The sequence below is a fragment of the Malikia granosa genome (assembly GCF_002980595.1).
Taxonomy (GTDB): Bacteria; Pseudomonadota; Gammaproteobacteria; order Burkholderiales; family Burkholderiaceae_C; genus Malikia; species Malikia granosa.
The window spans coordinates 1-53,663 of record NZ_PVLQ01000040.1; the positions used below are offsets into that span (position 1 = coordinate 1).

Sequence of the window (53,663 nt, forward strand, 5' to 3'; positions counted from 1 at the left end):
ATTGATTAATACAACAAAGCCTCAATGAGTTCTACCGTCTTGGCAAGACCATGGCCGAGACCTATGTCCAAGATGGCATGGAAGCCGGGAATGTGTTGATGAAGGGCAGCGCCACTACGCCAGGCTTCGACAAGGCCAGCGAGGTCCTGGAAGCACAACTCGCCAGCTTTCGCAAAGAGCAGATTGACAATGCCAAACAGGCGTCATCGAGCGCCTTCAGTTCCGCCAACTCCATCCAGCACACCATGCTCGCCGGGGGCCTGCTGGCTTGCCTGCTGGCTGCGGCCATAAGCGCCTTGATTGTCCGGGAATTGATGGTCAAGCTCGGGGGCGAGCCCGAGCTTGCGGCTCAATTGGCACAGCGTGTGGGAGCGGGCGACCTGAGTTTCCAGATTCCGCTGCGAAACGGCGATACGTCAAGCCTGCTGGCACAGCTTCGGGCGATGCAGTCCAGCCTGGTCAAGGTGGTGAGCACGGTGCGAGAGGAGGCCCAGGGCGTTGCCACCGCGAGCTCCGAAATCTCGCAAGGCAACCACGACCTGTCGGCAAGAACCGAAAGTCAGGCCAGTGCGCTGGAGGAAACGGCCGCCTCGATGGAAGAGTTGAGCTCGAACGTGGCACAGAACGCCAAGATTGCGCGCCAGGCCAATCTGCTGTCCCACAGTGCGGTCGAAATCGCCAAGACTGGCGGTGCCGTGGTGGCCGAGGTCGTCGAGACCATGCAGCACATCAATGATTCATCGAGCAAGATCTTTGAAATCATCAGCGTGATCGATGGCATCGCCTTCCAGACCAATATCCTGGCGCTCAATGCCGCGGTTGAAGCCGCACGCGCAGGCGAGCAGGGACGGGGATTCGCCGTGGTGGCAAGCGAGGTCAGGTCATTGGCAGGGCGTTCGGCCGAAGCCGCCCGGGAAGTCAAGACCCTGATCAACACCAGCGTGGAGCGGGTGGAACAAGGGAACCTGCTGGTTGCCAAAGCAGGCTCGACGATGGCCGAAGTCATCAGCAGCATTCGCAATGCGACGGACATCATGGACGAGATCACGTCCAACAGCAACGAGCAAAGCGACTCGGTCTCCCAGGTGAGCGAAGCCGTCAATCAGATGGACCAGGTCACCCAGCAGAACGCGGCCCTGGTGGAGCAGATGGCAGCGGCGGCCAGCAGCCTGCGGAGCCAGTCCGACGCGCTGGTGCACACGGTATCGGTCTTCAAGCTCTGACGCCCAGCGTCGAATTGACCGGCCCCGTATGCAGGGGGTCGTGAGTTCGAGCGGCGGCACGCCCAGGTTCAGAACTCGGCCTCGAGCTCGTCGATCGCCTCGGGCTCGGCCAGCGCGGCCGCTATCCACTGCTGCAGCGCCGGCAGCGCCAGCAGGGTCTGGCAATAGGCCGCGCAGTCCGGGTCGAGCGCAACGTCATAGGTGATGAAGCGCGTCACCACCGGGGCGAACATCGCGTCGGCCATGCCCGGCCGGGCACCGAACAGGTAGGGACCGCCATAGCGGGACAGGCATTCGCGCCAGATCGTGCTGATGCGGTCGATGTCGACCTGGGCACGCGACCAGACCTTGAAGCCCGGACTGCGCGCCTTGATGTTCATCGGCAGCGAGGAACGCAGGGCAGCAAAGCCCGAATGCATCTCGCCGCAGATCGAGCGGCAATGCGCGCGCGCCACCGGGTCGGCGGGCAGCAGCCCGGCGTCCGGCCTGATCTCGTGCAGGTATTCGGCGATCGCCAGCGTGTCCCAGATCTCGATGCCATTGTGGTGCAGCGCCGGCACGCGGATCGAGGAAGACAGCAGCAGCATCTCGGCCCGCATGGCCGGGTCGTCGGGCGAGATCACCTCCTCGCTGAAGTCGAGTTCGGCCAGCTTGGCCATGAGCCAGCCGCGCAGGGCCCAGGCGCCGTAGTTCTTGCTGCTGATGGTCAGAACGGCTTTCGTCATGTGATGGCTCTCCTCTGGTGGTAAGCGCCTGATGCAAGGGTCATGCCTGCGCGCGGGCCGTGCAGCAGGCGCTGCTGCACTGGGACGGTGCATCGCACCCCCACGGGGCTGGCCCGCAACTTGCACTGTGGCTTGACAACGCTTTGAGGGACACCATGCTTTACCAGGCCTACCAGATCCAGACCGACGCCATGTCCCCGCTGCACCGCCTGGCCGAGCAACTGGGCCGCAGCGCCTGGCTGCAGCAAACCGAGCGCTCGCTGCTGCGCCAGCTGGCAGCGGCCTGCGAGACGCTCTCTAGCCTGCGCCTGACCCACAGCCGCCCGGCCTTCGGCATCGACAGCGTGACGATCGAGGGCCAGCGCGTCGGCATCGAGGAGCAGGTGCGGCTCGAGCTGCCGTTCGGCAGCCTGCTGCACTTTCGCAAGACCGGCGCCGCCGGGCTGCCCGCACAGCCCCCGGTGCTGCTGGTCGCGCCGCTGTCGGGCCATTTCGCCACGCTGCTGCGCGAAACGCTGCGCACCCTGCTGCAGGACCACGAGGTCTACATCACCGACTGGCGCAACGCGCGCGACATCGGACTGCAGCATGGCGCCTTCGGCCTGGAAGACTACATCGACTACCTGATGCGCTTCATCGAGACCATCGGGCCCGGCTGCCATGTGGTGGCGGTCTGCCAGCCCTGCGTCGCCGCCCTGGCCGCGACCGCCCTGATGGCGGAGGACAACCACCTGGCCCAGCCGCGCAGCCTGACCCTGATGGCCGGACCGGTGGACTGCCGGATCAACCCGACCGAAGTCAACCGGCTGGCCACCAGCAAGCCGATCGAATGGTTCGAGCAGCACCTGATCAGCCGCGTGCCCTGGCCGCATCCGGGCTTCATGCGCCGGGTCTACCCGGGCTTCGTGCAGCTGTCGGCCTTCATGAGCATGAACCTGGAGCGCCACAAGCAGTCCTTCAAGCAGCTCTACCAGCACCTGCTCGAAGGGCGCACCGAAGAGGCGCGCGCCATCCAGAGCTTCTACGAGGAATACCTGGCCGTCAACGACCTGCCGGCCGAGTTCTACCTCGAGACCATCGCGCAGGTATTCCAGAGCTATGACCTGCCGCTCGGGCAGTTGCGCTGGCGGGGCCGCCGCGTCAATCCGGCCGCCATCCGCCGCACGGCGCTGATGACGGTCGAGGGCGAGCGCGACGACATCTGCGCGGTCGGGCAGACCATGGCGGCGCAGGAGCTGTGCCCGAACATCCGGCCCTACCGCAAGCAGCATTACGTCCAGACCGGCGTCGGTCACTACGGCGTCTTCAGCGGCAGCAAGTGGAACCAGCAGATCTACCCCCGGGTGCGGGACATGATTCACGCCCACTCGGCTTGAGACAGAAAAGCCGCCCGGCCGCGACCTGTTGCACACCGTTACAGCAAAAAAACAAATATACGGTATAAACCGTTTTTTCAAGAAAGGGGAGCACCATGAGCATCCTGTCCCAACTGTCACTGCAGCTGCATCGCTGGTATGAAGCCATCTCCTGCCGCCTGTATGTCGAGGTCGCCACCGGATCGCACCAGGATGGCAGGCACCACCTCGGTGACACAACGGCGTCCTCGGTCGGCTACCGCAGTTGGCCTGAAGCGGCACAACACCGCTGAGCAGCGGGGATTCAGGGCACACTGATGCCATGAACCCCGTACGCAGATCCTATCCGCTGCTGCTGGCACTGCTGCTCGCCGGCCAGCAGGCTGGCGCGACCGGGCCGGCCGCGGAGCCGGCCGAGTCCCGCTTTTCTGGTGCCGCGCTCTGCGTCGCCGTGCTCGAGCGCGAAGTCAAGTCCGGCCTGCATCCCGACCCCACGCCCCAGGAGCGGGAGCAGTGGCAGCGCCGCCTCGAGAGCGCCTTCGCCCATATCGGCAATGCCTATCTGAGCGGCCTGTCGGGCAGCGAGGGCAAGGCCTTGCTGCGCTCGACCGAGACGAGCGTCTCGCACTGGCCGGAAAAACGGCTCAAGCCCCAGGCCCAGTCCTGCCATGAGCAGGGCCAGGCCCTGCTCGGCCAGGCGCTCGGGCTGCAGAAGATGATCGTGCGCAGCTCGGCCGAACGCCTGCTCAACAAGGAGCTCGCCAAGCTGTCCCGCACGCCAGCCCCCTAGCCTGGCGGCCGACGGCACCGGATCTCAGGCTATAATTGGTGGCTTCGGCGTGTAGCGCAGCCTGGTAGCGCACTTGCATGGGGTGCAAGGGGTCGCGAGTTCGAATCCCGCCACGCCGACCAAAAAAATCAACGGGTTACAGATCGCAAGTCTGTAACCCGTTTTTCTTTGTTCAGATCGTCACCATGGCCCTGAAGTGGTCGGCAAATATTCGCAGCGGCTCGGCGCTGCGCTCCAGCTTGGCGCGCAGCACGGCGCCCTCCCAGCCGATCCAGAAGAACGCCGCCAGGCCGGCACAGCCGCTGCTCTTAGGAATTTCACCGGCCGCCTTGGCGGCCTCCAGGCAGAGCTCGGTGCGAGCCTGCCAGTCGGTCAGCACGTCCGTCAGCTGCGTGCGATAGGCTTGTGGCAGCACATTCATCTCCTGGCCCAAGTTGCCCACGAGGCAACCACGGCGGAAGTCGAAACGCGCCATGCCCTGTTCTGCATCCCGGCAAAAAGCATCGATGCGTTGCAGCGGAGTCAGGCTGTCGTCGAGCAAGAACCGATCGAGCTTGCGGATGAAGTAGCGGGCGTACAGCGCAATCAGTTCCGCGCCAAAGGCTTCCTTGCTGGCAAAGAAATGATAGAAAGATCCTTTCGGCACCCCGACCGATTTCAGCACTTCGTCGATACCTGTTGCCGAGAAGCCCTTCTCGGTCAGCGCGACCACTCCGGCGCGCAGCAGGACATCGCGGGTTTCGTGCTCGTCGGCGTCGCGCTTCTGTGGACGACCTCGCCTGCGGGAAGGGTTGGCGGTAAGTGACATGAATAGATTATTGGACCGTTCGTCTACCCTGATCAACAAGCGAGGCTCGCGACTCGAGAAGATGCTCTCTGGCATTTTACTAGACGACCAGTCTACAATTTGACTAGGCGATTGGTCTACAAATTGAAAGAGCCTCGATGTTCAAAGGAATCTTGATCGAAAAGGATCACAGCGGCTACCGTGCCACGGTACAGGAGCTCGCTGACGAGCAGTTGCCCGAAGGCGATGTCACGGTGCGCGTCAGCCACTCGACGCTGAATTACAAGGATGCCCTGGCGATCACCGGGCGCGGCCCCGTGGTCCGCAAGTTCCCGCTGGTGCCCGGCATCGACCTGGTGGGCACGGTCGAGGAATCCAGCCACCCAGGCTACAAAGTGGGCGACAAGGTGGTGCTCAACGGCTGGGGCGTTGGCGAAAGCCACTGGGGCGGCCTGGCGCAAAAGGCACGGCTCAAAGGCGAATGGCTGGTGCCCTTGCCAGAGGCCTTCTCGCCGCAGCAGGCCATGGCCATAGGCACCGCCGGATACACAGCGATGCTGTGCGTGATGGCGCTTGAGCACCACGGTGTGACACCCGACAAAGGCGAAATCCTGGTCACGGGAGCGGCAGGCGGCGTGGGCAGCGTGGCGATAGCCGTCCTGTCCAAACTGGGATACACGGTGGTGGGCGTCACGGGTCGTCCCGAAGAGCGCGAGTTCCTCATGGGACTGGGGGCAAGCGACGTACTCGAGCGGTCAGCGTTTTCAGCAGCGGGCAAACCCTTGGGACGTGAGCGTTGGGCGGGTGCGGTCGATGTGGTGGGCAGCCACACGCTGGCCAATGTCTGTGCCACTACGCGCTACGGTGGCGTGGTCACCGCTTGCGGTCTGGCCGGCGGCATGGACTTCCCGGGCAGCGTGGCCCCCTTCATCCTGCGCGGTGTCACACTGGCCGGCATTGATAGCGTGATGGCACCACGTGAGCTGCGCTTGCAGGCCTGGCAGCGCCTGACGACAGATCTCGACCTGGACAAGCTCAGTCACATAGCCCAAGCAATCGGCTTGAACGATGTGGTTGACATGGCCAGCCAGCTGCTCGACGGCCAGGTGCGCGGACGCGTGATCGTGGACGTCAACGCCTGATCTGGACCCGTCAATGTCCTGGCCTGCCCCGCGAATGCACCGCATTTCACCGCGGGACCAGCGCTGGCGCCTTCCTGAAGGCTTGGGTCAGGAAGACGGCGCGTTCATGCGGAAGGCACTTCAATGATGCCCTGCAAGCTCGAACCCGCCACGCCGACCACGAAAACGACGGCCTGCAGTTCTCGAGGTTGCAGGCCGTTTGCTTTTTCCACGCCTGTCGCCGCCCCACCCTGCATCTGCCGGCCGGGGATGGGCCAAAGACAGGCATTCGGCTAAGCTTGGCAGAGACCATAGCGGGAGGCGAAAATGAAAACCATCTGTAGCGTCGCAGCGGCAATCGCGATCACCAGCACGGCGCTGGCGCAACCACTCCAGTCTGCGAGCGCGGGCCCGTCGCAGCGCGGGGCTGTCGCCCTGACCCTGTACCAGGAGGACCTGGCCCTGGTGCGGGAGCAGCGCCAGGTGCAATTGCCCGGCGGCCTGGTGCGGCTGGACCTGGGAGAGGTCCCGGCCCAGCTGCGGCCCGAGACCACCCAGCTGCACTGGAGCGGCGGCGGCCCGGTGAACTTGCTCGAGCAGAACCTCGATGCCAAGCGACTGACGCCGCAGCAGCTGCTCGAGTCCTACCTCGGGCGCGAGGTCACGCTGCTGCGCGAGCACCCGGTCACGGGCGTGCTTCAGCGCGAGACCGCCACCGTGCTGGCGACCGGCAATGGAAATGGCGGCGGCCTGGTGCTGCGCTTCGCGGACCGGATCGAGGCCGTGACCGCCGGACCGGGCTGGCCCGGCTGGCGAGTGGCCTTCGACCAGCTGCCCGCCGACCTGCACCCGCGCCCGACCCTGTCGCTGCTGCTCGAGTCCAGCGCCGGCCCGCGCTCGCTCGAGCTGTCCTACCTGAGCGGCGGCCTGTCCTGGAAGGCCGACTATGTCGCCCGGCTGTCGGCCGATGGCCGGCAGATGGACCTGTCGGGCTGGGTCACGCTGAGCAACCGCAGCGGCACCGACTACCGCGATGCCCGGCTGCAGCTGGTCGCCGGCGCCTTGAACCGGGTGCAGGACAGCGTCCCGCTGCTGGCGCGCAAGGCCTCGGTTGCGGCGCTGCGCGCCAGTCCGGCGCCGGTCGAGGAGTCGCTGCTCGACTACCACCTCTACCGCTTCGAGCGGCCGATCTCGATCGCCGACCAGCAGACCAAGCAGCTGTCGCTGCTGGCGGCCACGGCGGTGCCGGTGCGGCGCGAATACCTGCTCGATACCGGCATGCTGGAGTTCGGGCGCCAGGAGCCTGGGGTACAGCAGTTCAAGGCCTCGGTCTGGCTCGAATTCGACAACCGGGGCGGTGCGCTGGGCCAGCCCCTGCCGGCCGGTGTCGTGCGCTTCTACGCGCCCGACCGCCAGGGCGAAGCGCAATTCGTCGGCGAGGACCGGATCGAGCACCGCGCGCGCGACGAGACCGTCAGGCTCAGGCTCGGGTCGGCCTTCGACCTGTCGGCCGAGCGCCGGCAGACGAGCTTTCGCCAGCTCGGCGAACGCAGCAGCGAAAGCGGCTGGCGCATGACGCTGCGCAACGCGCGCGACGAGGTGGTCACGATCCGGGTCCAGCAGGCGCTGGCAGGCGACTGGGAGATCGTGCAGGAAAGCCTGCGCAGCAGCAAGCCGTCGGCGCAGCAGGCCTCGTGGCAGGTCGAGCTGCCGGCCCGGGGTTCGGCACAGCTCGACTACACCGTGCGCACGCGCTGGTGAAACCGGCCGCGAAGCGGCCGCCTGCAGACCGATAATTCTCGTTTGATCCCGATCCGACCATGGAACAAGACCCTGCCCTGCCGCACTGGCGGCCGACCCGTTTTGCCGGCGAGCCCCAGCTGCGCTTCGAGACCGACAGCGTCGAGCTGCGGGCCTGGCTGGACTGCCAGCCTGGATCGATCAATCGCAACGACACCGGCAGCCGCGGCATGGCCCTGCAGCTATGGGCCGACGAGTCGCTGCTGCTGGCCGAGTGGCCGCTGGGAGCGCTGCTGCCGGACTCCAGGCGGCTGGCCAGCGTCGGGGGCCGGGTCGCGCTGGCACAGCCAGCCGGCCAGGCCGGACGCCGGCTCGCGCTCAGGCTGGTCTCGGGCCAGCAGGGTGCCTGGGACCGGCTGCACGACTGCAAGCGCCTGCTGCGGCCGTACCGCTTCCTGCAGCCCGGCCTGACAGGGGCGCTGCAGGTCAGCATTGACGCGGGCCGGCTCGAGCTCGCGATCGACGGCATAGTCAATCCACGCCCGGCGGGCGAGCTCAGCGGCACGCTGGCGCTCGAGCTCTGGGCGCTGCAGCTGCCCTATGACGGCGGCAGCTTCCAGGGCCAGCCGCTGGGCAGCGTGACGCTGGGTTGCCTGGGCGGCCAGCAGCAGTGGAGCGATCTGCGCCCGAGCTGGCACTGGCCCGCAGCCGCGCCGGCAGCGAAGCCGAAGGGCCAGCTCACGCTGATGCTGCGCGAATGGACCCCGGCCGCCTACGTGACGCGCGACTGGCGCGCGCTGGACTGGCCGCGCCAGCCTGGCAGCCAGTCGCTCTCGCTCAACCATGCGACGACCGCCAGGCTGCGCTCGCTGCCCGGCGTCAGCGACAAGCTGGCCAGACAGCTGGTGGCCTCGCGCCCCTACCACTCGCTCGAGCAGCTGCGGCGGGTGCGCGGCATGGACGAGCGGCTCTACGCCAGGCTGCGCGACCGGCTGGTGCTCTGAAGTCCGTCCATGTTCTGACGGCGGCTGATTAGCGATCCGCCCCGAGCCTGCTCAGCCGCCGCTGCGCTTGACCTTGAAACCCTCGGCCTGCAGGAAGGCGACGATCTTGTCGGCATGATCGCCCTGGACCTCGATCTGGCCGTCCTTGACCGTGCCGCCGCTGCCGCAGGCGGCCTTGAGGCGCTTGGCCAGCGCCGTCAGCGCCTCGGCATCGAGTGCCAGCCCGCGCACGACCGTGACCGCCTTGCCGCCGCGGCCCTTGGTTTCGCGCTGCACGCGCGCGATGCCATCGCCAGCGGGGACGGCCTTGAGTTGGGCACATTGGCATTGGGCCACCGGCTGGCGACAGCCGGGGCACATGCGGCCGCTGTCGGTCGAATAGACCAGGCCGCCGAGTTCACGCAAAGATTTCATGTCCGGTTCGGTTCGGATGTTGATGCAGGGGCCCTATTGTGCGGCCTGCCTGAAGGCTACCCAACACCTCCGCTGGCACCCTCCCAGCCCCATCCATGCCGAAGCCGTCTGCCGCCGACTGGGTCTTCCGGGGTTTGCGCGACAGCGCCAATGCGCGCAACCTCGCCGGCCTGAACTTCGACCAGGCCGCGAGTGCATCCGGCATCCGGCATCCGGCATCCGCTATGCGCATGCAGGGCCGTGCACTGGTGCAGCGGCCGCAGGACCTGATCGCCCAGCTGACCCAGGCCTGGCTCCGGCTGGCGCGCTAGGACAGCGCTGTCACCGGCTGATCGGTCCTGCGAGTGGGCATGGGCAGCGCCTGTGGCTCGACCATGCGCTGGGCAGGACGGATCAGATCGGCCACGGTGGCGTCATCGAGCACGGCCAGGTAGGCCGACATGGCCTCGGCGAGGACATTCTTGAGCTGGCAGCTGCCCACGATGCGACAGCTGTTGCTGCCCGCATCGAAACATTCGACCAGGTTGAAATCGGTTTCGGTCAGGCGCACCACCTCGCCGACCCGGATCTGGTCGGCGGGCTTGAGCAGGCGCAGGCCACCGCCACGGCCGCGCGTGGTCTCGAGCCAGCCCGCCCCCGCGAGCGTCATGGCGATCTTGGTCAGGTGGCTGCGCGAAATGCCATGCACCTCGGAGATTTCGCCCACGGTGGGCGGTCGTGCCCGCTCCTGATGGATGGCGCAATACATCAGCATGCGCAAGCTGTAATCGGTCCACTGTGTCAAACGCATGGCGGCTGCTAGCTATGAAGAAGCGGGAAGGCCAAGCCGAACCGGCAAGCTATACCCAAGGAACTGCTACGGAAAATGGATTCTAGCTTGATAAGGTTCATTGCGTATGATTATTATCATTCCACCTCTAAAAGCCCGATTGCCGTGACCCTGATCGACCAAGCCCCCTGGCTCTATCCGACCCTGCTGTGGGCCCACCGGCTGCTGGTGGGCCTGAGCCTGTGCCTGTTCGCGCTGCGCGGCCTGGGCGCGCTGTGGCAACAGGACTGGATCATGCGGCGCGGCGTGCGCAGCGCCAGCGTGGCGATCGACAGCCTGCTGCTGACGGCTGGGGTCAGCCTGTGGGTGCTGCTGCGGCACAACCCCTTATACGAAAGCTGGCTCTCGACCAAGCTCGCGCTGCTGCTGCCCTACATGGTGCTGGGATCGTTCGCGCTCAAGCGCGCGCGCAGCCGGGGCGCTCGCCTTGTCTTCCTGCTGGCGGCGCTGCTGTGCGCGGCGGCCATGGTCACGATCGCGCGCACGCGCGATCCGCTGGGCTGGTGGCCCTGGTGAAAGGCGGTCAGGGCTGCGACGACAAGCGGCGCGGATCGAGTTCGCGGATGCGGCGGTCCTCGTAGTAGCCGCCGTATTCGGTGTAGCGCAGGAAGGGCTTGCCGCAGGCGCGGCAGGCCCAGACCTCGCAGCGGTTGGCCGGATGGTGCGCGAGCGAGATCGGCGCCAGCGGCGACCAGGCATCGACGCCAGGGCTTCGGACTTCCTCCAGCGTGGGCTCCTCGTCGCCCGGCAGCCAGAGCGCGCCGAGCGGCTGCAGCGCCTCGTCGGTCTCGGTGCCGGGAAAGGACTCCCAGCCCGGACTGGCGTAGGGACTGCAGGCGCTGCAGGTCGGCTGGCTGCCGTGCTCCTGCGCGATCCGCGTGACCTGTTCGGGACTCAGCGGCGACATGGCGGGCCTCAACGCGGATAGCCCGACTGGGAATAGCCAGGCTGGGGATAGCCGGCCGGCGGGCGCGGCACGATCGGCGTGATCTGCAGCTGCACATACTGGCCCGGGTCGCTCGGCATCTGCACGCTGTACTCCTTGCCGCCGAACTCGTAGACCACGTGGTAGCCGCTGACCCGGCTTTCGTAGACGGTCTGCGGGTAGCAGCGCCTGACCATCTGGGTCTCGGGCGGTGCCTCGCCCTCGATGCTGTTGCCCAGGATGGCGCCACCGAACAGCCCGAGCATGGTGGCGGCCGCCTTGCCGCTGCCCTCGCCGATCGCGTTGCCGAGCGCGCCGCCGGCAATCGTGCCCATCAGCGCGCCGGCACCGGACTTCTGGCCGCCGCGCGTGACGGCCTCGTCCTGGCAGACCTGGCGGCTGACCGGCACCTGCTGCATGACCGGGGTGCTGCTGATGACGCGCGCCATTTCCTGCTGCGCCTGGGCCGAAGCGGCGATCAGACCGACGGCGGCCAGCAGCGCCTTGACAAGCAGGGGAACTGATCGGAATCGTTGTTTCATGGGGGTGGTTGCGAGGTGCAGTGAAACGGCCGGCCCTTGGAGCCGCAAGGCCAGGCGGGCCAGGCTTGGAGCCTGTGACCGCGGTGAAAGTTCATTGCGAGCCGGACTCACTTCTTGCTGCCGATCTTGCCTTCCTGGCCGGCCAGCAGGCGGCTGATGTTGCCGCGGTGGCGCCACAGCAGCAGCAGGCTCATGACCGTGACGACCAGCGCGACCGCGGGACTGCCATACCAGGACCAGCTCTCGCCGCTGGCCAGCACATAGAAGCCGGGCGCGAACAGCGCCGCAACGACGGCCGCCAGCGAGGAATACTTCAGCACCAGCGCCACGAACAGCCAGCTGCCCAGGGTCGCCAGGCCGAGCAGCGGCTCGAAGCCCAGCAGCACGCCAGCGGCGGTCGCCACGCCCTTGCCGCCCTTGAAGCCGAAGAAGAGCGGGAACAGGTGGCCCAGGAAGGCCGCCATGCCGGCTGCCGCCAGCGCACCATCGCCCAGGCCCCAGGCCGAGCCCCAGTGCGCGACCAGCCAGACCGGCAGCCAGCCCTTGGCGCCGTCGAGCAACAGCGTCGCGATCGCCGCCTTCTTGCTGCCCGAGCGCAGCACATTGGTCGCGCCGGGGTTCTTGCTGCCGTAGCTGCGCGGGTCGCTCAGGCCCATGACGCGGCTGACGATCACCGCGAAGGAGAGCGAACCGATCAGATAGGCGGCCGCCACGACGGCCAGGGTAGTCAGGTCAAACATGCTTGGTCCAAAAAAGGCATTGCGGCGGGGTTCAGGCCGCGGGGTCGCGCTGTTGCCAGCGGATCTGGTCGATCGCCTGCAGCAGCTCAGGCGACAAGGTGGTGCCCCAGGCATCGAGGCATTCGTCGAGCTGGGCCAGGCTGGTCACGCCGATGATGGTGGAGGCGACCTGCCACTTGGTGTAGCAGAAGGCCAGCGCCAGCTGGGTCGGGGTCAGGCCATGCTCGCGCGCCAGCGCGTTGTAGCAGCGCGCGGCGGCCAGCGAGTCGGCCCGGCCCCAGCGCTGCTTGCGCATCGACTCGTAGCGGGCCATGCGGCCGACATCGGCCTGCTGCGGATCGAAGCCGATCTGATCGTACTTGCCCGTCAAGAGGCCGAAGCCCAGCGGCGAGTAGGCCAGCAGCGACACGCCCAGGCGGTGCATGGTCTCGTCGAGCCCGTTCTCGAGCGTGCGGTTGATCAGGCAGTAGGGGTTCTGCACCGTGGCCACGCGCGGCAGGCCGTGTTGCTCGGCCAGCCGGACGAACTCGTGCACGCCGTAGGGGGTCTCGTTCGAGAGGCCGATCGCGCGCACCTTGCCCGCGCGCACCAGCTCGGCCAAGGCCTCTAGCTGCTCGTGGATGCTGGCGCAGGGCTTTTCCTCGGCCGGGTCGTAGTAGATCTTGCCGAAGGCCGGCACCGAGCGCGCCGGCCAGTGGATCTGGTACAGGTCGATGCAGTCGGCCTGCAAGCGGCGCAGGCTGCCGTCGCAGGCGGCCAGGATCTCGGCCCGAGTCAGGCCGGACTGCTCGCCGCGGATCCAGGGCATGCCGCGCGAGGGCCCGGCGACCTTGGTCGCGAGCACGATCTTGTCGCGCGCGCCCGGATTGGCCGCCAGCCAGTTGCCGATGATGGTCTCGGTCGCGCCGCAGGTCTCGGCGCGCGCCGGCACCGCGTACATCTCGGCGGTGTCGATGAAGTTGATGCCGCGCTCGAGCGCGCGGTCCAGGATGGCGTGTGCATCGGCCTCGCCGACCTGCTCGCCGAAGGTCATGGTGCCCAGGCAGATCGGGGTGACGCGCAGTTCGCTCGCGCCCAGTGGTATCAGGTTCATGGTGTTGCTCTCTGGTCCGTTTGAGCCGGATTTTGTCACGGCGCCGGGCCTGGGCCGTCACGGCTTGCCGCAATAATCCAGGGATGTACCAGGCCATCCGAACCTCAAGCAGCCGCTTCCTGACCATTCGCGAGCAGCGCTACCATGTCCGACGCTGGGGCGAGTACCGCCCGGGCAGCGTCCCGCTGGTGCTGCTGCATGGCTGGATGGACGTCTCGGCCTCGTTCCAGTTCGTGGTCGATGCACTGTCGCAGCAGCGCTTCATCATCGCGCCCGACTGGCGCGGCTTCGGCCTGACGCGACCACTGGGTGCCGGCCAGGACCCGACCGACTACGGGCCGGTCGACCACTATGTCTCGCCGGCCGAGTACCTGGCCGACCTCGATTTCCTGCTCGACGCGCTCGATGCCGAGCTCGGCCGCGACAGCGGCGCAGCGATCGACCTGGTCGGCCACAGCATGGGCGGCAACACGGCCATGATCTATGCCGGGGTGCGGCCCGGGCGGGTGCGCCGGCTGGTCAACCTCGAGGGCTTCGGCCTGCCCGCGACGCGCCCGGCGCAGGCCGCGCGGCGCTACGCGAACTGGATCGACCAGCTCAAGGCGCTCGAGCGCGGCGAGCTCGCGCTGCAGCAGTACGACAGCCTGGAAGGCGTGGCGCAGCGCCTGATCAAGACCAACCCGCGGCTCGATGCAGCCAAGGCGCACTGGCTCGCGCAGCACTGGTCGGCTCGCAACGAAGCCGGCCGCTGGCAGATCCTGGGCGACGCGGCGCACAAGGTCGTCAGCGCCCTGCTCTACCGCGCCGACGAGGCGCAGGCGATCTGGCGCTGCATCCAGGCGCCGACGCTGATGGTCGAGGCCTCGGACGACAGCCTGGCGCGCTGGTTCAAGCAGGGCGAGTACACACTCGATGAATTCCACCAGCGGCTGACCGCCGTGCCCGACTGCCGCCGCGCGCGGGTCGAGGACGCCGGCCACATGCTGCACCATGACCAGCCGGCCGCCGTGGCACAGCTGATCGAAGAATTCCTGGACTGAGATGCAGCGCTCGAGCCTGAAAGCGGACCTGCTGATGGTCCTGACCGCCGCCATCTGGGGCAGCACCTTCGTCGCCCAGCAGCTCGGCATGGACGGCGTGGGCCCGTTCAGCTACACCGGGGCCCGCATGCTGCTGGGTGTCGCGCTGATCGCGCCGCTCTGGAGCTGGCGCGGCGGGCCCTTCGCCAGCCTGCCGGTACAGCCCAGCCAGGGCCTGTGGGGCGCGGGCCTGCTGCTCGGGCTGGTGCTGTTCTGCGCCATCAACCTGCAGCAGGTCGGCCTGCTCGGCACCTCGGTCAGCAATGCGGGCTTCATCACCGGGCTCTATGTCGTGCTGGTGCCGGTGCTGCTGCGCCTGGGCGGCACCCACATCACGCGCCAGGCCTGGATCGCGGTCGCGCTGGCCACCGCCGGCCTCTACTTCCTGAGCGTCAAGCCCGATGCGGGCATCGCCGCGGGCGACTGGCTGCAGCTCGGCGGCGCCCTGCTCTGGGCGGTGCATGTGCTGCTGGTCGGCCGGCTGACCCGGCGCCACGACCCGCTGCGGCTGTCGGTGCTGCAATACCTGGTCGCGGGCCTGCTCTCGCTGGCGGTGGCACTGGGGCAGGAGCGCATCACGCTGGACGGGCTGCAGCAGGCCGCTGGCGCCATTGCCTGGGGCGGGGTGCTCTCGATCGGCGTGGCCTACACGCTGCAGGCGATCGTGCAGCGCGATGCGCTGGCCTCGCACGCGGCCGTGATCTACAGCAGCGAGGGCCTGTTCTCGGCGCTCGGCGGCTGGCTGGTGCTGAACGAGCAGATCGGCCTGCGCGGCTGGAGCGGTGCCGCCCTGCTGCTGGCGGCCATGCTGCTGGCGCAATGGCGCTTCAAGCCCGCCAGCGCGGGCTGAATCGTACCTGGGCCGATCGCCCGCAAATCGCGCAAGCATGAGAAAATCGCTCGTTTTGACCGATTACAGAGAGATTCAAGATCATGGAAGCCGAACGCCTCAACGCCATCTCCGCCCGCCTCGCCGACCTGAGCTCGCGCGTGGTCGAGCTACGGGGGTATCTTTGACTACGATCACAAGGCCCTGAAGCTGACCGAAGTCAACAGCGCGCTGGAAGACCCGACCGTCTGGGACAACCCCAAGCGGGCCCAGGACCTGGGCAAGGAAAAGAAGTCGCTCGAAGACGTCGTGCTGGTGCTCGACCGCCTGAGCAGCGAGCTGGCCGACAACGCCGAGCTGTTCGAGATGTCGAAGGAGGAAGGTGACGACGCCGGCCTCGAGGCCATCGAGGGCGATGCCGAGGCCCTCGCCGCCGATGTCGAGAAGCTCGAGTTCCGCCGCATGTTCAACCAGGAAGCCGATCCGCTGAACTGCTTCCTCGACATCCAAGCCGGCGCTGGCGGCACCGAGGCCTGCGACTGGGCCAGCATGCTGCTGCGCCAGTACACCCGCTACGGCGAGCGCAAGGGCTTCAAGGTCACGGTCGAGGACATCACCGACGGCGACACCGCCGGCATCAAGAGCGCCACCATCAAGATCGAGGGCGAGTACGCCTACGGCCTGCTGCGCACCGAGACCGGCGTGCACCGCCTGGTGCGCAAGTCGCCCTTCGACAGCTCGGGCGGGCGCCACACCTCGTTCGCTTCGGTGTTCGTCTACCCCGAGATCGACGACTCGGTCGAGATCAACATCAACCCGGCCGAAGTGCGCATCGACACCTACCGCGCCTCGGGCGCTGGCGGCCAGCACATCAACAAGACCGACTCGGCGGTGCGCCTGACCCACATCCCGACCGGCATCGTGGTCCAGTCGCAGGACAGCCGCAGCCAGCACAGCAACCGCGACCTGGCCTGGGGCCGGCTGCGCTCCAAGCTGTACGACTACGAGATGCGCAAGCGCATGGAAGAGCAGCAAAAGCTCGAGGACACCAAGACCGACGTGGGCTGGGGCCACCAGATCCGCAGCTATGTGCTCGACAACAGCCGCATCAAGGACCTGCGCACCAACGTCGAGATCTCGGCCACCCAGAAGGTGCTCGACGGCGACCTGGACGCATTCATCGAAGCTTCTCTGAAACAAGGCGTTTGACCCATGACCTCACTGCGTGAAGGCAACACCCCGGTGGTGAAGCGCGAAGACTATGCCGCCCCGGCATTCCTGGTCGACAGCGTCGACCTGTGCTTCGACCTCGACCCGGCCAAGACCCGCGTCCTCAACAAGATGCGGCTGCGCCGCAACCCGGCCGTGGCGGCCCAGCCGCTGCGCCTGGACGGCGAGGACCTCAACCTGGCCCGCGTGCTGGTCAACGGCGAAGGCAGCAGCTTCAAGCTCGAGGGCAAGCAGCTCGTGCTCGAGAAGCTGCCCGAGGGCGAGGAGCCCTTCGAGCTCGAGATCTTCACCACCTGCGCCCCGGCCAAGAACAGCAAGCTGATGGGCCTGTATGTCAGCCAGGGCACCTTCTTCACGCAGTGCGAGGCCGAGGGCTTCCGCCGCATCACCTACTTCCTGGACCGTCCCGACGTGATGGCCAGCTACCAGGTGACGCTGCGCGCCGACAAGGCTGCCTACCCGGTGCTGCTGTCCAACGGCAACCTGGTCGAACAGGGCGATCTGGACGACGGCCGCCACTACGCGCGCTGGGTCGACCCGCACAAGAAGCCCTGCTACCTGTTCGCGCTGGTGGCCGGCCAGCTGGTGGCGCGCGAGCAGCGCATCAGGAGCCGCAGCGGCGGCGAACACCTGCTGCAGGTCTATGTGCGCCCGGGCGACCTGGACAAGACCGAGCACGCGATGAACTCGCTGATGGCCTCGATCGCCTGGGACGAGGCGCGCTTCGGCCTGCCACTGGATCTGGAGCGCTTCATGATCGTCGCCACCAGCGACTTCAACATGGGCGCGATGGAGAACAAGGGCCTCAACATCTTCAACACCAAGTACGTGCTGGCCAACCCCGCCACCGCGACCGATGCCGACTATGCCGGCATCGAATCGGTGGTCGGCCACGAATACTTCCACAACTGGACCGGCAACCGCGTGACCTGCCGCGACTGGTTCCAGCTCAGCCTGAAGGAAGGGCTGACGGTGTTCCGCGACCAGGAATTCAGCATGGACATGGCCGGCAGCGTGTCAGCGCGCGCGGTCAAGCGCATCGAAGACGTACGCGTGCTGCGCAGCGCCCAGTTCCCCGAGGACGCCGGCCCGATGGCGCATCCGGTACGCCCCGACCAGTACGCCGAGATCAACAACTTCTACACCGTCACGATCTACGAGAAGGGCTCGGAAGTCGTTCGCATGCAGCAGACCCTGGTCGGGCGCGAAGGCTTCGCGCGCGGCATGAAGCTGTACTTCGAGCGCCATGACGGCCAGGCCGTGACCTGCGACGACTTCGCGCAGGCGATCGCCGACGCCAACCCCGACAGCGAACTGGCGCGACTGCTGCCCCAGTTCAAGCGCTGGTACTCGCAGGCCGGCACGCCGCGCCTGCATGCCAGCGGCTACTTTGACGCCGAGGCGCGCCGCTACACCCTGACCCTGGGCCAGAGCTGCCCGGCCACCCCGGGCCAGCCGAGCAAGAAAGCCTTCGTGATCCCGGTCGCGCTGGGACTGCTCGATGCGCAGGGCCGCGAGATCGAGGGCAGCGCGCGCACCGTGGTGCTGAGCGAAACCAGCCAGACCGTGGTGTTCGAAGGCATCGACGCCGCGCCGGTGCCGTCCATCCTGCGCGGTTTCAGCGCGCCGGTGATCCTGGAGCATGACTCCAGCGACGCCGAACTGCTGACCCTGCTGGCGCACGACAGCGACCCCTTCAACCGCTGGGAAGCCGGCCAGCGGCTGGCGCTGCGCCGCGCGCTGGCCGCCGTGCAGTCGGCCGACGCCGTGCACCAGCCGCTCGACGCCGCCTACCTTGACGCGATGCGCGCCATCCTGCGCGCGCCCGAGCTCGACGCCGCCTTCAAGGAACTGGTGCTGACCCTGCCGGGCGAAGGCTATATCGCCGAGCAGCTCGATGAAGTCGATCCGCAGCGCATCCACGCGGTGCGCGAGGCCATGCGCGAGCAACTCGCCCACGCCCTGCAGGAAGACTGGATCCAGGCTTTCGAAGCCCACCAGGACAACGGCGCCTTCCGCCCCGATCCGGTCTCGAGCGGGCGCCGCGCCCTGGCCGGCCTGGCGCTGAACATGCTGTGCCTGGCCGCGCGCGAGAACGGCAACCCGGTCTGGCCCGGCAAGGCACTGCAGCGCTTCAAGGACGCCGGCAACATGACCGACCGCGTCAACGCGCTCTCCGCCCTGGTCGGCAGCGGCTCGGCACTGGCCCAGCCGGCGCTCGAGCGCTTCCATGCCCTGTTCAAGGGCGAGGAGCTGGTGCTCGACAAGTGGTTCGCGCTGCAGGCCGGCGCGCCCGACCGCGGCGGCAACATCCTGCCGCTGGTCAAGCAGCTGATGCAGCACCCCGACTTCCACCTGCGCAACCCGAACCGGGCCCGCAGCCTGATCTTCAGCTACTGCAACGCCAACCCGGGCGCCTTCCACCGCGTCGACGCCGCCGGCTACCGCTTCTGGAGCGAGCGCGTGCTCGAGATCGACGCCTTCAACCCGCAGGTCGCCGCCCGCCTGGCGCGCGCGCTGGACCGCTGGAAGAAGCTGGCCGAACCCTACCGCAGCGCCGCACGCGAGGCGATCGCCCGCGTCGCCGCCAAGGCCGACCTCAGCAACGATGTGCGCGAAGTCGTCACGCGCGCACTGGCCGACTGAACCCCCAACAGGAAACCGACATGAGCAACACCATCTCCCTGACCCGCTACCTGATCGAACAGCAACGCGAGCATGGCCGCATCCCCTCCGAGCTGCGCCTGCTGATCGAAATCGTCGCGCGCGCCTGCAAGCGCATCGCGATCCAAGTCAACAAGGGCGCCCTGGGCGAGATCATGGGCAGCGCCGAGAGCGAGAACGTCCAGGGCGAGGTGCAGAAGAAGCTCGACATCATCGCCAACGAGGTGCTGATCGACGCCAACGAATGGGGCGGCCACCTGGCCGCGATGGCCTCCGAGGAAATGGAAACCATCCATGTGGTGCCGAACCGCTATCCGCAAGGCGAATACCTGCTGATGTTCGACCCGCTCGACGGCAGCAGCAACATCGATGTCAACGTCTCGATCGGCACCATCTTCTCGGTGCTCAAGAAGCACAACGACGACCCGCAGGCGATCGAGCCGGTGTCCGAGCAGGACTTCCTGCAGGCCGGCAGCCAGCAGGTGGCCGCCGGCTACTGCGTCTACGGCCCGCAGACCACGCTGGTGCTGACCGTGGGTGATGGCGTCGCGATGTTCACGCTCGACCGCGAACAGGGCAGCTGGGTCATGACCGCCGACCAGGTCCGCATCCCCGAGGACACCAAGGAATTCGCGATCAACATGAGCAACATGCGCCACTGGGATACACCGGTCAAGCGCTATGTCGACGAATGCCTGGCCGGCAAGGAAGGCGTGCGCGGCAAGGACTTCAACATGCGCTGGATCGCCTCGATGGTGGCCGACGTGCATCGCATCCTGACCCGCGGCGGCGTCTTCATGTACCCCTGGGACAAGCGCGAGCCGAACAAGCCGGGCAAGCTGCGCCTGATGTACGAAGCCAACCCGATGAGCTGGCTGGTCGAGCAAGCCGGCGGCGCGTCGACCAACGGCCGCCAGCGCATCCTCGACATCCAGCCGACCGAGCTGCACCAGCGCGTCAGCGTGGTGCTGGGCTCGAAGAACGAGGTCGATCGCATCACCGCCTACCACCTGGAAGCCGACGCGGCCAAGTGAGCAAAAACTGCGGCACACCCGATGCGCCGCAGCAAAAACAGCCCGTGAAAGCGCTATAATCACAGGCTGTGTCAACGCAAATTTGACATAAGTGCCGGTGTAGCTCAGTCGGTAGAGCAGCTCATTCGTAATGAGAAGGTCGAGGGTTCGATTCCTTTCTCCGGCACCAACAGAACAACGACTAGCCCAGCCTCAGTGCTGGGCTTTTTCGTTTCCGGGCCTGGCAGCCACGGACAGCGCACGCCGCAGCGCTGTCAGGCAGCAGCGCCTCAGCTCCCGGTCAGCGCAAGCCGGGCCTTGTCCGGCGAGCCTTCCAGACCGGCGCGGCCACCCATGGTCATGACCGTGGGCATGCTGAAGCTGTGATCGACCGAGGTGTAGTCGTAGTAGCCCAGGCGGGCCAGCGGCCGGATGCGTGGAATGTCGATGCGGCCATCCGGGGTCAGGAACTCGTCGGCGATGTGCACCGCCAGCACGCGACCGAACACCACGTCGACCGTGCCCATCGGGCCGTTGCCAGGGATGCGCACGGTCTGCAGGTACTGGCACTCGAACTGGATCGGCGACTCGGCCACGCGCATCGGGCGCACCAGGCGCGAAGGCAGCCGGCTCAGGCCGCAGACCTCGAACTCGTCCACCTCGGGCGGGAATTCCTCCGAGCTGCGGTTGACGGCCTCGCGCAGCTCGTAGGTCGCCATGTTCCAGACGAACTCGCCGGTCTGCTCGGCATTGACGGTGCTGTCCTTGCGCAGGCCCTCGGAGGTCTGGTTGGCCGAGAACATCACCGTGGGCGGATCGAAGGTGACGTTCTGGAACTGGCTGTAGGGCGCCAGATTCTGCACGCCGTCGCGGCTGACGGTGGAGATCCAGCCGATCGGGCGCGGCACGACGCAGGACTTGAAGGGATCGTAGGGCAGGCCATGGGACTGGCGACCAGGTTCGTAGTACATGGGAAATAGGGCAATCAAGAGGATGGACAAGATCCACCACCGGATTCACGGTGGCGGCTGATGCAGCGGGCGTGCAGGACAGGCACCGAATCAGTCGGCCTTGAAGCCGCTGGACTTCACGACCTGGGCCCAGCGCAGGCGCTCGGCCTCGACCAGGCGCCTGGCCTCCTCCTGCGAGCTGCCGGAAACGGTGAAGCCAGCCTCTTCCAGCCGCTTGCGGATCTCGGGCGACTGCACCGCCTTGACCGCCTGGGCGTTGAGCGTGGCGACGATTGCTGGCGCGGTGCCGGTCGGCACGAACAGCGTGAACCAGGCCGAGAAGTCGGCCTTGGGGTAGCCCGCCTCGGCAAAGGTGGGCAGCTCGGGCAGCAGCGGGCTGCGCCTGGGCGCCGTGGTGGCCAGTCCGCGCATCTTGCCGGCCTTGATCTGTGCCACGCCCAGGGCGGTGGACACCAGCGCCGCCTGCACCTCGCCCGCGACGATGGACTGCACCGCCGAGCCGGTATCGCGGAAGTGGATGGTTTGCACCGGGAAGCCGGCCATCTCGCCCAGCATGTCGGCACCGAAGTGACCCGGGGTGCCGGCGCCGAAGGTGGCGAAGTTGATCTTGCCGCCCTGGGCCTTGGCGACGCGCACGAAGTCGGCCACCGATTGCACCGGGGCATGCGGGGGCACCACCAGGATGAAGTCGGTGCGGGCCACCTCGGCCACGGGCGTCAGCTCCTTGATCGGGTCATAGGGCAGCTTGCTGAAGGCGGCCGGGGCGATGCTGATGGCGCTGACGTCGGCAATCAGGACGTTGTAGCCATCGGGTACAGCCTTGGCGATGGCGCCAGCCGCGATCTGGCCCCCCGCGCCGCTGCGGTTCTCCACCACGATCGACTGCTTCAGGTTCTCGCCCAGCTTGATGCCCAGGGTGCGGGCCAGCAGGTCGGGGCCAGTGCCGGGGGCAAAGCCGACGGCCAGCTTCACGGGTTTCTCGGGATAGCTGGCGGTCTGGGCAAAACCTGGGGTGAGCAGCGCGGCGCACAGGCTGGCAGCGGCCGCCACCAGGGTGCGGCGAGGGAGATGAAAGGCCATGGTCGGGAGTCCTGGAACACAAGGGGTTGACGACAGTGCAGCGCCACCCGGGGTAGCGCCGATCACGCCTTCACTGTAGGAGAGGACACCCGGCTGGCCTATCCCCCAAGAAGTCGACAGGAAAACCCTGAGGCCACTGCCCTGGCACACCTCATGCCGACGAGGACCCAGGACACCCGGGCCAAACCGCCTTCCAGGATAATCGTCCTCACTTTTTTCACCCGCGCCTTGGAACCGTCATGCAGCTGATTCCCGTCAATGCCCCAAGCCCCTCATCAGGCGGACTGGAAACCGCGCAACAGGCGCTGGCAGGGGTGATTGCCAGCATGGGGCGGCCCGACTTCGGCCACGCGGCCCTGGCACAGCTGAACCGCTGGATGCCGTTTTGCTGGATGTCGGTGTACACCGTGTTTCCGCACCGCCCGCCGCAACTGCACACCGTGGGCTGCTACCAGGCTGCCGATGGCACGCTGGACTCCTGGACGGTGTATCAACAGGGCCTGTACCGGCAAGACGACACCTTCCACATCGCCCGGGAACAGGTCCGGCCAGGCGAGATGGCGGTGATGCATTGGGTGGCCAAGGAAATTTCACCGCCGCACCGGGCCCAGATCTACCAGCGCCACGGCCTGCGCGAGCGTCTGACCATCGTGTCGAGCACGGACGACCAGGGCCTGTTTGCGCTCAACCTCTACCGCACCACCGAGCAAAGCGCGTTCTCCGACAACGCCATCGACGCGGTGCGGACCCTGGCACCGGCGCTGCTGGCCTGCGTGCAGACCAGTGCCGCCATCAGCCTGCAGACACCCCCTGCCCGGCCCGCCACGCCCTCCTGCCTGGAGGGTCTGCCGCCACGCGAGCGCGACGTGTGCGAGCGGCTGCTCAAGGGCTGGACACAGGACGGCATCGCCGCCGACCTCGGCCTGGCCCCCTCCACCGTCAAGACCTATCGCAACCGTGCTTTTGCCCGGCTGGGCATTCACAGCCGGCACGCGCTGTTCGCATTGGCGACGCAGGGCTAGGCTGACTGAGGCAGGCCGCGAACAGGAGAACTTACGGCCGGCTCACGCTGATGCTGCTGAACGCATTCTTGCTGGCGTCATACGCTAGCGATGCACCCGTCACATTGACCACGCCAAACTGGCTGGTGGTGTAGCTGCGGCTGATCGAGGCGCTGGTCAGCGTGCAGCTGCCCGTGCTGCCAGTCACGCAAGAAGCGCTGCCGCCGGGGCTGAAGCTGCCAGCCACCGTGGCTCCCGCCACCGCGCCGACGAAGTTGTAGCCATCGAACTGGCGCACCGTCACCGTCGCGCTGGCACGCCATTGATTGCCCGACTTCACGCCCTTGCCCGTGATGGCGCTGACCGCCACCGTCTTGAGCGTGGGGCTTGCGGGCGCACCGGCGGCCATCGAATAGACCAGGCGGTTCGGCGAGCCGCTGCCCGCGCCAGTCACCCGGTTCGGCGTGGCATTGGCGAGCAGGAACTCGGTCACGGCAGCGGGTGTCGCACTGCCGTTGGCGGCCAATGCCAAGGCCGCGACGCCCGTCACATGGGGCGCCGCCATCGAGGTGCCGCTCAGGGTGTTGGTCGCCGTCGTCGAGCTGTACCAGTCCGAACCGATGGCGCTGCCAGGCGCGAAGAGATCCAGGCAAGCGCCATAGTTGGAGTAGCTGGCCATCGAGTCGTTGCTGCTGGTGGCACCGACCGTGATCGCCGAAGGCTCGGAAGCCGGCGAGGTCTGGCAGGCATCGGTACTGGAATTGCCCGCCGCCGCAACCACCGTCACCCCCTTGGCCACCGCACCGGCCACCGAGGCGTTGAGCGATGCCGAGAAGGCGCCGCCGAGCGAGATATTCGCCACCGCCGGTCGCATCGCCGTCTGCCCGGCCATCCAGTCGATCCCCGCGATCACCCCGCTGTTGCTGCCCGATCCGGTGCAGTCCAGCACCCGGACCGGCACCAGGGTCACGCCCTTGGCGACGCCAAACTGGCTGCCGCCGACCGTGCCGGCCACATGGGTACCATGGCCGTTGCAGTCGGTGGTCCCCTTGCCGTCGGCAATCGCGCTGTAACCCGCCTTGACGCGAGTGCCGAAATCCACGTGGCTCGACAGGATTCCGGTGTCGATCACGAAGGCATGGACCCCGGCTCCCCGGTACTGGTAGTTGTAGCTGCCGTTGATGGGCAGCGAGGCCTGGTCGATCCGGTCCAGCCCCCAGGTCGGATTGGGCTGCTGCATCGGCGGAGCGATCAGCGTCTCGTTCAGGCTGACCGTCGCGTCCTGCTCGACAGAATCGACATTGGGATTGTTGCGCAGCGCCGCAACGGCTGCGGCGGGCAAGCGGGCAGCGAAACCCTTGATCGCGTGGCTGTAGCTGTGCAGCAAGCGCCCGCCCTGCTGCTGGGCCAGCTGCGCTGCCAGGGCCGCGGGCTCGGCCACCTCACGCTTGAAGACGACGATGTACTGACCGTCAATCGGATGCGAAACCGCTGACGGATGGGCCGCAGCCCCGGGCGCCGCATGCGCCACCGAAGCAGCAGCAATGACTAGCGACGAAAATACCATGGCCTGGCGCATTTGACATCACTCCAAATATGATCAAATCATTTTATACCCGCCACGAATTGAAATCAATGATCAATACTGACGAAACCTCCCTCATCGTTCGCCATCTCCGGATCCATGGCCTGGTCCAGGGGGTCTACTACCGCCAGTCGATGCAGGAACAGGCCGAGGCGCTCGAGGTGACTGGCTGGGTGCGCAACCGGCTCGACAGCACGGTCGAAGCCATGGTCTGCGGGACCCCGCAGGCGCTGGAGCGCCTGATCGAATGGTCCCGGTCCGGACCGCCCGCTGCCGTGGTCAGCCAAGTGGTGGTGAGCGAGGCCGAGGGCCGGTTCAGCGTCTTCGAGCGGCTCGACACGGTCTGATCCTAGACCAGGAAAGGCAGGAAGCGTCGGGTGCGAGCCATGTAGGCCCGGTAGGCAGGATGGCGCTGGCACAGCAGGCGCTCCTCGAGCGAGGCCTTGAGCCAGAGCACCAGCAGCAGTGCCAGCGACAGGCTGCCCGCCAGCAGCGTCGGCACGAAGGCGACACAGCCGACACTGAACAGCAGCAGCGCGGTGTACATCGGATGGCGAATCCAGCGGTAGGGCCCGGTCTGCACCAGATGGCCTGCGGCCTTGGGCTCGGGACGGATGTTGAAGTTGCCGGGCCGGTTGGCACTCAAGGCCCACAGCCCCAGGGCAATGCAGGCCAACCACAGGGCCGCCACCAGCCCGCCAGGAACAGCAGCGCGCAGCTGCAGCGCAACCGATCCGGCTTGCAGCAGCAGGATGCCGAACTGCAAGGTGATCAGGCTGGATTGGAAGGTTCTGCTGGCCATGTCGGTGCATCGAGTCGTTCATTATTGCCTGTGACGGCCACTGTTGTCGCCAGCCGGCTGGATCAGCCGCAGACGGCGGCCGGCCTTCCTGGCAGCGCACTGCGCCCGATCTACTTTTGCTTACAAGGGTTACAGCTGCTTGACCCCTGCCCGGCCCGACCGGCACGATACTTTGCACGTGGGCGTCACTCACCCACGACCTAGCACTCCTAGGATTTTCATCTGCTTCGAGACCTTTACACCCGGCCACCTGGCCGGGTTTTTTTTGCTCAAGGGCCGAGCGCAGCCAGGATGGGCGCTGGCGAGACGAAGGACGGCTGCAGGAAGGGGTTGCCCTGCACCAGCACGATGGCCGCCGTCGGTGCGGCCGACAGCGCGAACAAGGCGATCGAGACATAGGCGGCACGCGGGTTCTCGATATGTACCATCGCGATCGAGAACAGGGTCAGCAGGCCCAGGAAGGCCATGCCGAGCCATTTGAGCGGATTGACATGCATCTGGCTCAGCGCGATGCGCAGGTCGCGGTCGTGCCGGATGTCGCTGACCTGGGTCAGCATCAGCCCATGGACCGCGGGGCCGAGCTGCTCCGCGATCCGTCGGTCGGTGAGGGCCAGCAGCAAGGCCTTGGCTTGTTCGTCGGCATGCGCGCTGGAGCGGCGCTGCGCCAGGCTGGCCCATTCGTCGCTGCTGGCCTGGGCATAGCGGCCCAGGATGGCGCGCAGGTCCGAGCGCAGCGGCTCCTCGAGCTGGCCACCGAGCAGCATCAGGCTGCGCAGGGCATCGGCCTCGCGGTAGACCGCGCCGGTCGCCTTGTCGTGGGCCGACCAGGTGTCGTTGGCGATGAAGGCCAGCGTCAGCCCGAACAGCACGCCCAGGATGTTGATGAAGGGCGGCGCGACGCCGCGCAGCTCGCGCAAGCGGGACTTCCAGGGCGAATGGCGGATCAGCCAGACGATGAGCGCCACGGCCATGGCGGTGCCGACCAACGCAACCAGGGCGTAGCCGTAATGATCGTAGGTGTTGACGTTCAAGGCATCAGCCCCGCAGCAGCAGATAGAGCAGCGCCGCCGCCAGCAGGCCGACGACGGCCATCAGCCAGCCGAGCCGGACCCGGTTCGACTCGATCTGCCGGATCAGCTGGGCGTTCTGGTCGGCCAGCGCCTCGATCAGCGCCGACGACTCGGCCATCTGCTCGTGCAGGACCGACACCGTGGCCGCCAGCGCCTGCAGCTCGCTGCGCGTCGCCAGCTCGGGCGCTGGCGCGGCAGCGGCCTCGGGAGCCTGGGCCGGCTCCGGCGGCAGCGCCGGGGAGCGGGTCACCGTCTTCCAGAGCTTGCGCGCGCCCTCGACCACCTGGGGGGCGTTCGCGATGACGTCGTCCCAGGGCACCAGCTTCAATACCGTCATCCAGCCTATGGCCATCGGCTTGCTCCGTTCAATGGAAGGAAAGTGAAAAGGTCTGCGCCCATATGCTTCACTGTAACGCTCGATGGGCGGGCGGCAAGCGGCAGCAGGCCCACGCCAGCAGGACGACCTAGGGTAATCCCCAGTCGCCGTGGCCAAATCTGTGGACAAGTGGCTGGCGCGATCGGCAAGCCCTTGTCACGACTGGCCTTTATCAGGCTGCCCAAAAATCAGGCAGGCAAGCGGCTGGCCGGGGCAATCCGGTGCTGCCTGGGCTCAGTAGCGGCCATCAGGACTCGGTCTGGGGCAGCACCTCGGCGGCGCTGCGGAAGGCCTCGACAGCGGCCGGCACGCCGCAATAGATGGTCGCGTGCAGCAGCACCTCCTGGATTTCCTGCAGCGTGGCGCCATTGTTGAGCGCCCCGCGCAGATGACCCTTGAGCTCGTTCTGCTTGCCCAGGGCGGTCAGCATCGCCACCGTCACCAGGCTGCGGGTCTTGAGGTCCAGGCCCGGGCGCTGCCAGACCTCGCCCCAGGCATTGCGCGTGATGTGATGCTGCAGCGGCGCCGTGAAGTCCGTCACGCCGGCATAGGCGCGCGCCACGAAATCCTCGCCCATGACCTGCTTGCGCATGGCCAGTCCCTTGTCGAATTGCTCGTCGCTCATCTCTGCCCTCGCAAAAATCCTGATCTTAAGCCGCGGCCGTCGCTGGCAGCTGGCTGGCGCGCGGTGATGCGCTAGCATCGCCGCATGATTTCCCATTACGAAAGCGTGCGACACGCTGCGCTCTACCCGGAAGCCTTCAACCTGACGGCTCCCGATCCGCTGCCCGGACGCGACATCTGGCCGCGCCGGCCCGCCGTCTTCATCCGGCAGACGCCGGCCACGGTCGAGGCCGACATCGAGATCCAGCCTGCCGGGCGCGAGCTGGTCCAGGGCCAGTTCGGCCTCACGCCGGCCTGGGCCAAGTCGGCCTCGGACGCCAAGCTGCGCTCGTCCAAGCTGGTCAACGCCAGGCCGGACAGCGTGGTCGGCTCCAAGCATTTCGACCTGGCCTGGAAGGAGTCGCGCCGCTGCATCGTGCCGATGATGGCCTTCTTCGTCGACGACTGGCGCACTGGCAAGCCGGTGCCGACCCGGATTGCACGCGTCGATGGCCGGCCGATGGGCGTGGCCGGCCTGTGGGAGCGCTGGGGCAAGGTGGAAGGCGAATCCGTCACCGGCTTCTGCCTGCTGACGGTGAGCTCGCATGGCCACGGGCTGCTGCACCGCTACGACCCGCCCGGCGCCGAAAAGCGCATGCCGGTCATCCTCAACGAGGGTGCCTACGACGCCTGGCTCAATGCCCCGCTGGCCAAGGCGACCGAATTCATGCGCAGCTATCCGGCCAACTGGCTGACCGCCAATCCGGTCGAAAAAGGCTGAAAGACGCTGGGCAGCGCTGAACGGTCTTGCGCTGCGTTTCGAGCCCGGAGCGCGAAATCGGTTGACAATCCGGGCATGAGCCAATTGTTGAACATCGACTTCGTCTCCGACATCTCATGCCCCTGGTGCGCCATCGGGCTGGCCTCGCTGCTGGAGGCGCTCGAGCGCCTGCCGCCCGCGGTAGCGGTCAGCCTGAACCTGCAACCGTTCGAACTCAACCCCGATCTGCCCGAAGGCGGCCAGGACCTGGCCGAGCATCTGACGCAGAAATACGGCTCGACGCCCGAGCAACAGGCCGAGGTCCGCGCCACCCTGTGCCAGCGCGGCGCCGAGGTCGGCTTCGAGTTCGCGCCCGAAGGACGCGGCCGCATCTACAACACCCTGAAGGCGCACCGGCTGCTGCACTGGGCCGCGCTCGAGCACCCCGAGCGCCAGCTCGCGCTCAAGCAGGCGCTGCTGCAGGCCTGCCACCGCGACCGACTGCCGATGGATGCCGACGATGTGCTGCTGGCTGCCGTCGACAGTGCCGGACTCGACCGCGAGCGCGCGATCGAACTGCTGGCCGGCGACGAATTTGCCCAGGCAGTGCGCGAGCGCGAGGCCTTCTACCGCCAGGCCGGCGTGAACTCGGTGCCAACCCTGGTCATCGACCAGCGCTACGTGATCACCGGCTGTCACCCGGTCGAGCGCTTCGAGCAGGCCTTAAACCAGATCATCGCGGCTAGCCAGCAGCCCTGAGCGCGATGGCCAGGATCGTCGTCTACTGCCAACCCGGCGCCAAGCAGACCCAGCTCGCGGGCCTGTTCGACGGCAAGCCCAAGATCCAGCTCAAGGCACCGCCGGTCGATGGCGAGGCCAACAAGGCCTTGGTCGCCTTCCTGTCCCAGCAATGCGGCGTGCCCAAGTCGGCCATCCGCATCGAGATGGGCGCCAGCGGGCGCACCAAGCGGGTCGAGGTCGACGGACTCGACGAGGCCACGCTCAGGCTGGCGCTGGGGCTCGGTAGCTAGGACAACAGGGTGGGCCGCTTGCGCGGCTGGCCAGCCGCTGCGAGCCAGCCAGCCAGGACTAATTGAGCAGCATCTGGGGCGGCCGACGCGGTTCGGCCTCGCTGTCCTGCTCGGCGAGCTGCAGCGACTCGCACAGGTCGCGGCATTCACCGGCCAGGCGCGAGCAAAGACCCAGGAAATAGGCCTGTTGCTCGGCCTCCTGCTGGCGAAAATGCCCGATGCCTTCGCCCCCCACCAGGGTCAACAGGGACTCGAGCTGGGCCAGCTTGCTGCCAAGCCGCTCGAAACGGTCATGCGGTTCCGATCTTTTGTCCATCCGGTGCAACTCCCAGACTGATTCAGCACGTCGTCGTGCGCCTGAATGATTCTAGCGTTTGCTTGTCATGACTTTGCAGCAGTCACGGACGCAAAAAAAGAAACCCGGCGCCAGGCCGGGCTCAAAGACGTTACCTTCCCCCCTCACATCGCAATGTTGATTCGAGGCAACGCCGGTAATCGAACCAGACTCCCACACCCAACTCGATTGGGTTCAGATTATCAGATCGAGACAGGAGGTAGAAGGGGGATTTCTCCTGGGCGATGTCACAAAATCCTGCTATCTTGATCCTAGGTTAACTTGCACAATTTTTAGGCAGCGCAAAAAACCCGAGCCAGGACAACGGCTTGCGGAGTTGTTTCCGCATTTGTCCACAGCCTTGACCACGGGCGATGGGGATTACTGTGACAGCCGCATGTCAAGGCTCAGGCCAGGCCTTCGGCCTTGAGCGCCGCCTGCACGGCCGGGCGCGCTGCCACGCGGGCCTGATAGGCCAGCAGCGGGGGCCAGGCGCCGAGGTCGAGCTTGATGAACTTGGACCAGTTCAGGACCGTGAACAGGTAGGCATCGGCCACCGTGAACTCGCTGCCGAGCAGGTAGTCACGGCCTTCGAGCTGCTGCGCGACATAGGCCAGGCGGCGCTCGAGGTTGGCGCGCGCGATGTCCTTCCACTCCTGCGGGGCCTTGGGGTTGAAGAAGGGGCTGAAGGACTTGTGCACCTCGGTGCCGATGAAGGTCAGCCAGGACTGCAGCTGGTAGCGCGCGATGCTGCCGTTGGCCGGCGCGAGCTGCTTCTCGGGCGCGAGGTCGGCCAGGTACTGGACGATGGCCGGGCCTTCGGTCAGCAGCTCGCCGCTGTCGAGCAGCAGCGCCGGCACATAGCCCTTGGGGTTGATGGCCAGGAAGTCCTGGCCGGAAGCGGTGGTCTTCCTGGCCAGGTCGACCACTTCGGTCTCGTAGGGCAGGCCGAGCTCTTCGAGCACGATGTGCGGGGACAGCGAGCAGGCGCCGGGCTTGATAAACAGCTTCATGGTTGGCTTTCGGTTGCGGGGTTGGAGGAAATTTCAGCGGCCTCGCCGAGGGCCTTCTCGAGCGCCTGCTCGACCGCCGCGATGCGCGACTGGCAGACCTGGTAGGCCGCGACCGATTCGGTCACGATGGCCAGCAGGTCGTCGATATTGGGTTCATCCTGCTCGCGCAGGGTCTGGGCATGGCGTTGCAGCACGCCGTAGGCATCCCTGAAGGTCTTGGCTTTCATGCGGGGTTCTCTGGTGAATCGTCAATCGCGCCAGGATCGGCGGGCACGGAGGCCTGCGCCAGCCGCTGGCCGTCGTGGAACTGGATCTGCAGCGCCTGGCCGGGCTTGAGCTCGGCAGCCCGCTGCAAGACCTGGCCGGAGCCGGCATCGCGCACGATGGCAAAGCCGCGCGCCAGCGTCTTGTCGGGGCCCTGGCCGGCGATCTCGCGCATCAGCGCGCGCGAGGACTCGCCCGCCTGGCGCAAGGCCTGGCGGCTGCCGCCGTCGACCTGCTGCATGGCCTGCGCGCTGGAGTCGCTGGCGCGCCGCGTCATGGCAACGGCGCGCTCACCGAGCTGCTGCAGCCGCAGCCGCGACTGTTCGCGCGCCTGGCGCAGCACCCGCCGGGCCTGACGCTGCACCTCGGACCAGGCCGCCGGCACGCGGTAGCGGGCAGCGTCGAGCTGGCGCTGCGCGAGCAGTCGGACCTGGGCCTCGGTCTGCTGGGCCTCGCTGCGCGCCAGGGCGATGCAACGCTGGCCGAGCCGGGCGATGGCCTCGAAATGGGCGCGCGCCTCGGCCGTGCGCCGCACGATCTGCTGCTCGATGCCGGCGATGACCTTGGACGGTGTGTCGAAGCGCTGCTGCGCGACCTCGTCGAGCAGGGTGCTGTCGCGCTCGTGACCGATGCCGGTCAGCAGCGGCAGTTCAAGCTCGCAGCAGCTGCGCGCGAGCTCGTAGTCGTTGAGCCAGGCCAGGTCGTTGACCGCGCCGCCGCCCCGGATGATGACGACCGCGTCGGGTCGGCCACCCTGCCCCAGTCGCTGCAGGGCCGCCAGCAGCACGCGGCGGATTTCTGCCGGGGCGCCCTCGCCCTGGAAGCGGCTGTAGGCATAGTCGAAGCGGCAGACGCCATGGCGCTGCAAGCGAGCCGCCTCGGCCTGGAAGTCGCCCAGGCCGGCGCCGCCTTCGGGCGCGATCACCAGCAGCTGCCGGTAGTCCCAGGGCGGCGCGAGCTGCTTTTGCCGCGCATAGAGGCCCTCGCGCTGCAGCCGCTCGCGGATCTCGCGCTTCCTGGCCTCGAGGTCGCCCAGGGTGTAGCCGGAATCGATCGCGTCGAGCTCGAGGCTGAAACCGTATTGCGGCTTGAACACCGGCCGCGCGCGCACCAGCAGCTTGATGCCCGGCCCCAGGGTGGCGCCGGTGGCCTGCTCGAACTCGGGCAGGATGCGGCTGGCGTTCGAGGCCCAGATCATGGCATTGGCCTTGGCCAGCACCTGGCCCGAGGCGTCGCGCTCGGACAGCTCGAGGTAGACATGACCGTTGCGCAGGCGCGCATCGAGCACCTCGACCAGGGTCCAGATGGCGGCGGGAAAGGATTGCGCGACCAGCCGGGACACGCCAGCGAGCAGCTGCGACAGGCTGATGCCGGACGGGCGCTGCAGCCCGGGGCCGACAGGACTGCCGGAGCTGGAATAGGCCGCTGCTGGCTCGGAGGCGGTCGGCGGCCGGCTGGCCGGGACGGCCAGCTCATCGGCGGCTGCCGACGGGATCAAGGCGGGAGCGGCGACAGCCACGGCAGCGCAGCCGGGCGACAGCGGCTGGCTGGCCTCCAGCAGGTCGGCCGGCAGCCAGGCGGCAAAGGGGGCAAGCTCGCGGCCTGCTGGCACATACCACTGCCGCTGGCCCGGGTCCCAGCGCGCGCCCAGCGCCTTGGCGCTGTCCTTGTCGCGAAAGGGTACTTGCAGGTAGGTGGCGGACATGGGGGTATTTTGACCCATGCCCCCACCCACCTCCCGCAGCAGGGTTTACTGCGCCTGCTGGATGCCCGACAGCAGCCAGCCGCCGGAGCCGGTGCGCGACTTGGTCAGGTGCCAGACTTCGTCGAAGGCTTCCGGTGCGGCGAACTTGTCCTCGCGGATCTGGCCGGTGAAGCGCACGCTGACGACATAGCGCGCGGCTTCCTCGACCACCTCGAGCACTTCGGCGCCCAGGGTGACGACATCGGTCTGCTGCGCAGCGGGACCGCGGGTGACGATATCGGTCTTGAGCTCGGCGAACATCTCGGGCGTGGTGACCTCGCGCAGCTCGTCGAGGTTGGCGCTGTCGTTGGCCGCCTGCAGGCGGATGAAGTTGACCTTGGCATTGCGCACGAAGGCCTCGACATCGAAGCCGGCCGGGATCACCGGAGCAGCGACCGGGGCTGCCGACAGGCCGGCACCAATGGAGGAAGCCGGGGCCGGGCTGGCACCGAAGCTCGAACCGAACAGCGAGGAACCGGTGCTGCTACCCGCCGCAGGGCTGGCAGCCGGGCTGCTCGGCGGCATCGAGACGTCGAAGCCGCGCGAGGCCGGCGCATCGGTCTCGGCGTTGCGGAACATGCCGCCGGCACCAGCGCCAGCGCCAGCCGCCGCCATGGCGGGATTGCGCGCGGCGGCACGGCGACGCATGATGAAGCCGATCACCGCGACCGCGACCATGGCCAGCAGGGCGATCATCATCATCGAGGCCAGCTCCTCGCCGAAGCCGAAATGCGAGGCCAGCGCTGCCAGGCCGATGCCGGCGGCGATGCCGGCCAGCGGCCCCATCCAGGAACGCTTGGACTGTGCGGCAGCGGCGGCGGGTGCGGCAGCCATCGCGCCTTGCGCCGGATTGGTGGCGGACGTCGGGGCGGTCGGCGTCTGGGCCGGGGTCGCGCCCGGCGTCTTGCCGACCGTCATTTCGCGCTGCATGCCGGCGGACTTGCCGCCGCCCAGGCGCTTGGCGGCATCGGCATCGCCGGCACCGAAGGTGAGACCCAGGGCCAGGACGGCCGCGAGCAGGGACATGGTTTTCATCTTGCACTCCAGTGAAAAAGTTGCTTCACGCTGCACAGGATAGCGGTTTTATCCGCATGAAAAAGCAGAATCCCACTGATTCAGCATCAGCTCTTGCCTGAATTTCAGTCTGACGATCGAATGACTGGCCATCCGGGTCGGCGATCCGGGGCACGCAGGGGACGCAGCAGCTCGCGCAGGCCGTTGTGGTCTATGGTCTGCATCAGCGCCAGCAAGCGGCCGAGGTCGCCGGCGGGAAAGCCTGCGCGCGCAAACCAGTTCAGGTAGTGGCCCGGCAGGTCGGCGATCCGGCGGCCCTGGTACTTGCCATAGGGCATCTCGACCGTCAGCAGGCGTTCGAGCTGGGCCGGGTCGAGGACATCCTGGGATGGGCGGGCCGGCAATCTGCCTCCTGCTGCAGCGCCGGCCTCAGCCGACCAGCTGCGACAGCAGGTTGGCGACCTGCTTGCGCAGCGCCTCGTTCTCGGCCGTCAGCTCGGCGACCCGCTTGTGCAGCGCCTGCAGCTCGGCCACCTGGTCGGCGGATGCAGCAGACGGATCTGAGGCCGCGGACTGGGCACCCTCGCCGTCCTGGGCCACAGCCTTGGCACGCGGCTTGCGCTGGGCCTCGCGCACGCGCTTGGCGGCCTGCTTGAGCTCGTCCTTGCCGGCGACGGCGGCGGCCTTCTGTTCCTCGGGCGGCAGGGTCGCGACGGCTGCCGCCGCGCTGATCGAGATCTCGCCCGACTTGAGCGCGGCGACCAGCTCGGGCTGGGCCTGCTGCTGGATCTTCTCGATCATCGCGACCTGGCTGCTGCTCAGGCGTGCGGCGCGCGCCAGTTCCTCGCGGCTCTTGAGCGGTGCCGGCTCGGGATAGCTGGAGTCGCCCTCCCAGGGCAGGTCGGCAGCCGCGCTGGGCGACGCGGCTGCAGCGCCGGTGTCGTCAGGCCTGGCCTGGGCAGTCGCCTCGAGGAAACGGGCCCGGCGCGCCGCGACGATCTCGCGCTGGCGCAAGGCCAGCACGCCGCGCTGGAAGTCCGACACGCTGCGCCGGCCCAGGTGCTGCTCGATCATCCAGAGGTGCACGTCCTCGATGTCCTTGAAGCGCTTGCTCTGCACGGTCTGGAACGGCAGGCCATGCTTGCGGCAGATCTCGTAGCGGTTGTGGCCGTCGACCAGCAAGTCGCCCCACAACACCAGCGCATCGCGGCAACCCTCGGCGAGCAGGCTGCGCTCGAGCGCCTCGTATTCCTCGGGCGTAAGAGGATCGATGTAGGCCTTGAGTTCCTCGTTGACGACGATGTCCATGCTGCGCTCGGGTTGATGGGAGAGGGGCTGGATTGTAGTGGCGCCGCGTTGCGGATGAAAAAAAGGCGGTGCCCCGCAAGGCACCGCCCTCTTCGACTCAGGTGTCGAGGCGAAGTTCAGCCGCGGGCCTTGCCAATGGCCATGTGCGCGACCTGCTGGTCGAGGATGAGTTCCGGCTCCTGCGCCTCGGCCAGGGTCGGATGGTCCAGACCCTGCTGCAGGCGCTGCATGTCGAGGTCGCCGGTCCACTTGGCCACCACCAGGGTAGCGATGCCGTTGCCGACCAGGTTGGTCAGCGCGCGTGCCTCGGACATGAAGCGATCGATGCCCAGGATCAGCGCCAGGCCGGCAACCGGCACGCCGCCGACGGCCGACAGGGTGGCCGCCAGCACGATGAAGCCGCTGCCGGTGATGCCGGCCGCGCCCTTGGAGGTCAGCAGCAGCACGGCGAGCAGGGTCAGCTGCTGGGTCAGGTCCATCGGCGTGTCGGTGGCCTGGGCGATGAAGACCGCGGCCATGGTCAGGTAGATCGAGGTGCCGTCGAGGTTGAACGAATAGCCGGTCGGGATCACCAGGCCGACCACCGACTTGCGCGCGCCCAGGTTCTCGAGCTTTTCCATCATGCGCGGCAGCACCGACTCGGACGAGGAGGTGCCGAGCACGATCAGCAGCTCTTCCTTGATGTAGCGCACGAACTTGACGATGCTGAAGCCATGCAGCCGGCTGACGATGCCGAGCACGACGAAGACGAACACCAGGCAGGTCAGGTAGAAGGCGCCCATCAGCTTGCCGAGCGAGAACAGCGAACCGACGCCGTACTTGCCGATGGTGAACGCCATCGCGCCGAAGGCACCGATCGGGGCCACCTTCATGATGATGCCGACGATGTCGAACAGCACATGCGAGAACTTCTCGATGAAGTCGAACACCATGGTGCCGCGGCCGCCGAACTTGTGCAGCGCGAAGCCGAACAGCACCGAGAACAGCAGCACCTGCAGGATCTCGCCCTTGGCGAAGGCGTCGACCACCGAGGTCGGGATCACGTTGAGCAGGAAATCGACCGTGCCCTGCATCTTGCCGGGCGCGGTGTAGGCCGCGATGCCCTTGGTGTCGAGCGTGGTCGGATCGACATGCATGCCGGAGCCGGGCTGCAGCAGGTTGACCACGATCAGGCCGATGATCAGCGCCAGCGTGGACATGATCTCGAAATACAGCAGCGCCAGGCCGCCGGTCTTGCCGACCTTCTTCATGTCCTCCATGCCGGCGATACCGACCACGACGGTACAGAAGATGATCGGAGCGATGATCATCTTGATCAGCTTGATGAAGCCATCACCGAGCGGCTTCATCTGGGCGCCGAGTTCCGGCTGGAAATGGCCCAGCAACACGCCGATCGTGACGGCGGCCAGGACCTGGACATAGAGGGACTTGTAGAGAGGCTTTCGCGCGGTTGTAGTGGCCATGGCGACGGACTCGATTGGGAGATTGAGGGAGCAATGCAAGCGCCAGGACCTGCCTCGGCACCCGCAGCACGGGGAAGGTCGCAACGATACGCAGCACCCGGCGTGCTGCCAACTGTGGCGTTCAACAGTCGGGTTTACCCTAGTCCCTGGCGGCGATCGCCCGCCTGACCTCGGCCAGCAGGCCATGGCCGACCCGCTGCTCGAAGCCCTGGTGCACGGCCTGTGCCGCCTGCTGCAGCACAGCGCGCTCGGGTCCGCTCAGGGCATGGACGCGCAGGCGCGGCAGCTGCAGCACCTGGGCCAGCGCCTGGCGGTCGAGCTCGGCCGAGAGCCGGTTGCCGAATTCGAGCGCCTCGGCCAGGGCCTGCTGCAGCAGCTCCCGGTTCGGCGCCGACAGGCTGTCCCAGAAGCGCGGATGGCTGACCACCGCATAGCCCAGGTAGCCATGCCGGGTCAGGGTCAGGTCGGTCTGCACGGCTTGCAGGCCCTGGGTCAGGAAGTTCGAGAGCGGGTTTTCCGCGCCATCGACGACCCGCCGGGCCAGGGCCTGGCGCGTCTCGCGAAAGGGCAGCACCACCGGTTCGGCGCCGAGCGCGCGCATCTGGGCCACCAGCACGCGCGAGGCCTGCACGCGCAACCGCAGGCCCTGGAAGTCGGCCGGCGTGCGCAGCGGCCGGTTCGCGCTCATCTGCTTGAAGCTGCCGTCCATGAAGCCGAGCCCGACCATCTGCTGGTGCGCAAGCCGCTCGAGCAGGCGGCGGCCGACCGGCCCCTGCGTCACGCGTCGCACCTGGGCCAGGTCGTCGAACAGGAAAGGCAGGTCGAAGACCTCGAACTCGGGCAGGCCGGCCTGGCCGAACTTGGACAGCGAGGGCGCGAGCAGCTCGACCGCGCCGAGCTTGAGCGCCTCGAGCTCGTCCTCGTCGCCGTAGAGCTCGGAGTCGGGATAGACCTCGACCCGGATCCGGCCCGCGCTGCGCTGCGCCACCAGGCGCTGGAAATGCAGCGCCATCTGGCCCTTGGGCGTGCCCGCTGCGACCACATGCGAGAAGCGCAGCAGCAGCTCGGGCCTGGCCGCCCATGCCGGAGCAGCACCCGTCAGTCCGGCCAGGCCACCCAGCATGGCCAGCCCGCCGGCCAGCAGCGGGCGCCGGCGCAAGGCTCGGGGGCTGTCGGGGCGGACGCTGGGCGGCATGTCCGCTATGCTAAGCGCATTCCACCACCATGAAGACCGAGCCCGCCGTAGACCTCGACCCGCTCGACCTGGATGCGCGCCAGGCTTCGGCCTCGAGCCGGCGCGCCCTGCTCTGGCTGGCCGGCCTGCTGGCGCTGGTGAGCGCCTGCATCGTGCTGCTGGTGCTGTTCCTGCGCGATGTCGAGGCCCAGGAAGAGGAGCTGCGCCGCGGCGCCGACGCCCAATGGCTGGAGCAGACGCTGCGCTTTCATTTCCAGCGGCTCGAGCGCGACCTGGCCCAGCTCGAGAAAACCCCGCTGGTGCCACACACCCGGTCCGCCACCGCGCCACCCTTGCAGCGCGCCGGCCTGCTGTGGCGCGGCGAGGGCGTGATCGCCTGGCAGGGCTGGCTGGGCGCCGAGCGGCTGGACAGCCCGGGCCAATGGCCCGCCATCATGGCCGCCGCCGAACTGCAACCCGAGGACAGCGGCACGCTGGCGGTGATGCTCGACACCGGTCGCGGCCTGCAGCGCCCCGCCTATGCCGGCCCGCTACCAGGCCGCCAGCGCCCGGGCGGCCCACTGCTCTGGCTGGCCGTGCCGAGCTTCGAGCAGGGCCGCTTCCTGGGCAGCCAGGTCGCGGCAATCCGGATCGAGCGCGCGCTGGAACAGATCGTGCCGGCCTGGTTCCTGGCCGACCACGCCCTGCTGACGCTGGACGACGAGCCCGGGCTGGCGAGTCCAACCCGGCCAGGCTTGCGCTATTCCGTCGCCGTGCCGCTGCCCGGCGCGCAGTGGAAGCTGGCAGTCGAGCTGCTGCAGGCGCGTCCGGCCATCGCGCCGCGCGCCTTCTTCGGCATCGCATTGCTCAGCCTGGGCGCGATGCTGGTCGCGCTCTATTTCTTCTGGCGCGCCACGTTGCGCCGGCGCCAGGCCGAGCGGCGGCTGCAGACCCAGATCGCGCTGCGCAGCGCAATCGAGCGCTCGGTCACGCTGGGCCTGCTGGCGCGGGACCTGGACGGCCAATGCCTCTATGCGAACCCGGCCTTCTGCCGCATGCTGGGCTGGTCGGCGCAGGAGCTGGCGACCAGTGCCGACTGGCCGCCGGCCCTGGCGGCCAGCCTGGACGCGCTGGCCAAGGACGAGGCCGGGAGCTCCGGCCTGTCATCGGGCCTCGAGCTGCAGCTGCAACACCGCGACGGACAGGCACTCGAGCTGCTGGTCCACGGCGCCCCCCTGATCCAGGCTGACGGCCGGGTGATGGGCTGGATGTACGCCCTGCTCGACATCACCGAGCGCAAGCGGGTCGAACGGCTGGCCGCGCGCCAGCAGGAACAGCTCGAGGCCTCGGGCCGGCTGATCGCGGTCGGCGAGGTCGCCTCCACGCTGGCGCACGAGCTCAACCAGCCGCTGGGCGCGCTGAGCAGCTTTGCCAGCGGCCTGCTCAACCGGGTGCGCCAGGACAGCATCAGCAAGACCGACATCATTCCGGTGCTCGAGCGCATCGAGCGCATGGCCGAGAAGGCCGGGCTGGTGATCCAGCGCATCAACGCCTTTGCCCGGCGCCAGGAAATGAGCCGCCAGCCGCTGGCGCTTGCCCCCTTCGTGCGGCGGGTCGTGCAGCAGCTGGCATTGCCGCCTGGGCTGGCGCTGCAGCTCGAACTGCCCGCAGCCGCCGAACCCGGGCCGACCCTGTCGGCCGACGCGCTGCTGCTCGAGCATGCGCTGCACAACCTGCTGCTGAACGCGACCGAATGGGCCGGGCTAGGAGCCAGCGGACAGGCCCTGGTGCGGGTCAGCCTGCTGCTGCAGGACGGCCAGGCCGGAATCCGGATCGAGGACAGCGGGCCCGGCATCCCCGAGGCCGAGCGCGCCGGCATCTTCGACGCCTTCGCCAGCCGCAAGCCGGGCGGCATGGGAATGGGCCTGTCGATCTGCCGCTCGATCGTCGAGGCCCATCATGGCCGCATCGAGGTCGGCAGCAGCGCCACGCTGCACGGGGCACAATTCACCCTGTGGCTGCCCCTGACAACTTGAACCCGACCGTACATATCGTCGACGACGACGAGGACTTCCGCGATGGCCTGGCCTGGCTGCTGGACTCGCGTGGCCTGCCCGTGCGCAGCTGGCGCAGTGGCGATGACTTCCTGCAGGCGCTGCGTGCGGACCGCGAGCCCTGGGGCTGCTGCGTGCTGCTGCTCGACATCCGGATGGAGCCCCTGTCGGGCCTGGCGACCTTCGAGCGGCTCAAGGCCATGGGCTGGCCCTGGCCGGTGCTGTTCCTGACCGGCCACGGCGATGTCGGCATGGCGGTCGCGGCGGTCAAGCAGGGTGCCTGGGACTTCCTCGAGAAGCCGTTCCAGAACAACCTGCTGGTCGACCGGGTCGAGGCAGCCAGGCAGGCGGCGCTGGCGCTGCAGGCCGGCTCGCGCGAGAAGCTCGAGTTCCAGCGGGCGCTGGCAGGACTGAGCGCGCGCGAGCGCGAGGTGCTGGCCGAACTGCTCGCGGGCCATTACAACAAGAACATCGCCGAGCACCTGGGCATCACGGCGCGCACGGTGGAGTTCCACCGCGCCAACATCTTCGAGAAGCTGCAGGTCCAGTCGGCGGTCGAGCTCGCGCATCGCATGGGCCTGTACGGCCAGTGAACAGCAGGAAGCCGCCCCAGGACGCGTGACCGGGCCTGTCCGCTGGGGGACTTGCCCGCCTGAAGTGCTAGCATCAACAGCTCATCAAGCCCAAACCCGCTGCAGGAAAAAACAGAATGATCACTTTCTCGAATTGGGGCGAGTGGATGCGACATTCGCTGGAGCTGTCGGCCACCATCGCCTTCACGCTGTCGGGAGTCATGACGGCGGCGCGCAGCCGGCTCGACGGGGTGGGCGTCTATGCCGTGTCCTTCCTGGCGGCGCTCGGCGGCGGCACCCTGCGCGACATCCTGCTCGACCTGCGGCCCTTCTTCTGGGTCCAGCATGTGGAATACCTCTGGGGCGTGATGGCACTGAGCACGGCGGCGATGATCTTCATGCGCCGGCGGCATTTCGAGCCGACCGAAAAGGTCATCCAGCTGCCCGATGCGCTCGGGCTGGGGCTGTTCGCCGCGGTCGGCGTCGACGTGGCCAGCTCGCATGGCATGCCGGCGCTGGTCGCGGTGCTGATGGGGGTGATCACCCCGGTGTTCGGCGGCGTGCTGCGCGACATCGTCTGCAACCAGATCCCGGCCGCCTTCATCGACCACCGGCCCTATGCGCTGTGTGCCTTCCTCGGCGGCTGGCTCTACCTGGGCCTGCAGGCGCTGAACACGCCCGACTGGCTGACCCTGACCGCGACGGTGTTCTTCACGGCGGGGCTGCGCATGCTGGCGCTCTGGCGCGACTGGCAGCTGCCGATCTGGCGCGTGGACCGCTGAACCCAACGGCGGCCCGCGCGACCGGCCGCGCTCAGCGCCTGAGCGCCACCAGCTGCCAGCCGCCCGGACAGGACTGCACCTGCGGATGGTACTGGCCATAGCTGGGACAGTAGTAGGCAATCCCGTCCGGCGCCGATTCGATCAGCTGCGGAGCCGCGGCATAGGTCGGGCCCGCGCCACCAGCGCTGACATGGGCAGCGTCCGCCGGCAGGTAGACCGGCGGCGGCGCATAGCTAGAGGGCTGCGGATAGACCAGCACCGGCTGCACCGGGAGCGGCGGCGGCGCTGCCGGCACGACCACGGTCGCTGGCGCCTGGCTGGCAGCGCTCAAGGCCACGCCGGCAATGCCGAGCATGACCAGCGGCGCAACCCAGCCCGAGCCATGCACGCGCGCCGGCGCCGGGCGGTAAGGACTGAATCCATGGCGGCCGTGACCATGCCAGCCATCGGCTTGTACCTGGCCGGCAGCTGCCGCGAGCAACAGGGCCAGCACGGTGGTTTTGGATCGAATGTTCATCTGGAGCGACTGAATGCTAAAGCCGCATTGTGCCGCGCATGGTCTGCGGCGATCCAATGGCCCGATGTAACAGTTGCATCAAGCGGTATCGCCTTGGCACTGGGATGGTGCCGAAGCCGAAGGATGGAATGGTGCGCGGAGCCGGACTCGAACCGGCACGGTGTTGCCACCGTCAGGACCTAAACCTGGTGCGTCTACCAATTTCGCCACCCGCGCAGTCCATCGACGACCAGCCGCTTGCGGGCTGATCCGTCAAAGTGCAGATTGTAAGGCCAGAAGCGGCCCGTTTTTCGCGCTCCTCCTGTGGCAGCATAGGCCCATGCAAGGTGTGGACCATTACGAGAACTTCCCCGTCGCCTCCTGGCTCTGCCCGGCCCGGCTGCGCCCGACCGTCACGGCGCTCTACCACTACGCGCGCACGGCCGACGACATCGCCGACGAAGGCGCTGCGAGTGCGGACCAGCGCCTGGCCGAGCTGGCAGCCTACCGGGCCGAACTCGAGCGAGCGCTGGCGGGCCAGCCCCCGGCGGATCCGCGCTGGTCTGGCCAGTTCGCGGCGCTCGCGCGCGCGATCGCGGCGCAGCGGCTGCCGGCAAAGCCGCTGCACGAGCTGCTCGACGCCTTCGAGCAGGATGTGCGCTACACCGCGGCCAACACCCGCTATGCCGACTGCGCCGCCCTGCTCGACTACTGCAGCCGCTCGGCCGATCCGGTCGGGCGCTTGCTGCTGCACCTGTACGGCGTGCAGGACGCACCATCGTTGCGCCAGAGCGATGCGATCTGCAGCGCGCTGCAGCTGATCAACTTCTGGCAGGACCTCGGGCTAGACCTGCAGCGCGGCCGCCATTATCTGCCGCTGGATCGGCTGGCCCGCCATGGCGTCGACGAGGCCGCCCTGCTCCAAGCAGATCCTGGCCCACAACAGGAGGCTGCGGCGCGCGCGCTGCTGGCCGAGCTGACGCAGCAGGCGCGCGCGCTGATGCAGGCGGGCGCCCCGCTGGCGATCCGCCTGCCCGGACGGCTGGGCTGGGAGTTGCGGCTGGTGGTGCAAGGCGGCCTGCTGATCCTGGACAAGATCGAGCGGCTGCAGCACCGGACCTGGCGGCATCGTCCCAAGCTCGGCGCGGCCGACCTGCCGCGGCTGCTGTGGCGGGCCCTGCGCATGAGGGCTTGACCGATGGCTGAGGCTGGCTCCCGAGCCAGGCCTTTACACTCGGGTTCCCATCTGACGCCATGACACCGTGACGCCGCAAGAATACGCCCAGCAAAAAGCTGCCGCCTCGGGCAGCAGCTTCTATTACGCCTTCCTGTTCCTGCCGCCCGAGCGGCGCGCCGCCATCACGGCCTTCTACGCCTACTGCCGCGAGATCGACGACGTGGTCGACGAGGTCTCCGACCCCGGCGTCGCGCAGTCCAAGCTCGACTGGTGGCGCGGCGAGGTCAGGAACGCCTTTGCCGGCCAGGCCAGCCACCCGGCGCTGCAGGCTCTGCTGCCGCATGCGGGCAGCTTCGGCATCGAGGCGCGCCAGCTGCTGCAGGTGATCGAGGGCTGCGAGATGGACCTGACCCAGACCCGCTACCTCGACTTCGCCAACCTGCAGCAGTACTGCCACCTGGTCGCCGGCGTGGTCGGCGAAGTCGCCGCAGGCATCTTCGGCCAGACCGACCCGCGCACCACCGACTACGCGCACAAGCTGGGACTGGCGCTGCAGCTGACCAACATCATCCGCGATGTCGGCGAGGACGCGGTGCGCGGCCGGGTCTACCTACCGATCGAGGACCTGCAGCGCTTCGACGTCAAGGCGCATGAGCTGATCAAGCGCGGCACGACCTCGGACGAGAGCTTCCCGCAGCGCTTCGAGGCGCTGATGCGCTTCCAGATCGAGCGCGCCCTGCAGACCTACGACGAGGCGCTGGCCCTACTGCCGGCACAGGACCGCCAGGCCCAGAAACCCGGCCTGATGATGGCCAGCATCTACCGCACCCTGCTGCACGAGATCGCGCGCGAGCCGCAGCTGGTGCTGACCCGGCGCGTGAGCCTGACGCCGCTGCGCAAGCTCTGGCTGGCCTGGAAGGTGCAGGCGCTGGGCCGGCTGTGAACCAGCAGCAGCCGATCGGCCTGGCAGGCGACAACAAACGCCGGCTGGCCGTGGTCGGCGGCGGCTGGGCCGGACTGGCCGCCGCCGTGCGCACGACCGAGCTGGGCTGGCAGGTCGAGGTCTTCGAGGCAGCACGCCAATGGGGCGGCCGCGCCCGCGCCTTGGCGGCCCATGCCGGCAGCGACCCAGCCGGGATGGCAACACTCGACAACGGCCAGCATATCCTGATCGGTGGCTACAGCGCGACCCTGGGCCTGCTGCAGCAGCTCGGCGTCGAGCTCGAGTCCGCCCTGCTGCAGCTCCCGCTCGACCTGCGCTACGCCGACGGCTCCGGGCTGGCGGTGCCAGCCTGGGCCGCGCGCTGGCCGCCACCGCTGGACCTGCTGGCGGCCATCCTGGGCGCGCGCGGCTGGGACTGGCGCGACCGCTTCGCGCTGCTGCGGACCAGCTTGCGCTGGCGGGCGAACGGGTTTACCTGCGCGGCGGACCTGAGCGTGGCCGGACTGTGCGCCGGACTGCCGCCGCGCGTGATCGACGAACTGATCGAGCCGCTCTGCCTGTCGGCGCTCAACACCCCGCTGGCGCAAGCGAGCGCGGCGGTGCTGCTGCGCGTGCTGCAAGATGCGCTGTTCGGCGCCGGCTTTGGCCGCTGGCGCGGCGCCGACCTGCTGCTGCCGCGCGTCGGCCTGGATGAACTGCTGCCGGGACCGGCGCTGCGCTGGCTGGCTGGCCGTGGCGCGCGGCTGCATGCCGGCCGGCGCGTGACGGCGCTGCAACGCCAGCCCGAGGGCTGGCGCATCGAGGCGCAGGACTACGACGCGGTGCTGCTGGCCTGCCCGCCGCGCGAGGCCGCCAGGCTGGTGCGTAGCGCGGGCCTTGGCGAGATGAGCAATCCGAACGGCAGCAGCGAATCGAACGGCTTGGGCAGCGGGCTGGCAGACCAGGCCAGCAGGCACTGGATCGCACGGGCCGAAGCGCTGGACTACGAAGCGATCGCCACGGTCTATGCACAAGCCCAGCGGGCGGACGGCAGCCCGGCCGGACTGCCGCACGGCGCGGCCATGGTCGCGCTGCGCAGCTCGCGCGAGGCGCCGGCGCAGTTCGCCTTCGACCGCGGTCGGCTCGGCGGACCGGCCGGCCTGCTGGCCTTCGTGGTCAGCGCCAGCCGGGGCGAGCGGGCCGAGATCGAGCGCCAGGTGCTGGCACAGGCGCGCGAGCAGCTCGGGCTGAACCGCCTGCAAGCGCTGCGCACGGTGGTCGAGAAGCGCGCGACCTTTGCCTGCACGCCAGGACTGCAGCGGCCCGGGGCCGAGATCGCGCCCGGGCTGTGGGCGGCCGGCGACTATGTGGCCGGCCCCTACCCCGCCACGCTCGAAGGCGCGGTGCGCAGCGGCCAGCAGGCGGCCGAAGGGCTGCAAGCCGGTTGCTGGCCGGCTGCGGGCTCAGGCCGCTGACGAGCCGCCGCTGGTCTTGCGGGCCCGGCGCGGCCGGGCGGTCTTGGCAGGCACGGCAGCAGGCTCGGCCGGCTGGGCTTCGGCCGGTTCCGGCGCAGGCTCGGGCAACACGGACGATTCGGCTGCTGCCGCGCTGGCTGCAGCAGGCTCGGCGGGCTTCGCAGCGACTGCGGGCTTGGTCACGGTCTTGGCAGTGGTCTTGCGCGGCGCGCGGGCGCGGCGCGGGGCGGCGGCCTGCTCGGGTGCCGATGCAGCGGCTGACACAGGCGCCAGAGCCTGCTCCGGCACGACCTCGGCTTGCGCCTTAGCCTCAGGCACTTCAGGCGCCTCGACCGCATCGACTACCCCGGTCAGCTCGACCTGCTCGGGCAAGTCGACCACTGCGGGCGCGGCTTGCGGCTGCGACCTCGGCGCCCGCGGGCGGAAATAGCTCGGCCGCTCGAGTTCGGCATCGACTTCGGGTTCTGCCTCAGGCTCGGCCCTGGCTGCGGCTTCGGGCGGCAACGGCAGGTCACGCGCCTGCCTGGCCGGGCGGGCCTTGGCCTGGGCTGGCTGGTCCGGCTCGCCGTCCCGGGCCTGCTGATCCTGATGCACGGACTCGGCGGGTGCGACCACTGCCGGCTCGACATCGGCCTCGACCTGTGCGGGCTTGCGCCCCGAACGACCACGTCGCCGAGCTTCCTTGCCCTCGCGGCCGTCGCTGGCGGAGTCGCTGCTGGCCGCCGCAGTCGGGCGGACCTGGCCGGCGGCGCTCTCGGCCTCGGATTCGGCCGGCAGCGCGGCACTGCTGCGGAACACATAGGCGCCCGACTTCTCGTCGCGGCCGAACTCGAGCAGGCCGCGCGCCTGCGCTTCCTCGAGCAGGTTGCCGAAGGTCTTGAAGCCGTAGTAGCTCTCGCTGAAGTCGGGCTTGCGGCGCTTGATCGCCTCCTTGAGCACCGAGGCCCAGATCTTGCCGCTGTCGCCGCGCTCGGACACCAGCGCATCGAAGGTCTCGACCGCGATCTCGATCGCCTGGCTGCGGCGCTTGTCCAGCGTCTCGCGGCGCTGGCGCTCCTCCTCAGGCGAGCGGCGCGGCGCGGCGGGCGCATCCGCCGGCTGACGCCTGGCCAGCGCGCGCTGGCTCTCGCGCACCAGGTCGTCGTAGAAGATGAACTCGTCGCAGTTGGCGATCAACAGGTCAGAGGTCGACTGCTTGACGCCGACGCCGATCACCTTCTTGGCATTCTCGCGCAGCTTGGAGACCAGCGGCGAGAAGTCCGAGTCGCCGCTGATGATGACGAAGGTGTTGACATGCGACTTGGTGTAGCAGAGGTCGAGCGCATCGACCACCAGCCGGATGTCGGCCGAGTTCTTGCCCGACTGGCGCACATGCGGGATCTCGATCAGTTCGAAATTGGCCTCGTGCATGGTGGCCTTGAAGCCCTTGTAGCGCTCCCAGTCGCAATAGGCCTTCTTGACCACGATGCTGCCCTTGAGCAGCAGGCGCTCGAGGATGCGCTTGATGTCGAACTTCTCGTAATTGGCATCGCGCACGCCGAGCGCGACGTTCTCGAAGTCGCAGAACAATGCCATGCTGACTTGATCGGGGGGATTGGCCATGAATGCTCCAGAGGAGGTTGATGGGGAACCGTCGCGAAAACCAGGCGCAACAGGTCGAAAAAAGCCGGGCTTGGTGCTCAGGCGGCGGTCGAGATGGCCCAGGGCCGGCGCACCGGCAGCTCGAAGCCAGGCAGCGTGCCGGCCTCGGCGCGGATCTCGATCAGGGGGGCTGCCGACTGGAAGGCACCGAAGATGGTGGCAAACGATACATCGGCCGCATCGCGCCCGGTACCGATGCGGATGAAGCCCATCGGAATCGCCGTGCCCGACGGATCGAAGATATACCAGCGCTGGCCCAGATAGACCTCGACATAGGCGTGGAAATCCTGCGGCCCGAGCGCCGGGTCGGCACCATAGTCGATGCCGGTGGCAAAGCGCGCCGGAATGTTGAGCGCGCGGCACAGCGCGATGAACAGATGGGCGAAGTCGCGGCAGACCCCCGCGCGGTCGCGCAGCGTGTCGAGCGCCGAGGTCGCGGAGTTGCTGCTGTTGGACTTGAAGCTGACCTGCTGGCCGACCCAGTCGAGCACCGCCTGCACCCGGCTGTAGCCGCGCGGCAGTTGGCCGAACAGCTCCATCACCAGCGGCCCCAGGCAGTCCGACTGGCAGTAGCGGCTGGGATAGAGATAGGGCAGCACGGCCGGCGGCAGCTGCGCGATCGGCACCTCGGCGACATCCTGCGGCCGCTCGATGTGGTGGCGCAGGTCGACCGTGCAGCGGTAGTCGAGCTCGAGCCGACCGGGCGGCGCAGTCAGGCGCAGCATGCGATTGTGGAGCGTCGGATCGAAGCTCTCGACGCTGAAGACGAAGGGCTTGATGTCGAGCTGCTCCCAGACCACGCTCTGCTGCGCGGTGCGGGCCGCCTGGAGATTGAAGATGAAGTCGGCCCCCTGGGGACCGATGTCGTAACTCAGACCGATGCGGGCATGTATGCGAACCATGTCAGCATTAGCTCATGAAATCCGGGTCGATCGAAGGCCGACACGGAAATTCTCGGCCCATGATGACAGGCCGATGAAGGCTGGAGCGCAACAAGCAGATAATTTTCCAGCACGAATTCCGGATCGGTAGTAGAATACAGGGATCGCTGTGACTTGCTTACCTTTGCAGCGATTGTTGTCTGACATGGTCTGCGGTTCATTTTATGCCGCCACCTCAGCTCCCTAGCGACGTTCTCGGTCTCATGGGTTGTCACACTCCCCCCCTTTGCGGCGAGCCTAACTGCTGGTCACTCCTTGTCGAGGACCAGCCACCCCAAGACCCAGGTCGCTAGGAGCCGCCCCGATACCGGCGCTCGTCTCGACAGCTTTATATTGCAGCCGGCCATGGATATGGCCTTGATTGATGACCACCACACTAGAAAAAACATTTTCGGTGGGCAAGTTCCTTGTCTCCCCCTTTACCCATTCCACCGAGTCCGGCGACTTTGCCGCCTCGTTGTCGATTCGCAGCGGCCGCGGCAGCGGCACGCTCGACCGCGTGTTCCGCTTCGTGCCCCGGTTCAACAACCGCGACGACGCGCTGCAATACGCCATGAACCAGTACCCGGCCCTGCTGCCTGCGCAGCTCGCGGCCTGAAGATCCTGACATCCTCATCCATACCGCTACAAGGAGCCCCTCATGTCGAAGGAAGACCTGATCGAAATGCAAGGCAAGGTAGACGAAGTGCTGCCTGATTCCCGTTTCCGCGTGACCCTGGACAACGGTCACACCTTGATCGCCTACTCGGGCGGCAAGATGCGCAAGAACCACATCCGCATCCTGGCCGGCGACAAGGTGACGCTCGAACTGTCTCCCTACGACCTGAACAAGGGCCGCATCACCTTCCGCCATCTGGAGCCCCGCTCCGGTGGTGCCGCGGCACCGGCGCGACGCAAGTTCCGCTGACCCGTCCACCCCTCTTACCCGGCGCGCCCTGCAGCTTTTGCACGCGCCTCACTGGAACCATATGAACAACAAACTCTTCGTCGGCAACCTGCCCTACACCGTCAACGATGGCGACCTGCAGCAAAACTTCTCCGAGTACGGCAACGTCGTTTCGGCCAAGGTCATGACCGACCGCGAAACCGGCCGCTCGAAGGGCTTCGGCTTCATCGAGATGGGCACCGACGAGGAAGCGCAAGCGGCCATCGAGGCGCTCAACGGCATGTCGGTCAATGGCCGCGCCATCACCGTCAACGTCGCACGTCCGAAGGAAGACCGTCCGGGCGGCTTCGGCGGCGGCGCACGTCGCAGCGGCGGCGGCTTTGGTGGCGGCAATGGCGGCTACGGTGGTGGCAATGGCGGCGGCCGTTACTGATCGACCGATCAGCGCACAGCCGGCAGAGCCGGCCTGCCAATGAACGACTCGCCCAAGGGCGAGTCGAAAAACAAGGACCTCGGGCAACCCAGGTCCTTTTTTCATGGGCGCTGCCGCTTGGCGCGGGCATAGAAGGACTTCTTGGCCCGCTCGACCGCCAGCACATAGGCCAGGGTCAGGCCGATCACGCCCAGCAGCAAGGGGACTGGCAAGGGCACGAAGCCGAAGACCGGACTCCAGGGCAGGTAGGGCAGCAGCAGCGCCACGCCGATCACGAGCCCGGTGCTGGCCAGCAGCCAGTTGCCCGGTCGGCTGCGGTAGAACGGACGCCGGGTGCGCACCACCAGCGCGATCACCAACTCGGTCAGCAGGGACTCGAGGAACCAGCCAGTGCGAAACTCCTCAGGGGTGGCCTGGAACAGCCACAGCAGCGCGCCAAAGGTCAGCAGGTCGAACACCGAGCTCAGCAGGCCGAACAGCACCATGTAGTCGCGGATGAAGACCGTGTCCCAGCGCTGCGGCTGGCTGACCCATTCCTCGTCGACCCGGTCGCCCGCGATGGCCGTCGCCGGGATGTCGGACAGGAAGTTGTTGAGCAGGATCTGCGAGGCCAGCAGCGGCAGGAAGGGCAGGAAGACCGAGGCCAGCGCCATGCTGAACATGTTGCCGAAGTTGGCGCTGATGGTGGTCAGCACATACTTGAGCGTGTTGGCAAAGGTGATGCGGCCCTCGTCGATGCCTTGACGCAGGATGAGCAAATCCTTGCGCAGCAGCACGAAATCCGCTGCGTCCTTGGCGACATCGACCGCCGTGTCGACCGAGATGCCGACATCGGCCCGGTGCAGCGCCAGCGCATCGTTGATGCCGTCGCCCATGTAACCCACTACATGGCCGGTCTTCTGCAGCGCCAGGATGATGCGCTCCTTCTGGTTCGGATCGACCTCGGCAAACACCGTGCACTGGCGTGCCAGATGCAGCAAGGCTTCGTCGCCCATCTCGTCGAGCTGCTCGCCGGTCAGCAGCTGCTCGACCGGCAGGCCGACCGCCGTGGCGACATGCCGGGCCACCTTGCGGTTGTCGCCGGTGATGATCTTGAGCGCCACGCCGCGCTGCGCCAGGTCGACCAGGATCTGGCGCGCGTCGGCCTTGGGCGGGTCCATGAACAGCAGGAAGCCGGCAAAGCACAAGCCGCTCTCGTCGGCCCGGGTGTAGCTGTCCGGGCGCGGCTCGAGCTGGCGCGTCGCCAGACCCAGCACCCGATAGCCCTGGGTACTCCAGGCCTCGAAGCGTGCCTCGATCTGCTCGCGCCAGCCGGCATCGAGCGCGGTGGCCGGATCGCCAACGCTCGCGCAGCGGTCCAGGATCCTGTCGAGCGCGCCCTTGCTGATCAGCTGGCGCGCGCCGCCGGCATCGGCCACCACCACCGACAGGCATTTGCGCACGAAGTCATAGGGAATCTCGTCGATCTTGCGCCAGGCCGCCAGATCCAGGCCGGCCTGGCGCGTCGCGGCCAGCACCGCATCGTCGAGCGGATTGACCAGCCCGCTCTGGAACTTCGCGTTGAGCGCGGCGAGCTGCAGCAGCGTCGCGCTGGCCTGCCCGGCCGCATCGAGCGCCGCGTCGAGCGCGACCACCCCGGCCGTCAGGGTGCCGGTCTTGTCGGTGCACAGCACATCCATGCTGCCGAGGTTCTCGATCGAATTGAGCCGGCGCACGATCACGCCCTGGCTGGCCATGCGCTTGGCGCCATGCGACAGCGTGATGCTGACGATGGCCGGCAACAGCTCGGGCGTGAGCCCGACCGCCAGCGCCAGCGCAAACAGCAGCGAGGCGATCGCGGGCTTGGCGAGCAGGAGGTTGATCGCCAGCACGGCCAGCACCATCACCAGCATGAAGCGCGTGAGCAGGTCGCCAAAGCGCTGCAGGCCGCGCTCGAACTCGGTCAGCGGCGGGCGCAAGGCGAGCTTGCCGGCGATCTGGCCGAAGACCGTGGCCTTGCCGGTCCGCACGATCAGGACCTGGGCCGAGCCGCTGCTGACGCTGGTGCCCATGAAGACGCAGTTGCTGCGCTCGGCCAGGCCGGCGCTGGCGGCGAAGACCCCGGGCATTTTCTCGACCGGAAAGGTCTCGCCCGTCAGCACGGCCTGGTTGACAAAGCAGTCCTTGGCCTGCAGCAGCACCGCATCGGCGGGAACCAGGCTGCCAGCCGAGAGCTGCACCAGGTCGCCCGGCACCAGGCGCTCGGCCGGCAGCAGCTGGGGACGGCCATCGCGCCAGACCGTGGTGTGGACGATCACTTTCGAGCGCAGCTGCTCGATCGCATGGCTGGCGGCATATTCCTGGCTGAAGCCGAGCAGGGTGCTGCCGATGACAATCGCCAGCACCACCCCCGCATCGACCCATTCCGTCGCCAGCAGCGAGATCAGCGAAGCCGCGATCAGGATCAGCACCAGCGGACTGCGGAACTGGTTGAGGAACAGCCCAAGGGCCGAGGCCTGCTTCATGGCCTGGAGCGAATTGGCACCATGGCGCAGCTGGCGCGCAGCGGCTTCGCGCGCCGACAGTCCGTGGCGCTCGGCCGCCAGCGCCTCGAGCAAGGCATCGGCGGGCAGGCTCCAGTAAGCCTCGGCCAGCCGCGAGGCCGCAGGCTGCGCGGCCTGGCGGCGCCTGGCCCAGCTGGAAAGGAAGGACATGGCTGGACTTCCTTTCCGTGCAGCGGCTCAGCCGAGCGCGTTTTGCGGCCAGCGGCCGAGCAGCGGCGACAGGCGCGTGGCCCCGGACTGCAGCGGGCGCTGCAGCACCGGCTCGGGCAGCAGGCGGTCGTATTCCGCCTTGATGCAGCGATAGCATTCGCAAGCCCGCTGTTCCAGGCCGGGCCGGTCGAGCAAGGTGATGCGGCCACGGGCGTAGCGGATCAGGCCGGCGCGCTGCAGCTTGAGCGCGGCCTCGGTCACGCCCTCGCGGCGAACGCCCAGCATATTGGCCATCAGCTCCTGGGTCATGCGCAGCTCCTGGCCCGGCACGCGATCCAGGCTCAGCAGCAGCCAGCGGCTCAAGGCCTGCTCGACCGAATGGTGACGGTTGCAGGCGGCAGTCTGCGCCATCTGGGCGATCAAGGCCTGGGTGTAGCACAGCAGCAGCTGCTGCACCTGGCCCGACTGCGCGAAGCGGCGCCGCAGGGCCGAGGCAGGCAGCAGCAAGGCCTGGCCGGCGCAAAGCACCATGGCATGGCTGGTCGAGGCCCCGCCACCCATGAAGCTCGACACACCCACCATGCCCTCCTGCCCCACCAGGGCCACCTCGGCGCTGGCACCGCTCTCGGTCACCTGGTAGAGCGCCACCAGGGCCGTGAGCGGAAAGTAGACATGGGACGGGCTGCTGCCCGACTCGCAGATCAGCCGGCCAGCGGGCAGGTCGACAGGCTCAAGCAAGACATGCCAGTAGGGCCACTCGGTATCGGGCAACGAGGCCAGCAGTTGATTCTTCGATCGCAGCTTGGACAAGACCATGAATGCACTCCCTGGATCGGCCTGGTGGCCGAATTCTTATTTTTTTCATATTTTATACAGGATGTGGCATGGGCAGGCCAGGGCGCTCAGGGCTGCGGCAAGCCGGCCGGGGCCGGCAGCAGGCGGTCGCGCATGGCCTCCAGCGTGTCGAGGGCGGCCTCGAAATCGAAGACGCCGAGCTGTTCGAGCAGCGTCGCGAGCTCACTGGCAGCCGCGTGCTGACCCAGGTGCTGCTGCAGGCTCGCCAGCAGCGCTGCCGGCACCAGGCGATGGCGCTGCAGCAGCTGCTCGACCTCGGCCAGCTCCTGCAGCGCCGCCTCCGGCTGTGCCGGCAGGGTCTGGCTGGGGATGGCGGGAAGGGCCGCCTGCAGCGCGGCACGGGCGGCGCGCAAGGCATGCAGGCAGTCGTCGCGACAGGGCTGGAGCCTGGCCGGATCGACCTCGGCCTGGCCGGCCACCCCATCCTTGAGCAACGCCAGGAGCCGCGCCGCGGCCGCCTGCAGCCGCACGGCCCCGACATTGGCGGCCACGCCGAGCAGGGTGTGGGCCAGTCGCTGCGCGATGGCGTGCTGCCCGTCCAGGATGGCGGCATCGAATTGCCCAGCCCATTCATCGGGCTCGAAGTCGGCCAGGAACTGGCGCAGCACGCGCAGCAACAGCTCCGGGTCATGCCCGAGCCGATCGAGCGTCTGTGCCAGCTCGAAGCCGTCGAGCTGCGTCGGCAGCATGGCCGGCGGCGCCATGGATGGCTGCGGCAAGTCAGCCACGGCCGCCTGGGCCGGACCGGCATCGGCGGCAGACTCGGCAAGGGGCAACTGCTGTGGCAGCCAGCGCGACAAGACCGTGCGCAACTGCTGCGCGTCGACCGGCTTGCTGACAAAGTCGTTCATGCCAGCCTCGAGCACGCGGCGCCGGTCGTCGGCGAAGGCCGCCGCGGTCATGGCAACGATAGGCAGGTCGCGGCCCCAGCGGGTCGCACGGATCGCCGCGGTCGCCTCGAAGCCGTCCATGACGGGCATCTGCAGGTCCATCAGCACCAGGGCACAGGGATGCTCGGCCAGCTTCTGCAGCGCCTCGCG

The 53,663-nt window shown here is 67.8% G+C and carries 58 protein-coding genes and 3 tRNA genes (1 of these 61 running past the window's edge); 30 read left to right on the top strand and 31 right to left on the bottom strand.

Annotated elements, in window-relative coordinates:
• Window positions 1–50 precede the first annotated feature (50 nt).
• The gene (locus tag C6P64_RS11660) at window positions 51–1,223 is read left to right on the top strand and encodes a methyl-accepting chemotaxis protein (protein ID WP_105748742.1); all 1,173 of its coding nucleotides are present in this window, start codon (window positions 51–53) and stop codon (window positions 1,221–1,223) included.
• 68 nt (window positions 1,224–1,291) lie between these two features.
• On the opposite strand, the gene C6P64_RS11665 is transcribed toward C6P64_RS11660, so the two are convergent.
• Window positions 1,292–1,948 (bottom strand): glutathione S-transferase, encoded by a 657-nt coding sequence (locus C6P64_RS11665; protein ID WP_105748743.1) that lies wholly within the window; start codon window positions 1,946–1,948, stop codon window positions 1,292–1,294.
• Window positions 1,949–2,103: 155 nt separating this feature from the next.
• Between C6P64_RS11665 and C6P64_RS11670 the strand changes: the two genes are divergently transcribed.
• From C6P64_RS11670 to C6P64_RS11680, 4 genes are all read left to right on the top strand, one after another.
• Window positions 2,104–3,324, top strand: coding sequence for a polyhydroxyalkanoate depolymerase (locus tag C6P64_RS11670; RefSeq protein WP_105748744.1), 1,221 nt, complete (start codon window positions 2,104–2,106; stop codon window positions 3,322–3,324).
• A gap of 95 nt (window positions 3,325–3,419) precedes the next feature.
• Entirely contained in the window at window positions 3,420–3,596 is a 177-nt protein-coding gene (locus C6P64_RS18205) for a hypothetical protein (RefSeq protein ID WP_170073091.1), read from the top strand.
• A gap of 29 nt (window positions 3,597–3,625) precedes the next feature.
• Window positions 3,626–4,093, top strand: a complete 468-nt coding sequence (locus C6P64_RS11675; protein WP_105748745.1) for a hypothetical protein — start codon at window positions 3,626–3,628, stop codon at window positions 4,091–4,093.
• Window positions 4,094–4,138: 45 nt separating this feature from the next.
• Window positions 4,139–4,215, top strand: a tRNA-Pro gene (locus tag C6P64_RS11680).
• A 50-nt stretch (window positions 4,216–4,265) separates the two neighbouring features.
• Here C6P64_RS11680 and acuR read toward each other — a convergent pair.
• Window positions 4,266–4,901 carry an acrylate utilization transcriptional regulator AcuR gene (acuR, locus tag C6P64_RS11685; protein ID WP_105748746.1) on the bottom strand — a complete coding sequence of 212 codons (636 nt, stop codon included), beginning with the start codon at window positions 4,899–4,901 and terminating at the stop codon, window positions 4,266–4,268.
• Window positions 4,902–5,038: 137 nt separating this feature from the next.
• Here acuR and acuI point away from each other — a divergent pair, with 137 nt between their 5' ends.
• The 3 genes from acuI to C6P64_RS11700 all read left to right on the top strand — a co-directional run bounded on the left by acuI (window position 5,039) and on the right by C6P64_RS11700 (window position 8,745).
• Window positions 5,039–6,022, top strand: coding sequence for an acrylyl-CoA reductase (NADPH) (gene acuI / locus C6P64_RS11690; RefSeq protein WP_105748747.1), 984 nt, complete (start codon window positions 5,039–5,041; stop codon window positions 6,020–6,022).
• A 306-nt stretch (window positions 6,023–6,328) separates the two neighbouring features.
• Entirely contained in the window at window positions 6,329–7,762 is a 1,434-nt protein-coding gene (locus tag C6P64_RS11695) for a DUF4139 domain-containing protein (RefSeq protein WP_105748748.1), read from the top strand.
• Between the two features lie 59 nt (window positions 7,763–7,821).
• Window positions 7,822–8,745 (top strand): ComEA family DNA-binding protein, encoded by a 924-nt coding sequence (locus tag C6P64_RS11700; RefSeq protein WP_105748749.1) that lies wholly within the window; start codon window positions 7,822–7,824, stop codon window positions 8,743–8,745.
• A 51-nt stretch (window positions 8,746–8,796) separates the two neighbouring features.
• Here the strand turns inward: C6P64_RS11700 and C6P64_RS11705 are convergent, their stop codons facing one another.
• Window positions 8,797–9,159 carry a translation initiation factor Sui1 gene (locus tag C6P64_RS11705; RefSeq protein ID WP_105748750.1) on the bottom strand — a complete coding sequence of 121 codons (363 nt, stop codon included), beginning with the start codon at window positions 9,157–9,159 and terminating at the stop codon, window positions 8,797–8,799.
• A gap of 95 nt (window positions 9,160–9,254) precedes the next feature.
• On the opposite strand from C6P64_RS11705, the gene C6P64_RS11710 reads away from it, so the two are divergent.
• The gene (locus C6P64_RS11710) at window positions 9,255–9,470 is read left to right on the top strand and encodes a hypothetical protein (protein WP_105748751.1); all 216 of its coding nucleotides are present in this window, start codon (window positions 9,255–9,257) and stop codon (window positions 9,468–9,470) included.
• Here the strand turns inward: C6P64_RS11710 and C6P64_RS11715 are convergent.
• A complete protein-coding gene (locus C6P64_RS11715) occupies window positions 9,467–9,949 on the bottom strand; it encodes an Rrf2 family transcriptional regulator (protein ID WP_105748752.1) in 483 nt (160 codons plus the stop codon). The two genes, C6P64_RS11710 and C6P64_RS11715, sit on opposite strands and share 4 nt — an antisense overlap.
• A gap of 144 nt (window positions 9,950–10,093) precedes the next feature.
• Here C6P64_RS11715 and C6P64_RS11720 point away from each other — a divergent pair, with 144 nt between their 5' ends.
• The gene (locus C6P64_RS11720; protein WP_170073092.1) at window positions 10,094–10,504 is read left to right on the top strand and encodes a SirB2 family protein; all 411 of its coding nucleotides are present in this window, start codon (window positions 10,094–10,096) and stop codon (window positions 10,502–10,504) included.
• 7 nt (window positions 10,505–10,511) lie between these two features.
• Here C6P64_RS11720 and C6P64_RS11725 read toward each other — a convergent pair whose 3' ends face one another.
• The 4 genes from C6P64_RS11725 to C6P64_RS11740 form a co-directional block, all read right to left on the bottom strand.
• A complete protein-coding gene (locus tag C6P64_RS11725; protein ID WP_105748754.1) occupies window positions 10,512–10,895 on the bottom strand; it encodes a hypothetical protein in 384 nt (127 codons plus the stop codon).
• A gap of 8 nt (window positions 10,896–10,903) precedes the next feature.
• Window positions 10,904–11,455 carry a glycine zipper 2TM domain-containing protein gene (locus tag C6P64_RS11730; protein ID WP_105748755.1) on the bottom strand — a complete coding sequence of 184 codons (552 nt, stop codon included), beginning with the start codon at window positions 11,453–11,455 and terminating at the stop codon, window positions 10,904–10,906.
• A 107-nt stretch (window positions 11,456–11,562) separates the two neighbouring features.
• The gene (gene plsY / locus C6P64_RS11735) at window positions 11,563–12,195 is read right to left on the bottom strand and encodes a glycerol-3-phosphate 1-O-acyltransferase PlsY (RefSeq protein ID WP_105748756.1); all 633 of its coding nucleotides are present in this window, start codon (window positions 12,193–12,195) and stop codon (window positions 11,563–11,565) included.
• Between the two features lie 31 nt (window positions 12,196–12,226).
• Window positions 12,227–13,288 (bottom strand): aldo/keto reductase, encoded by a 1,062-nt coding sequence (locus C6P64_RS11740; RefSeq protein ID WP_105748757.1) that lies wholly within the window; start codon window positions 13,286–13,288, stop codon window positions 12,227–12,229.
• A gap of 83 nt (window positions 13,289–13,371) precedes the next feature.
• Here C6P64_RS11740 and C6P64_RS11745 point away from each other — a divergent pair, with 83 nt between their 5' ends.
• The 6 genes from C6P64_RS11745 (at window position 13,372) to C6P64_RS11770 (ending at window position 20,293) form a co-directional block, all read left to right on the top strand.
• Window positions 13,372–14,328, top strand: a complete 957-nt coding sequence (locus C6P64_RS11745; RefSeq protein WP_105748758.1) for an alpha/beta fold hydrolase — start codon at window positions 13,372–13,374, stop codon at window positions 14,326–14,328.
• A 1-nt stretch (window position 14,329) separates the two neighbouring features.
• Window positions 14,330–15,217 carry a DMT family transporter gene (locus tag C6P64_RS11750; RefSeq protein ID WP_105748759.1) on the top strand — a complete coding sequence of 296 codons (888 nt, stop codon included), beginning with the start codon at window positions 14,330–14,332 and terminating at the stop codon, window positions 15,215–15,217.
• 83 nt (window positions 15,218–15,300) lie between these two features.
• Window positions 15,301–16,405, top strand: a protein-coding gene (gene prfB / locus C6P64_RS11755; RefSeq protein WP_105748760.1) for a peptide chain release factor 2 whose coding sequence is annotated in 2 segments (ribosomal slippage) — window positions 15,301–15,381 and window positions 15,383–16,405 — 1,104 coding nt in all. Because the reading frame shifts where the segments join, the coding sequence is not laid out codon by codon here.
• A gap of 3 nt (window positions 16,406–16,408) precedes the next feature.
• A complete protein-coding gene (gene pepN / locus C6P64_RS11760) occupies window positions 16,409–19,072 on the top strand; it encodes an aminopeptidase N (protein ID WP_105748761.1) in 2,664 nt (887 codons plus the stop codon).
• Window positions 19,073–19,092: 20 nt separating this feature from the next.
• Window positions 19,093–20,124, top strand: coding sequence for a class 1 fructose-bisphosphatase (locus C6P64_RS11765; protein WP_105748762.1), 1,032 nt, complete (start codon window positions 19,093–19,095; stop codon window positions 20,122–20,124).
• A gap of 93 nt (window positions 20,125–20,217) precedes the next feature.
• A tRNA-Thr gene (locus C6P64_RS11770) sits at window positions 20,218–20,293 on the top strand.
• 100 nt (window positions 20,294–20,393) lie between these two features.
• Here C6P64_RS11770 and C6P64_RS11775 read toward each other — a convergent pair.
• Window positions 20,394–21,074, bottom strand: a complete 681-nt coding sequence (locus tag C6P64_RS11775) for a flavin reductase family protein (RefSeq protein ID WP_105748763.1) — start codon at window positions 21,072–21,074, stop codon at window positions 20,394–20,396.
• Window positions 21,075–21,164: 90 nt separating this feature from the next.
• Window positions 21,165–22,154, bottom strand: a complete 990-nt coding sequence (locus C6P64_RS11780) for a Bug family tripartite tricarboxylate transporter substrate binding protein (RefSeq protein ID WP_105748764.1) — start codon at window positions 22,152–22,154, stop codon at window positions 21,165–21,167.
• Between the two features lie 239 nt (window positions 22,155–22,393).
• Between C6P64_RS11780 and C6P64_RS11785 the strand changes: the two genes are divergently transcribed.
• On the top strand, window positions 22,394–23,176 hold the full coding sequence (locus C6P64_RS11785) for a helix-turn-helix transcriptional regulator (protein WP_105748765.1): 783 nt from the start codon (window positions 22,394–22,396) through the stop codon (window positions 23,174–23,176).
• A gap of 31 nt (window positions 23,177–23,207) precedes the next feature.
• Here C6P64_RS11785 and C6P64_RS11790 read toward each other — a convergent pair whose 3' ends face one another.
• Window positions 23,208–24,734: a S8 family peptidase gene (locus C6P64_RS11790; protein WP_105748766.1), complete on the bottom strand. Its 1,527-nt coding sequence runs from the start codon at window positions 24,732–24,734 to the stop codon at window positions 23,208–23,210.
• Between the two features lie 56 nt (window positions 24,735–24,790).
• On the opposite strand from C6P64_RS11790, the gene C6P64_RS11795 reads away from it, so the two are divergent.
• Window positions 24,791–25,087, top strand: a complete 297-nt coding sequence (locus C6P64_RS11795) for an acylphosphatase (RefSeq protein WP_105748767.1) — start codon at window positions 24,791–24,793, stop codon at window positions 25,085–25,087.
• Between the two features lie 2 nt (window positions 25,088–25,089).
• On the opposite strand, the gene C6P64_RS11800 is transcribed toward C6P64_RS11795, so the two are convergent.
• From C6P64_RS11800 to pcaC, 4 genes are all read right to left on the bottom strand, one after another.
• Window positions 25,090–25,542 carry a methyltransferase family protein gene (locus tag C6P64_RS11800; protein WP_105748768.1) on the bottom strand — a complete coding sequence of 151 codons (453 nt, stop codon included), beginning with the start codon at window positions 25,540–25,542 and terminating at the stop codon, window positions 25,090–25,092.
• Between the two features lie 269 nt (window positions 25,543–25,811).
• Window positions 25,812–26,573 carry a bestrophin-like domain gene (locus tag C6P64_RS11805; protein ID WP_245911709.1) on the bottom strand — a complete coding sequence of 254 codons (762 nt, stop codon included), beginning with the start codon at window positions 26,571–26,573 and terminating at the stop codon, window positions 25,812–25,814.
• 4 nt (window positions 26,574–26,577) lie between these two features.
• Entirely contained in the window at window positions 26,578–26,964 is a 387-nt protein-coding gene (locus tag C6P64_RS11810) for a hypothetical protein (protein WP_105748769.1), read from the bottom strand.
• Between the two features lie 271 nt (window positions 26,965–27,235).
• Window positions 27,236–27,613, bottom strand: coding sequence for a 4-carboxymuconolactone decarboxylase (gene pcaC, locus C6P64_RS11815; RefSeq protein ID WP_105748770.1), 378 nt, complete (start codon window positions 27,611–27,613; stop codon window positions 27,236–27,238).
• Window positions 27,614–27,697: 84 nt separating this feature from the next.
• Here pcaC and C6P64_RS11820 point away from each other — a divergent pair, with 84 nt between their 5' ends.
• From C6P64_RS11820 to C6P64_RS11830, 3 genes are all read left to right on the top strand, one after another.
• A complete protein-coding gene (locus tag C6P64_RS11820; protein ID WP_105748771.1) occupies window positions 27,698–28,372 on the top strand; it encodes an SOS response-associated peptidase in 675 nt (224 codons plus the stop codon).
• Between the two features lie 75 nt (window positions 28,373–28,447).
• Window positions 28,448–29,110, top strand: a complete 663-nt coding sequence (locus C6P64_RS11825; protein ID WP_105748772.1) for a DsbA family oxidoreductase — start codon at window positions 28,448–28,450, stop codon at window positions 29,108–29,110.
• Between the two features lie 5 nt (window positions 29,111–29,115).
• A complete protein-coding gene (locus tag C6P64_RS11830) occupies window positions 29,116–29,382 on the top strand; it encodes a DUF167 domain-containing protein (RefSeq protein WP_105748773.1) in 267 nt (88 codons plus the stop codon).
• A 58-nt stretch (window positions 29,383–29,440) separates the two neighbouring features.
• Here C6P64_RS11830 and C6P64_RS11835 read toward each other — a convergent pair whose 3' ends face one another.
• The 9 genes from C6P64_RS11835 to C6P64_RS11875 form a co-directional block, all read right to left on the bottom strand.
• Window positions 29,441–29,698 (bottom strand): hypothetical protein, encoded by a 258-nt coding sequence (locus C6P64_RS11835; RefSeq protein ID WP_105748774.1) that lies wholly within the window; start codon window positions 29,696–29,698, stop codon window positions 29,441–29,443.
• Between the two features lie 425 nt (window positions 29,699–30,123).
• Window positions 30,124–30,729, bottom strand: a complete 606-nt coding sequence (gene gstA / locus C6P64_RS11840; RefSeq protein ID WP_105748775.1) for a glutathione transferase GstA — start codon at window positions 30,727–30,729, stop codon at window positions 30,124–30,126.
• Entirely contained in the window at window positions 30,726–30,956 is a 231-nt protein-coding gene (gene xseB / locus C6P64_RS11845; RefSeq protein WP_105748776.1) for an exodeoxyribonuclease VII small subunit, read from the bottom strand. The genes gstA and xseB overlap by 4 nt, the downstream gene beginning before the upstream one ends.
• On the bottom strand, window positions 30,953–32,698 hold the full coding sequence (xseA, locus tag C6P64_RS11850) for an exodeoxyribonuclease VII large subunit (RefSeq protein WP_105748777.1): 1,746 nt from the start codon (window positions 32,696–32,698) through the stop codon (window positions 30,953–30,955). Before xseA ends, xseB begins: the two co-directional genes overlap by 4 nt.
• Window positions 32,699–32,743: 45 nt before the next feature.
• A complete protein-coding gene (locus C6P64_RS11855) occupies window positions 32,744–33,772 on the bottom strand; it encodes a Tim44 domain-containing protein (protein ID WP_105748778.1) in 1,029 nt (342 codons plus the stop codon).
• Window positions 33,773–33,876: 104 nt separating this feature from the next.
• Window positions 33,877–34,155 (bottom strand): DUF3820 family protein, encoded by a 279-nt coding sequence (locus tag C6P64_RS11860; protein WP_281257964.1) that lies wholly within the window; start codon window positions 34,153–34,155, stop codon window positions 33,877–33,879.
• 25 nt (window positions 34,156–34,180) lie between these two features.
• Window positions 34,181–35,059 carry a ParB N-terminal domain-containing protein gene (locus C6P64_RS11865; RefSeq protein WP_105748779.1) on the bottom strand — a complete coding sequence of 293 codons (879 nt, stop codon included), beginning with the start codon at window positions 35,057–35,059 and terminating at the stop codon, window positions 34,181–34,183.
• Window positions 35,060–35,175: 116 nt separating this feature from the next.
• On the bottom strand, window positions 35,176–36,522 hold the full coding sequence (locus C6P64_RS11870) for a dicarboxylate/amino acid:cation symporter (RefSeq protein WP_105748780.1): 1,347 nt from the start codon (window positions 36,520–36,522) through the stop codon (window positions 35,176–35,178).
• 139 nt (window positions 36,523–36,661) lie between these two features.
• Entirely contained in the window at window positions 36,662–37,717 is a 1,056-nt protein-coding gene (locus tag C6P64_RS11875; protein WP_105748781.1) for a DctP family TRAP transporter solute-binding subunit, read from the bottom strand.
• 29 nt (window positions 37,718–37,746) lie between these two features.
• Between C6P64_RS11875 and C6P64_RS11880 the strand changes: the two genes are divergently transcribed.
• From C6P64_RS11880 to C6P64_RS11890, 3 genes are all read left to right on the top strand, one after another.
• Window positions 37,747–39,732, top strand: a complete 1,986-nt coding sequence (locus C6P64_RS11880; protein WP_105748782.1) for a sensor histidine kinase — start codon at window positions 37,747–37,749, stop codon at window positions 39,730–39,732.
• Complete coding sequence (locus C6P64_RS11885) at window positions 39,729–40,343, top strand: response regulator transcription factor (protein WP_105748783.1); 615 nt, start codon at window positions 39,729–39,731, stop codon at window positions 40,341–40,343. Before C6P64_RS11880 ends, C6P64_RS11885 begins: the two co-directional genes overlap by 4 nt.
• A 116-nt stretch (window positions 40,344–40,459) precedes the next feature.
• A complete protein-coding gene (locus C6P64_RS11890) occupies window positions 40,460–41,104 on the top strand; it encodes a trimeric intracellular cation channel family protein (protein WP_105748784.1) in 645 nt (214 codons plus the stop codon).
• A gap of 31 nt (window positions 41,105–41,135) precedes the next feature.
• On the opposite strand, the gene C6P64_RS11895 is transcribed toward C6P64_RS11890, so the two are convergent.
• Window positions 41,136–41,621, bottom strand: a complete 486-nt coding sequence (locus C6P64_RS11895) for a hypothetical protein (protein ID WP_211296837.1) — start codon at window positions 41,619–41,621, stop codon at window positions 41,136–41,138.
• A gap of 129 nt (window positions 41,622–41,750) precedes the next feature.
• Window positions 41,751–41,837: transfer RNA gene (locus C6P64_RS11900), tRNA-Leu, on the bottom strand.
• 103 nt (window positions 41,838–41,940) lie between these two features.
• Here C6P64_RS11900 and hpnC point away from each other — a divergent pair.
• From hpnC to hpnE, 3 genes are all read left to right on the top strand, one after another.
• A complete protein-coding gene (gene hpnC, locus C6P64_RS11905) occupies window positions 41,941–42,795 on the top strand; it encodes a squalene synthase HpnC (RefSeq protein WP_105748785.1) in 855 nt (284 codons plus the stop codon).
• 67 nt (window positions 42,796–42,862) lie between these two features.
• Window positions 42,863–43,720, top strand: coding sequence for a presqualene diphosphate synthase HpnD (gene hpnD, locus C6P64_RS11910; protein WP_105748786.1), 858 nt, complete (start codon window positions 42,863–42,865; stop codon window positions 43,718–43,720).
• Complete coding sequence (hpnE, locus tag C6P64_RS11915; RefSeq protein ID WP_245911710.1) at window positions 43,717–45,174, top strand: hydroxysqualene dehydroxylase HpnE; 1,458 nt, start codon at window positions 43,717–43,719, stop codon at window positions 45,172–45,174. Before hpnD ends, hpnE begins: the two co-directional genes overlap by 4 nt.
• On the opposite strand, the gene C6P64_RS11920 is transcribed toward hpnE, so the two are convergent.
• Together C6P64_RS11920 and C6P64_RS11925 are read right to left on the bottom strand one after the other, a co-directional pair.
• Window positions 45,163–46,776 carry an NYN domain-containing protein gene (locus C6P64_RS11920; RefSeq protein ID WP_105748787.1) on the bottom strand — a complete coding sequence of 538 codons (1,614 nt, stop codon included), beginning with the start codon at window positions 46,774–46,776 and terminating at the stop codon, window positions 45,163–45,165. The genes hpnE and C6P64_RS11920 overlap by 12 nt on opposite strands.
• Window positions 46,777–46,853: 77 nt before the next feature.
• Window positions 46,854–47,717: a transglutaminase-like domain-containing protein gene (locus tag C6P64_RS11925; RefSeq protein ID WP_105748788.1), complete on the bottom strand. Its 864-nt coding sequence runs from the start codon at window positions 47,715–47,717 to the stop codon at window positions 46,854–46,856.
• Between the two features lie 403 nt (window positions 47,718–48,120).
• On the opposite strand from C6P64_RS11925, the gene C6P64_RS11930 reads away from it, so the two are divergent.
• From C6P64_RS11930 to C6P64_RS11940, 3 genes are all read left to right on the top strand, one after another.
• Window positions 48,121–48,354: a hypothetical protein gene (locus tag C6P64_RS11930; RefSeq protein WP_105748789.1), complete on the top strand. Its 234-nt coding sequence runs from the start codon at window positions 48,121–48,123 to the stop codon at window positions 48,352–48,354.
• Window positions 48,355–48,396: 42 nt separating this feature from the next.
• Window positions 48,397–48,663, top strand: a complete 267-nt coding sequence (gene infA / locus C6P64_RS11935; protein WP_105748790.1) for a translation initiation factor IF-1 — start codon at window positions 48,397–48,399, stop codon at window positions 48,661–48,663.
• Between the two features lie 61 nt (window positions 48,664–48,724).
• Window positions 48,725–49,075, top strand: coding sequence for an RNA recognition motif domain-containing protein (locus C6P64_RS11940; RefSeq protein WP_105748791.1), 351 nt, complete (start codon window positions 48,725–48,727; stop codon window positions 49,073–49,075).
• A gap of 101 nt (window positions 49,076–49,176) precedes the next feature.
• Here C6P64_RS11940 and mgtA read toward each other — a convergent pair whose 3' ends face one another.
• The 3 genes from mgtA to C6P64_RS11955 form a co-directional block, all read right to left on the bottom strand.
• On the bottom strand, window positions 49,177–51,768 hold the full coding sequence (gene mgtA, locus C6P64_RS11945) for a magnesium-translocating P-type ATPase (RefSeq protein WP_105748792.1): 2,592 nt from the start codon (window positions 51,766–51,768) through the stop codon (window positions 49,177–49,179).
• Between the two features lie 27 nt (window positions 51,769–51,795).
• A complete protein-coding gene (locus tag C6P64_RS11950; protein ID WP_105748793.1) occupies window positions 51,796–52,584 on the bottom strand; it encodes a Crp/Fnr family transcriptional regulator in 789 nt (262 codons plus the stop codon).
• Window positions 52,585–52,670: 86 nt separating this feature from the next.
• On the bottom strand, window positions 52,671–53,663 hold the end of the coding sequence (locus tag C6P64_RS11955) for a PAS domain S-box protein (RefSeq protein WP_146115910.1). It continues 3,648 nt past the right edge of the window; only the last 993 of its 4,641 coding nucleotides appear in the window; its start codon lies beyond the right edge, outside the window — the gene reads right to left on this strand; it ends in the stop codon at window positions 52,671–52,673.

What these genes read in the sequence shown, in the direction of transcription:
- C6P64_RS11950 (WP_105748793.1), bottom strand. Translation starts at nt 52,584, where the DNA reads ATGGTCTTGTCCAAGCTGCGATCGAAGAATCAACTGCTGGCCTCGTTG.
- plsY (WP_105748756.1), bottom strand. Translation starts at nt 12,195, where the DNA reads ATGTTTGACCTGACTACCCTGGCCGTCGTGGCGGCCGCCTATCTGATC.
- C6P64_RS11855 (WP_105748778.1), bottom strand. Translation starts at nt 33,772, where the DNA reads ATGAAAACCATGTCCCTGCTCGCGGCCGTCCTGGCCCTGGGTCTCACC.
- gstA (WP_105748775.1), bottom strand. Translation starts at nt 30,729, where the DNA reads ATGAAGCTGTTTATCAAGCCCGGCGCCTGCTCGCTGTCCCCGCACATC.
- C6P64_RS11765 (WP_105748762.1), top strand. Translation starts at nt 19,093, where the DNA reads ATGAGCAACACCATCTCCCTGACCCGCTACCTGATCGAACAGCAACGC.
- C6P64_RS11675 (WP_105748745.1), top strand. Translation starts at nt 3,626, where the DNA reads ATGAACCCCGTACGCAGATCCTATCCGCTGCTGCTGGCACTGCTGCTC.
- C6P64_RS11790 (WP_105748766.1), bottom strand. Translation starts at nt 24,734, where the DNA reads ATGCGCCAGGCCATGGTATTTTCGTCGCTAGTCATTGCTGCTGCTTCG.
- C6P64_RS11890 (WP_105748784.1), top strand. Translation starts at nt 40,460, where the DNA reads ATGATCACTTTCTCGAATTGGGGCGAGTGGATGCGACATTCGCTGGAG.
- pepN (WP_105748761.1), top strand. Translation starts at nt 16,409, where the DNA reads ATGACCTCACTGCGTGAAGGCAACACCCCGGTGGTGAAGCGCGAAGAC.
- C6P64_RS11710 (WP_105748751.1), top strand. Translation starts at nt 9,255, where the DNA reads ATGCCGAAGCCGTCTGCCGCCGACTGGGTCTTCCGGGGTTTGCGCGAC.
- C6P64_RS11830 (WP_105748773.1), top strand. Translation starts at nt 29,116, where the DNA reads ATGGCCAGGATCGTCGTCTACTGCCAACCCGGCGCCAAGCAGACCCAG.
- C6P64_RS18205 (WP_170073091.1), top strand. Translation starts at nt 3,420, where the DNA reads ATGAGCATCCTGTCCCAACTGTCACTGCAGCTGCATCGCTGGTATGAA.
- C6P64_RS11925 (WP_105748788.1), bottom strand. Translation starts at nt 47,717, where the DNA reads ATGGTTCGCATACATGCCCGCATCGGTCTGAGTTACGACATCGGTCCC.
- C6P64_RS11795 (WP_105748767.1), top strand. Translation starts at nt 24,791, where the DNA reads ATGATCAATACTGACGAAACCTCCCTCATCGTTCGCCATCTCCGGATC.
- mgtA (WP_105748792.1), bottom strand. Translation starts at nt 51,768, where the DNA reads ATGTCCTTCCTTTCCAGCTGGGCCAGGCGCCGCCAGGCCGCGCAGCCT.
- C6P64_RS11665 (WP_105748743.1), bottom strand. Translation starts at nt 1,948, where the DNA reads ATGACGAAAGCCGTTCTGACCATCAGCAGCAAGAACTACGGCGCCTGG.
- C6P64_RS11725 (WP_105748754.1), bottom strand. Translation starts at nt 10,895, where the DNA reads ATGTCGCCGCTGAGTCCCGAACAGGTCACGCGGATCGCGCAGGAGCAC.
- pcaC (WP_105748770.1), bottom strand. Translation starts at nt 27,613, where the DNA reads ATGAGCGACGAGCAATTCGACAAGGGACTGGCCATGCGCAAGCAGGTC.
- C6P64_RS11670 (WP_105748744.1), top strand. Translation starts at nt 2,104, where the DNA reads ATGCTTTACCAGGCCTACCAGATCCAGACCGACGCCATGTCCCCGCTG.
- C6P64_RS11730 (WP_105748755.1), bottom strand. Translation starts at nt 11,455, where the DNA reads ATGAAACAACGATTCCGATCAGTTCCCCTGCTTGTCAAGGCGCTGCTG.
- C6P64_RS11745 (WP_105748758.1), top strand. Translation starts at nt 13,372, where the DNA reads ATGTACCAGGCCATCCGAACCTCAAGCAGCCGCTTCCTGACCATTCGC.
- C6P64_RS11880 (WP_105748782.1), top strand. Translation starts at nt 37,747, where the DNA reads ATGAAGACCGAGCCCGCCGTAGACCTCGACCCGCTCGACCTGGATGCG.
- hpnC (WP_105748785.1), top strand. Translation starts at nt 41,941, where the DNA reads ATGCAAGGTGTGGACCATTACGAGAACTTCCCCGTCGCCTCCTGGCTC.
- C6P64_RS11820 (WP_105748771.1), top strand. Translation starts at nt 27,698, where the DNA reads ATGATTTCCCATTACGAAAGCGTGCGACACGCTGCGCTCTACCCGGAA.
- C6P64_RS11800 (WP_105748768.1), bottom strand. Translation starts at nt 25,542, where the DNA reads ATGGCCAGCAGAACCTTCCAATCCAGCCTGATCACCTTGCAGTTCGGC.
- acuI (WP_105748747.1), top strand. Translation starts at nt 5,039, where the DNA reads ATGTTCAAAGGAATCTTGATCGAAAAGGATCACAGCGGCTACCGTGCC.
- C6P64_RS11785 (WP_105748765.1), top strand. Translation starts at nt 22,394, where the DNA reads ATGCAGCTGATTCCCGTCAATGCCCCAAGCCCCTCATCAGGCGGACTG.
- xseB (WP_105748776.1), bottom strand. Translation starts at nt 30,956, where the DNA reads ATGAAAGCCAAGACCTTCAGGGATGCCTACGGCGTGCTGCAACGCCAT.
- C6P64_RS11940 (WP_105748791.1), top strand. Translation starts at nt 48,725, where the DNA reads ATGAACAACAAACTCTTCGTCGGCAACCTGCCCTACACCGTCAACGAT.
- C6P64_RS11660 (WP_105748742.1), top strand. Translation starts at nt 51, where the DNA reads ATGGCCGAGACCTATGTCCAAGATGGCATGGAAGCCGGGAATGTGTTG.
- C6P64_RS11715 (WP_105748752.1), bottom strand. Translation starts at nt 9,949, where the DNA reads ATGCGTTTGACACAGTGGACCGATTACAGCTTGCGCATGCTGATGTAT.
- acuR (WP_105748746.1), bottom strand. Translation starts at nt 4,901, where the DNA reads ATGTCACTTACCGCCAACCCTTCCCGCAGGCGAGGTCGTCCACAGAAG.
- C6P64_RS11780 (WP_105748764.1), bottom strand. Translation starts at nt 22,154, where the DNA reads ATGGCCTTTCATCTCCCTCGCCGCACCCTGGTGGCGGCCGCTGCCAGC.
- C6P64_RS11740 (WP_105748757.1), bottom strand. Translation starts at nt 13,288, where the DNA reads ATGAACCTGATACCACTGGGCGCGAGCGAACTGCGCGTCACCCCGATC.
- C6P64_RS11825 (WP_105748772.1), top strand. Translation starts at nt 28,448, where the DNA reads ATGAGCCAATTGTTGAACATCGACTTCGTCTCCGACATCTCATGCCCC.
- C6P64_RS11865 (WP_105748779.1), bottom strand. Translation starts at nt 35,059, where the DNA reads ATGGACATCGTCGTCAACGAGGAACTCAAGGCCTACATCGATCCTCTT.
- C6P64_RS11835 (WP_105748774.1), bottom strand. Translation starts at nt 29,698, where the DNA reads ATGGACAAAAGATCGGAACCGCATGACCGTTTCGAGCGGCTTGGCAGC.
- C6P64_RS11895 (WP_211296837.1), bottom strand. Translation starts at nt 41,621, where the DNA reads ATGAACATTCGATCCAAAACCACCGTGCTGGCCCTGTTGCTCGCGGCA.
- C6P64_RS11775 (WP_105748763.1), bottom strand. Translation starts at nt 21,074, where the DNA reads ATGTACTACGAACCTGGTCGCCAGTCCCATGGCCTGCCCTACGATCCC.
- C6P64_RS11705 (WP_105748750.1), bottom strand. Translation starts at nt 9,159, where the DNA reads ATGAAATCTTTGCGTGAACTCGGCGGCCTGGTCTATTCGACCGACAGC.
- C6P64_RS11700 (WP_105748749.1), top strand. Translation starts at nt 7,822, where the DNA reads ATGGAACAAGACCCTGCCCTGCCGCACTGGCGGCCGACCCGTTTTGCC.
- C6P64_RS11810 (WP_105748769.1), bottom strand. Translation starts at nt 26,964, where the DNA reads ATGGCCATAGGCTGGATGACGGTATTGAAGCTGGTGCCCTGGGACGAC.
- C6P64_RS11870 (WP_105748780.1), bottom strand. Translation starts at nt 36,522, where the DNA reads ATGGCCACTACAACCGCGCGAAAGCCTCTCTACAAGTCCCTCTATGTC.
- C6P64_RS11875 (WP_105748781.1), bottom strand. Translation starts at nt 37,717, where the DNA reads ATGCCGCCCAGCGTCCGCCCCGACAGCCCCCGAGCCTTGCGCCGGCGC.
- infA (WP_105748790.1), top strand. Translation starts at nt 48,397, where the DNA reads ATGTCGAAGGAAGACCTGATCGAAATGCAAGGCAAGGTAGACGAAGTG.
- C6P64_RS11930 (WP_105748789.1), top strand. Translation starts at nt 48,121, where the DNA reads ATGACCACCACACTAGAAAAAACATTTTCGGTGGGCAAGTTCCTTGTC.
- xseA (WP_105748777.1), bottom strand. Translation starts at nt 32,698, where the DNA reads ATGTCCGCCACCTACCTGCAAGTACCCTTTCGCGACAAGGACAGCGCC.
- C6P64_RS11695 (WP_105748748.1), top strand. Translation starts at nt 6,329, where the DNA reads ATGAAAACCATCTGTAGCGTCGCAGCGGCAATCGCGATCACCAGCACG.
- C6P64_RS11750 (WP_105748759.1), top strand. Translation starts at nt 14,330, where the DNA reads ATGCAGCGCTCGAGCCTGAAAGCGGACCTGCTGATGGTCCTGACCGCC.
- C6P64_RS11920 (WP_105748787.1), bottom strand. Translation starts at nt 46,776, where the DNA reads ATGGCCAATCCCCCCGATCAAGTCAGCATGGCATTGTTCTGCGACTTC.